Annotated in this window: 51 protein-coding genes, 1 tRNA gene, 1 pseudogene and 2 riboswitches; of the genes and pseudogenes, 41 read left to right on the forward strand and 12 right to left on the reverse strand. The window is 64.5% G+C overall.

The features are described 5' to 3' along the window. The first annotated feature begins 219 nt into the window (after nucleotides 1–219). The gene (gene metG, locus B2P87_RS18805; protein ID WP_208764523.1) at nucleotides 220–1,938 is read left to right on the forward strand and encodes a methionine--tRNA ligase; all 1,719 of its coding nucleotides are present in this window, start codon (nucleotides 220–222) and stop codon (nucleotides 1,936–1,938) included. 55 nt (nucleotides 1,939–1,993) lie between these two features. Here the strand turns inward: metG and B2P87_RS18810 are convergent, their stop codons facing one another. Then, on the reverse strand, nucleotides 1,994–2,890 hold the full coding sequence (locus B2P87_RS18810; protein WP_141889806.1) for an MBL fold metallo-hydrolase: 897 nt from the start codon (nucleotides 2,888–2,890) through the stop codon (nucleotides 1,994–1,996). Between the two features lie 93 nt (nucleotides 2,891–2,983). Here B2P87_RS18810 and B2P87_RS18815 point away from each other — a divergent pair, with 93 nt between their 5' ends. From B2P87_RS18815 to glpD, 11 genes are all read left to right on the forward strand, one after another. Continuing rightward, nucleotides 2,984–3,802, forward strand: a complete 819-nt coding sequence (locus B2P87_RS18815) for a LysR family transcriptional regulator (RefSeq protein ID WP_141889805.1) — start codon at nucleotides 2,984–2,986, stop codon at nucleotides 3,800–3,802. A 336-nt stretch (nucleotides 3,803–4,138) separates the two neighbouring features. Continuing rightward, complete coding sequence (gene hemP, locus B2P87_RS18820; protein ID WP_008554566.1) at nucleotides 4,139–4,309, forward strand: hemin uptake protein HemP; 171 nt, start codon at nucleotides 4,139–4,141, stop codon at nucleotides 4,307–4,309. A 10-nt stretch (nucleotides 4,310–4,319) separates the two neighbouring features. After that, nucleotides 4,320–4,799: a hypothetical protein gene (locus B2P87_RS18825; RefSeq protein ID WP_141889804.1), complete on the forward strand. Its 480-nt coding sequence runs from the start codon at nucleotides 4,320–4,322 to the stop codon at nucleotides 4,797–4,799. Between the two features lie 26 nt (nucleotides 4,800–4,825). Continuing rightward, nucleotides 4,826–6,094, forward strand: a complete 1,269-nt coding sequence (locus B2P87_RS18830; RefSeq protein WP_141889803.1) for an imelysin family protein — start codon at nucleotides 4,826–4,828, stop codon at nucleotides 6,092–6,094. Between the two features lie 177 nt (nucleotides 6,095–6,271). Beyond that, nucleotides 6,272–6,550, forward strand: coding sequence for a (2Fe-2S)-binding protein (locus tag B2P87_RS18835; RefSeq protein WP_141889802.1), 279 nt, complete (start codon nucleotides 6,272–6,274; stop codon nucleotides 6,548–6,550). After that, nucleotides 6,513–7,001, forward strand: coding sequence for a bacterioferritin (gene bfr / locus B2P87_RS18840; protein ID WP_058284289.1), 489 nt, complete (start codon nucleotides 6,513–6,515; stop codon nucleotides 6,999–7,001). The genes B2P87_RS18835 and bfr overlap by 38 nt, the downstream gene beginning before the upstream one ends. Next, nucleotides 6,991–8,520, forward strand: a complete 1,530-nt coding sequence (locus B2P87_RS18845) for a di-heme oxidoredictase family protein (protein WP_141889801.1) — start codon at nucleotides 6,991–6,993, stop codon at nucleotides 8,518–8,520. The genes bfr and B2P87_RS18845 overlap by 11 nt, the downstream gene beginning before the upstream one ends. Continuing rightward, nucleotides 8,520–9,515, forward strand: a complete 996-nt coding sequence (locus tag B2P87_RS18850; protein WP_141889800.1) for an imelysin family protein — start codon at nucleotides 8,520–8,522, stop codon at nucleotides 9,513–9,515. The genes B2P87_RS18845 and B2P87_RS18850 overlap by 1 nt, the downstream gene beginning before the upstream one ends. A gap of 16 nt (nucleotides 9,516–9,531) precedes the next feature. Then, complete coding sequence (locus tag B2P87_RS18855) at nucleotides 9,532–10,611, forward strand: DUF1513 domain-containing protein (protein ID WP_141889799.1); 1,080 nt, start codon at nucleotides 9,532–9,534, stop codon at nucleotides 10,609–10,611. 125 nt (nucleotides 10,612–10,736) lie between these two features. Further along, nucleotides 10,737–11,522 carry a DeoR/GlpR family DNA-binding transcription regulator gene (locus B2P87_RS18860; RefSeq protein WP_141889798.1) on the forward strand — a complete coding sequence of 262 codons (786 nt, stop codon included), beginning with the start codon at nucleotides 10,737–10,739 and terminating at the stop codon, nucleotides 11,520–11,522. Further along, entirely contained in the window at nucleotides 11,515–13,092 is a 1,578-nt protein-coding gene (gene glpD / locus B2P87_RS18865; RefSeq protein ID WP_141889797.1) for a glycerol-3-phosphate dehydrogenase, read from the forward strand. Before B2P87_RS18860 ends, glpD begins: the two co-directional genes overlap by 8 nt. Nucleotides 13,093–13,162: 70 nt before the next feature. Here glpD and cobO read toward each other — a convergent pair whose 3' ends face one another. Continuing rightward, on the reverse strand, nucleotides 13,163–13,798 hold the full coding sequence (cobO, locus tag B2P87_RS18870; RefSeq protein WP_058284283.1) for a cob(I)yrinic acid a,c-diamide adenosyltransferase: 636 nt from the start codon (nucleotides 13,796–13,798) through the stop codon (nucleotides 13,163–13,165). Between the two features lie 51 nt (nucleotides 13,799–13,849). Next, a riboswitch (cobalamin riboswitch) is annotated at nucleotides 13,850–14,066 on the forward strand. A 97-nt stretch (nucleotides 14,067–14,163) separates the two neighbouring features. Between cobO and B2P87_RS18875 the strand changes: the two genes are divergently transcribed. From B2P87_RS18875 to cobJ, 7 genes are all read left to right on the forward strand, one after another. Further along, nucleotides 14,164–14,574 carry a DUF1636 family protein gene (locus tag B2P87_RS18875; RefSeq protein ID WP_027243430.1) on the forward strand — a complete coding sequence of 137 codons (411 nt, stop codon included), beginning with the start codon at nucleotides 14,164–14,166 and terminating at the stop codon, nucleotides 14,572–14,574. A 2-nt stretch (nucleotides 14,575–14,576) separates the two neighbouring features. Beyond that, a complete protein-coding gene (cobW, locus tag B2P87_RS18880; protein WP_058284281.1) occupies nucleotides 14,577–15,611 on the forward strand; it encodes a cobalamin biosynthesis protein CobW in 1,035 nt (344 codons plus the stop codon). A 164-nt stretch (nucleotides 15,612–15,775) separates the two neighbouring features. Further along, a complete protein-coding gene (gene cobN / locus B2P87_RS18885) occupies nucleotides 15,776–19,021 on the forward strand; it encodes a cobaltochelatase subunit CobN (RefSeq protein WP_141889796.1) in 3,246 nt (1,081 codons plus the stop codon). Then, a complete protein-coding gene (gene cobG / locus B2P87_RS18890) occupies nucleotides 19,018–20,181 on the forward strand; it encodes a precorrin-3B synthase (protein ID WP_141889795.1) in 1,164 nt (387 codons plus the stop codon). The genes cobN and cobG overlap by 4 nt, the downstream gene beginning before the upstream one ends. A gap of 1 nt (nucleotide 20,182) precedes the next feature. Next, on the forward strand, nucleotides 20,183–20,812 hold the full coding sequence (locus B2P87_RS18895; RefSeq protein ID WP_141889794.1) for a precorrin-8X methylmutase: 630 nt from the start codon (nucleotides 20,183–20,185) through the stop codon (nucleotides 20,810–20,812). 3 nt (nucleotides 20,813–20,815) lie between these two features. Further along, nucleotides 20,816–21,532, forward strand: coding sequence for a precorrin-2 C(20)-methyltransferase (locus B2P87_RS18900; protein ID WP_141889793.1), 717 nt, complete (start codon nucleotides 20,816–20,818; stop codon nucleotides 21,530–21,532). Next, nucleotides 21,529–22,293 (forward strand): precorrin-3B C(17)-methyltransferase, encoded by a 765-nt coding sequence (gene cobJ, locus B2P87_RS18905; RefSeq protein WP_141889792.1) that lies wholly within the window; start codon nucleotides 21,529–21,531, stop codon nucleotides 22,291–22,293. Before B2P87_RS18900 ends, cobJ begins: the two co-directional genes overlap by 4 nt. Here the strand turns inward: cobJ and B2P87_RS18910 are convergent. Then, entirely contained in the window at nucleotides 22,290–23,030 is a 741-nt protein-coding gene (locus B2P87_RS18910) for a cobalt-precorrin-6A reductase (protein ID WP_141889791.1), read from the reverse strand. The two genes, cobJ and B2P87_RS18910, sit on opposite strands and share 4 nt — an antisense overlap. Between B2P87_RS18910 and cbiE the strand changes: the two genes are divergently transcribed. The 10 genes from cbiE (at nucleotide 23,029) to cobF (ending at nucleotide 30,418) form a co-directional block, all read left to right on the forward strand. Beyond that, the gene (cbiE, locus tag B2P87_RS18915) at nucleotides 23,029–24,216 is read left to right on the forward strand and encodes a precorrin-6y C5,15-methyltransferase (decarboxylating) subunit CbiE (protein WP_141889790.1); all 1,188 of its coding nucleotides are present in this window, start codon (nucleotides 23,029–23,031) and stop codon (nucleotides 24,214–24,216) included. The two genes, B2P87_RS18910 and cbiE, sit on opposite strands and share 2 nt — an antisense overlap. After that, complete coding sequence (locus tag B2P87_RS18920; RefSeq protein WP_141889789.1) at nucleotides 24,213–24,590, forward strand: cobalamin biosynthesis protein; 378 nt, start codon at nucleotides 24,213–24,215, stop codon at nucleotides 24,588–24,590. Before cbiE ends, B2P87_RS18920 begins: the two co-directional genes overlap by 4 nt. Beyond that, on the forward strand, nucleotides 24,587–25,381 hold the full coding sequence (cobM, locus tag B2P87_RS18925; protein ID WP_058284272.1) for a precorrin-4 C(11)-methyltransferase: 795 nt from the start codon (nucleotides 24,587–24,589) through the stop codon (nucleotides 25,379–25,381). The genes B2P87_RS18920 and cobM overlap by 4 nt, the downstream gene beginning before the upstream one ends. A gap of 4 nt (nucleotides 25,382–25,385) precedes the next feature. Further along, nucleotides 25,386–26,705, forward strand: a complete 1,320-nt coding sequence (locus tag B2P87_RS18930) for a cobyrinate a,c-diamide synthase (protein ID WP_141889788.1) — start codon at nucleotides 25,386–25,388, stop codon at nucleotides 26,703–26,705. After that, nucleotides 26,702–27,436, forward strand: coding sequence for a uroporphyrinogen-III C-methyltransferase (gene cobA, locus B2P87_RS18935; protein WP_141889787.1), 735 nt, complete (start codon nucleotides 26,702–26,704; stop codon nucleotides 27,434–27,436). Before B2P87_RS18930 ends, cobA begins: the two co-directional genes overlap by 4 nt. Further along, entirely contained in the window at nucleotides 27,433–27,768 is a 336-nt protein-coding gene (locus tag B2P87_RS18940; protein ID WP_141889786.1) for a DUF1636 family protein, read from the forward strand. Before cobA ends, B2P87_RS18940 begins: the two co-directional genes overlap by 4 nt. A 135-nt stretch (nucleotides 27,769–27,903) precedes the next feature. Further along, nucleotides 27,904–28,115, forward strand: a riboswitch (cobalamin riboswitch). Between the two features lie 34 nt (nucleotides 28,116–28,149). Beyond that, a complete protein-coding gene (locus tag B2P87_RS18945) occupies nucleotides 28,150–28,320 on the forward strand; it encodes a CbtB domain-containing protein (protein WP_082649410.1) in 171 nt (56 codons plus the stop codon). A 4-nt stretch (nucleotides 28,321–28,324) separates the two neighbouring features. Further along, nucleotides 28,325–29,023: a CbtA family protein gene (locus tag B2P87_RS18950; protein ID WP_141889785.1), complete on the forward strand. Its 699-nt coding sequence runs from the start codon at nucleotides 28,325–28,327 to the stop codon at nucleotides 29,021–29,023. A gap of 65 nt (nucleotides 29,024–29,088) precedes the next feature. After that, entirely contained in the window at nucleotides 29,089–29,592 is a 504-nt protein-coding gene (locus B2P87_RS18955) for a hypothetical protein (protein ID WP_141889784.1), read from the forward strand. 73 nt (nucleotides 29,593–29,665) lie between these two features. Next, a complete protein-coding gene (cobF, locus tag B2P87_RS18960; RefSeq protein WP_141889783.1) occupies nucleotides 29,666–30,418 on the forward strand; it encodes a precorrin-6A synthase (deacetylating) in 753 nt (250 codons plus the stop codon). A 50-nt stretch (nucleotides 30,419–30,468) separates the two neighbouring features. Here the strand turns inward: cobF and B2P87_RS18965 are convergent. Continuing rightward, a tRNA-Ser gene (locus tag B2P87_RS18965) sits at nucleotides 30,469–30,558 on the reverse strand. A 238-nt stretch (nucleotides 30,559–30,796) separates the two neighbouring features. Here B2P87_RS18965 and B2P87_RS18970 point away from each other — a divergent pair. From B2P87_RS18970 to B2P87_RS19000, 7 genes are read left to right on the forward strand one after another with little or no spacing between them, the layout of a single operon-like run. After that, nucleotides 30,797–31,708, forward strand: coding sequence for an SPOR domain-containing protein (locus B2P87_RS18970; RefSeq protein ID WP_141889782.1), 912 nt, complete (start codon nucleotides 30,797–30,799; stop codon nucleotides 31,706–31,708). Continuing rightward, on the forward strand, nucleotides 31,692–32,906 hold the full coding sequence (locus tag B2P87_RS18975; RefSeq protein ID WP_141889781.1) for a D-alanyl-D-alanine carboxypeptidase family protein: 1,215 nt from the start codon (nucleotides 31,692–31,694) through the stop codon (nucleotides 32,904–32,906). The genes B2P87_RS18970 and B2P87_RS18975 overlap by 17 nt, the downstream gene beginning before the upstream one ends. Further along, complete coding sequence (tmk, locus tag B2P87_RS18980; RefSeq protein WP_141889780.1) at nucleotides 32,903–33,550, forward strand: dTMP kinase; 648 nt, start codon at nucleotides 32,903–32,905, stop codon at nucleotides 33,548–33,550. Before B2P87_RS18975 ends, tmk begins: the two co-directional genes overlap by 4 nt. Further along, nucleotides 33,547–34,665: a DNA polymerase III subunit delta' gene (locus B2P87_RS18985; protein ID WP_141889779.1), complete on the forward strand. Its 1,119-nt coding sequence runs from the start codon at nucleotides 33,547–33,549 to the stop codon at nucleotides 34,663–34,665. Before tmk ends, B2P87_RS18985 begins: the two co-directional genes overlap by 4 nt. A 34-nt stretch (nucleotides 34,666–34,699) precedes the next feature. Beyond that, nucleotides 34,700–35,509: a TatD family hydrolase gene (locus tag B2P87_RS18990; protein WP_141889778.1), complete on the forward strand. Its 810-nt coding sequence runs from the start codon at nucleotides 34,700–34,702 to the stop codon at nucleotides 35,507–35,509. After that, on the forward strand, nucleotides 35,509–36,306 hold the full coding sequence (locus B2P87_RS18995; protein WP_141889777.1) for an MBL fold metallo-hydrolase: 798 nt from the start codon (nucleotides 35,509–35,511) through the stop codon (nucleotides 36,304–36,306). Before B2P87_RS18990 ends, B2P87_RS18995 begins: the two co-directional genes overlap by 1 nt. Before the next feature lie 50 nt (nucleotides 36,307–36,356). Beyond that, complete coding sequence (locus B2P87_RS19000) at nucleotides 36,357–37,289, forward strand: AEC family transporter (protein ID WP_141889776.1); 933 nt, start codon at nucleotides 36,357–36,359, stop codon at nucleotides 37,287–37,289. A gap of 123 nt (nucleotides 37,290–37,412) precedes the next feature. Here B2P87_RS19000 and B2P87_RS19005 read toward each other — a convergent pair whose 3' ends face one another. The 6 genes from B2P87_RS19005 to B2P87_RS19030 form a co-directional block, all read right to left on the reverse strand. Continuing rightward, nucleotides 37,413–38,105: a GntR family transcriptional regulator gene (locus tag B2P87_RS19005; protein ID WP_141889775.1), complete on the reverse strand. Its 693-nt coding sequence runs from the start codon at nucleotides 38,103–38,105 to the stop codon at nucleotides 37,413–37,415. Between the two features lie 146 nt (nucleotides 38,106–38,251). Then, complete coding sequence (locus B2P87_RS19010; protein WP_141889774.1) at nucleotides 38,252–39,154, reverse strand: hypothetical protein; 903 nt, start codon at nucleotides 39,152–39,154, stop codon at nucleotides 38,252–38,254. A gap of 78 nt (nucleotides 39,155–39,232) precedes the next feature. Continuing rightward, complete coding sequence (locus B2P87_RS19015) at nucleotides 39,233–40,606, reverse strand: hypothetical protein (RefSeq protein ID WP_141889773.1); 1,374 nt, start codon at nucleotides 40,604–40,606, stop codon at nucleotides 39,233–39,235. Beyond that, the gene (locus B2P87_RS19020; protein WP_141889772.1) at nucleotides 40,596–41,297 is read right to left on the reverse strand and encodes an FkbM family methyltransferase; all 702 of its coding nucleotides are present in this window, start codon (nucleotides 41,295–41,297) and stop codon (nucleotides 40,596–40,598) included. Before B2P87_RS19020 ends, B2P87_RS19015 begins: the two co-directional genes overlap by 11 nt. After that, the gene (locus tag B2P87_RS19025) at nucleotides 41,294–42,862 is read right to left on the reverse strand and encodes a class I SAM-dependent methyltransferase (protein ID WP_141889771.1); all 1,569 of its coding nucleotides are present in this window, start codon (nucleotides 42,860–42,862) and stop codon (nucleotides 41,294–41,296) included. Before B2P87_RS19025 ends, B2P87_RS19020 begins: the two co-directional genes overlap by 4 nt. Before the next feature lie 110 nt (nucleotides 42,863–42,972). After that, nucleotides 42,973–45,249, reverse strand: a complete 2,277-nt coding sequence (locus B2P87_RS19030; protein WP_167510240.1) for a glycosyltransferase family 2 protein — start codon at nucleotides 45,247–45,249, stop codon at nucleotides 42,973–42,975. Nucleotides 45,250–45,589: 340 nt separating this feature from the next. Between B2P87_RS19030 and mobC the strand changes: the two genes are divergently transcribed. Together mobC and B2P87_RS19040 are read left to right on the forward strand one after the other, a co-directional pair. After that, the gene (mobC, locus tag B2P87_RS19035; protein ID WP_244940779.1) at nucleotides 45,590–45,946 is read left to right on the forward strand and encodes a plasmid mobilization relaxosome protein MobC; all 357 of its coding nucleotides are present in this window, start codon (nucleotides 45,590–45,592) and stop codon (nucleotides 45,944–45,946) included. Beyond that, complete coding sequence (locus tag B2P87_RS19040) at nucleotides 45,943–46,461, forward strand: relaxase/mobilization nuclease domain-containing protein (protein WP_141889770.1); 519 nt, start codon at nucleotides 45,943–45,945, stop codon at nucleotides 46,459–46,461. The genes mobC and B2P87_RS19040 overlap by 4 nt, the downstream gene beginning before the upstream one ends. Here the strand turns inward: B2P87_RS19040 and B2P87_RS19045 are convergent. Continuing rightward, on the reverse strand, nucleotides 46,371–46,697 hold the full coding sequence (locus tag B2P87_RS19045; RefSeq protein ID WP_208764521.1) for a hypothetical protein: 327 nt from the start codon (nucleotides 46,695–46,697) through the stop codon (nucleotides 46,371–46,373). The genes B2P87_RS19040 and B2P87_RS19045 overlap by 91 nt on opposite strands. A 506-nt stretch (nucleotides 46,698–47,203) precedes the next feature. Between B2P87_RS19045 and B2P87_RS19050 the strand changes: the two genes are divergently transcribed. From B2P87_RS19050 to B2P87_RS19060, 3 genes are all read left to right on the forward strand, one after another. Further along, the gene (locus tag B2P87_RS19050; protein WP_141889769.1) at nucleotides 47,204–48,676 is read left to right on the forward strand and encodes a DNA/RNA helicase domain-containing protein; all 1,473 of its coding nucleotides are present in this window, start codon (nucleotides 47,204–47,206) and stop codon (nucleotides 48,674–48,676) included. 472 nt (nucleotides 48,677–49,148) lie between these two features. Next, complete coding sequence (locus tag B2P87_RS19055) at nucleotides 49,149–50,039, forward strand: DUF5677 domain-containing protein (RefSeq protein WP_141889768.1); 891 nt, start codon at nucleotides 49,149–49,151, stop codon at nucleotides 50,037–50,039. Nucleotides 50,040–50,200: 161 nt separating this feature from the next. Continuing rightward, complete coding sequence (locus tag B2P87_RS19060; protein ID WP_167510239.1) at nucleotides 50,201–50,338, forward strand: hypothetical protein; 138 nt, start codon at nucleotides 50,201–50,203, stop codon at nucleotides 50,336–50,338. A 30-nt stretch (nucleotides 50,339–50,368) separates the two neighbouring features. Here the strand turns inward: B2P87_RS19060 and B2P87_RS19065 are convergent. Further along, nucleotides 50,369–50,573 (reverse strand): annotated as a pseudogene (locus B2P87_RS19065) (IS5/IS1182 family transposase); the annotation flags it as partial.

Consider the following 50,573-nt stretch of genomic DNA (forward strand, 5'->3'; position numbering starts at 1 on the left):
CGCGCGAAACATTCGGACAGCATCTATGACCCTTTAAAGCTTTGTTTACATTCACGGATTGCGCCCCTGTAACGCCAGATCAGAGGCCAGGGGCATTTTGCCCGCCCTACAGAGGACAAGCGCGTCCGCCCGCCTCCTCCCGCGCGGCGCACAGCAGGGGTTTCCGCCGCGCCTGCCATGCGTTAGACGGGCCTCTGACGCAAAACCTGGATGGATGGCATGGCACGCATTCTGATCACTTCGGCGATCCCTTACATCAACGGGATCAAGCATCTGGGCAACCTGGTGGGCTCGCAGCTGCCTGCCGACCTGTATGCCCGGTTCCAGCGCGGACGCGGCAATGAGGTGATGTTCCTCTGCGCCACCGACGAGCACGGCACCCCGGCGGAACTGGCCGCCGCCAAGGCGGACAAGCCGGTCGCGGAATACTGCGCCGAGATGCATGCCGTCCAGGCGGAGATCGCCAAGGGGTTCGCCCTGTCGTTTGACCACTTCGGCCGCTCCTCCAGCCCGCAGAACCACGCGCTGACCCAGCATTTCGCAGGCAAGCTGGCCGAAGCAGGCCTGATCCGCGAAGTCACCGAAAAGCAGGTCTATTCCAACGCCGACGGCCGTTTCCTGCCCGACCGCTATATCGAGGGCACCTGCCCCAACTGCGGCTATGAGCGCGCCCGCGGCGACCAGTGCGAGGAATGCACCAAGCAGCTGGACCCCACCGACCTGATCAACCCGCGCTCTGCCGTGTCCGGCTCCACCGACCTGGAAGTGCGCGAGACCAAGCACCTGTATCTGTGCCAGTCGCAGCTGAAGGATCAGCTGGACGCCTGGATCGACTCCAAGAAGGACTGGCCGGTCCTGACCACCTCGATTGCCAAGAAATGGCTGCATGACGGCGACGGCCTGCAGGACCGCGGCATCACCCGCGATCTGGACTGGGGCGTGCCGGTCAAGAAAGGCGACGAAGACTGGCCCGGCATGGAGGGCAAAGTCTTTTACGTCTGGTTCGACGCGCCGATCGAATACATCGCCTGCGCCAAGGAATGGGCCGATGCCAACGGCAAGCCGGATTCCGACTGGCAGCGCTGGTGGCGCACCGACAAGGGCGCGGAGGATGTGAAATACGTCCAGTTCATGGGCAAGGACAACGTCCCCTTCCACACCCTGTCCTTCCCGGCCACCATCCTCGGCTCGGGCGAGCCGTGGAAGCTGGTCGACCACCTGAAATCCTTCAACTACCTGAACTATGACGGCGGCCAGTTCTCCACCTCGCAGGGGCGCGGCGTGTTCATGGACCAGGCGCTGGAAATCCTGCCCGCCGACTACTGGCGCTGGTGGCTGCTGTCCCACGCGCCGGAAAGCTCTGACTCCGAATTCACCTGGGAGAATTTCCAGCAGTCGGTGAACAAGGACCTGGCCGACGTGCTGGGCAACTTCGTCAGCCGCATCACCAAGTTCTGCCGCTCCAAGTTTGGCGAGGAGGTACCCGCCGGCGGCGACTACGGGCCGCAGGAACAGGCGCTGATCGAGGAGCTCAGCACCCGCATCCGCGCCTATGAGGGCCATATGGAGGCGATGGAGGTCCGCAAATCCTCGCAGGAGCTGCGGGCGATCTGGGTTGCCGGCAATGAATACCTGCAGTCCGCCGCGCCCTGGTCGGTGTTCAAGGACGACCCCGAGCGTGCCGCTGCGCAGGTGCGCCTGGGCCTGAACCTGATCCGCCTTTACGCGGTGCTGTCGGCGCCCTTCATCCCGCACGCCACCGACACGCTGATGGCGGCGCTGAACTCGGACGACCGCAGCTGGCCCGAGGATGCGGCGGCGGCGCTCTCCGCCCTGCCCGCAGGCCACGGCTTCACCGTGCCGGACGTGCTGTTCGCCAAGATCACCGACGAACAGCGCGAAGACTGGCAGGCGCGCTTCTCCGGCACCCGCAGCTGAGGCTGCCCTTGATCGCAACCGCAAAGGCCGCTCTTCTGGAGCGGCCTTTTTCGTGTCAAAGCGTGATCCGGCCGCCTTCAGCGGGCAGCCTCAGCTGCCAGGCGGGGGCGGCTGCCGCATGGGCCGCGCGCAGCGCCTCCGGCCCCTCCTGGTACAGCGCATAGGTCGAGTGATGCACCGGCAGCACCGCCTTGGGCGCCAGCCGGGCGGCAAAATCCGCCGCCTGCCCGCAATTCATGGAAATCTGCCCCAGCGCGCCGCCGCCGCCCACCGCGCCGAGATGCGGAATGAACAGATCCAGCGGCGCCTGCCCGGCCAGCGCCGCAGCAACAGGCTCCGCATCAAACGTATCCCCCGCCCAGTAGATGCGCTGCCGCTGCCCGCCAGCCTCCACTTCGATCAGGTAGCCATTGCCCAAGCCCAGTATCGCGGCAATCCGCGGGTTCAGCGAATGCACCGCAGGCACCGCCGTGACCGTCACCAGGCCGTCCGGCGCTTCGAACCGCCGCGCCGCGCCGTGCGTGAGCGCCTGCGCGGCAAAGCCTTTCTCCGCCAGCGCCGCCGTATCGTGCTGTGGCGCCAGCAGCGGCACCTTCCGGTCCAGCCAGCCTTGCGCAGCCTGATCGAAATGGTCCTCATGCGCGTGACTCAGCAGCACCAGATCATACTGTTCCTGCGCGAGGCCGGGAAACGGCGTCAGGCGGGCATGGGGTTTGACATTCGGCCCCTTGGACAGATCGAACATCTCATTTGGATCGCCCATCACGAAGGCTTCCGCGCCCTCCCCCAGGCAGGGGTCGGTCAGGATCCGCAAGCCCGCAGCCTCGATTTCAAGCATCGCGCCGCCCAGCCAGCGCACATGCACCCCGGCACTGCCGCTGCGGGCCGCGGCCGGGCTTAGCCCCGCCGCCAGCCCGGCGCCGCAAAGCTGCATAAATTCTCGTCTTTTCATCAGCACCTCCATTGTGGTGGCGCCACCCTAACGGCTCGACTTCGGGCGGATTATCTGCATTATTTTGCCCATACTGAACGGATTTTTCGCGCAATGAGTACGCTTCAAACCATCGAGACCTTTGCCGAAGTGGCCAGCCAGCTCAGCTTTGCCAAGGCCGCGCGGCGGCTGGGGCTGCCGCCCTCCACGGTCACCAGCAGGGTGCGCGCGCTGGAGGACAGCCTGGGGGTCCGGCTGCTGGAGCGCACCACCCGCCGGGTGGCGCTGACGCCCGAAGGCAGCGTGTTCCTGGAACGCTGCCGCGCCGGACTGGCGGAGATCGAAGCCGCCCGCACGCTGGTATCCGCCACCGGCAGCGCGGAAGGAACGGTGCGCATGTCGGTGCCTTCAGCGTTTCCGAAGGCCCGGCTTGCCGGTCTCTGCCGCCGGTTTCTGGACCTGCATCCGCGGGTGTCTCTGGATGTGACGGTCAGCGACGAGCCTGCCGATTTCCTGCGTGATGCGGTGGATGTCGCCCTGCGCGGCAACCGCCCCGGCGGCAGCGGGGTGATTGCCCGACTGCTGTCGAGAACGCCGGTCGTTCTGGCCGCCCCGCCCGGCCGGGCCGGAGATCACAGCCTGCCCATCCTGGGACCGCTGGCCCGCCACCTGTCCAGCGCCCCGCAGCCGGGCCGGGTCTACTGCCATTCGCTGGAGCTGGCGCATGAACTGGTGCTGGCAGGCCTGGCCCGCGCCTGCCTGCCGGAGCCGCTCTGCACCGCCAGCGCCGCGCGCGGCGACCTGGAGCTGGGACCGCTGCCGGAGGGGGTGCCCGAGAGCCTTGCGCTTTACCTGGTGTACCAGGAGCGCCGCCACCTGCCGCAGCGTGTCCGCTTGCTCATGGACTTCCTGACCGGCGAGCTGGCGGCCTGAGCAGCCTTGCAACCGCAAGCCGCAACCCCGTTTAAGGTCTGCAAAAATTAATTCCTACTAAAAAACTCGGATTGACATACCTGAGCATTTAATTCAGGAATACAGGCATTCCAGCCAGCCTGACTCGGATCGGGCGAGCCCGAGTGACATATCATCAACCGAGATCGCCCCCATGCCGAACGGAGACAGCCGCCCCGGCGGCCCTCAAGTCAAAGAGCTGGAACCGGAGGACATGCGCCAATTGTGGCCGCAGGTCTTTGCGCCGTCCGGCGCTCTGTCCGGCTTTTGTCTGGAATGGCTTCTGGACAGGGCGGAATTCAGCAATGGGCGAAAGTCATGAATCAGATTGCCTCCAAGCCGGTGCCGACCACCGCAACCACCGAAGTCTTCCCCACCTACCACGCCGAGGACCTGACCCGCGGCGGTGTGCAGGCGCGGATCCTGCTGAACGGCCAGATCTACTCGCTGCGCATCACCCGCGCAGGCAAGCTGATCCTGACCAAGTGAGCGGACGGCAATGCGCACTGACCATTCCACTCCGCGCGGCGGCGTCACCGTCGGCACCCTGTCCGACCTGCCGCCGCTGGAAGCGGGCGCGGTGATCTATCTGCGCCACTGGTTTTCCGGCGCCGAGACCCGCGAGCAGATGCGCCGCGACTTTGAGGTGAGCTTCGGCCCGGAAATGGCCGAAGCCGCGTTTGAGGCCTTCGGCTCTCTCTGCAATTTCTGCGCGGCCCATGGCCGCCGCCCGCTGGTGCGCCACGGCATGAGCTGCAAATGCCTGGGCGCGGATGAAAACTGCTTTGCCAACCTGCTGGCCTCCGCCGCCGAGGGCCAGCAGGACGACGCGCATATCCTTGCCTCGCTGATTGTCACCCCGCGCAAGGCGCAGGAGCTGACCCGGCTCGCCTCTGACTGCGGCCTGCTGATGCAGCAGATCATGGGCGTTCAGCCGCCGCCGCAACCGGCACGCCCTGCCGCGGCCACCCTTCATTGAATTCACAAAACCCAAGGACGCATATCATGAAATCCCTGTTTCTCGCAGGCACGGCCCTGGCCGGTCTGACCTTTGGTGCCTCTGCCGCGCTGGCCGCTGAGAAATCCGCAGTGCTGGCCAACTATGCCAATATCGCCGAGGCGAAGTATCAGGACAGCCTCGCCACCGCGCAGTTCCTGAAGACCGCCGTCGACGCCTTGGTCGCCCACCCTTCCGCCGAAAACCTGCAAGCCGCCCGCGCCGCTTGGATCGCCGCTCGCGTTCCCTATCAGCAGTCCGAAGTGTTCCGCTTTGGCAATGCCATCGTCGACGACTGGGAAGGCAAAGTGAACGCCTGGCCGCTGGACGAAGGGCTGATCGACTATGTCGATGCCTCCTATGGCGGGCCGAGCGAGGGAAACACCCTGGCGGCGCTGAACGTGATCGCCAACCCCAGCTTTGAGCTGTCGGGCAAGGCGGTCGACGCCGCCAAGATCACCCCGGAGCTGCTGGAAAGCACCCTGCATGAGGCCGACGGGGTCGAGGCCAATGTCGCCACCGGCTACCACGCCATTGAATTTCTGCTTTGGGGCCAGGACCTGAACGGCACCGGGCATGGCGCGGGCGGCCGCCCCTGGACCGACTACGCCGAGGGCGATGCCTGCACAAACGGCAACTGCGGCCGCCGCGGCGATTACCTTCAAGCGGCGACGGACCTGCTGATCTCCGACCTGGAGTGGATGGCCGCGCAATGGGGAGCTGAAGGTGACGCCCGCACCACCCTGCTGGCCGATGAAGACGCCGGAATCACCGCGATGCTGACCGGCATGGGCTCCTTGTCCTATGGCGAGCAGGCCGGGGAGCGGATGCGCCTGGGCCTGATGCTGAACGACCCCGAGGAAGAGCACGACTGCTTCTCCGACAACACCCACAATAGCCATTACTACGACGGGCTGGGGGTGCAGAACGTCTATCTGGGCGAGTACGTGCGGGTGAATGGCGAACTGGTCTCCGGCCCCTCCCTGTCGGATCTGGTCGCTGCCAAGGACGCAGAGCTCGATACCGAGATGCGCGGCAAGCTGGCGGACACCATGCTGGCACTTGGCCGCATCAAGACTGCGGCGGAGGCGGGCCTGTCCTATGACCAGATGCTGGCCCAAGGCAACGCAGCGGGTGAGGCGCTGGTGATGGGCGGCATTAACGGGCTGATCGGCCAGACCCGTTCGATCGAGCGGGTTGTCACCACCCTGGATCTGGATGGCGTCGCCATCGAAGGCTCCGACAGTCTCGATAACCCCTCGGCAGTCTTCCAGTAAGAAAACCAAGACACCGGGCAGTGGCGGGCCGCAGTTTCTGCGGCCCGTTTCTTTTGCGCACAGCAAATCCTAAGCGTTTTACTCTGGCTAACACTTGAAGCACAAGCAAATTTGTCGGATATATTGCCCAACGGAATCACTTGGCCATTTGCGCCACCGGGCAAGGACGCAAGCAGCATGATCGTTTGCCACTGCACGAACATATCGGACCACGACATCCGCGCCGCCATCGACTGGATGCGAAACGCTGACCCCGAAACGATAATCACCCCTGGCAAGATCTATCACGCCTTGGGAAAATCCGCCGACTGCGGCGGCTGCATGCCGCTTTTCCTCGACACGATGCGTTCCAGCAGTAAGCTGGAAGTACCTGCGCAGCTTACGAATTTACGCGCAGTATCAATTCGGGAGAAAAGTAATGAAGGGCGACGCCAAGGTCATCGACTATCTCAATAAAGCGCTGCGCCATGAGCTGACGGCGGTCAGCCAGTACTGGCTGCACTACCGGCTGCAGGACGATTGGGGCCTGGGCAGCATGGCCAAGAAAAGCCGCGAGGAATCCATCGAGGAGATGGAGCACGCGGATAAATTGATTGAAAGGATTTTGTTCCTCGGCGGCCATCCGAACCTGCAGAAGCTTGACCCGCTCAGGATCGGCCAGACCCCGAAAGAAACGCTCGAATGCGACCTTGCCGCCGAAGTGGACGCGCGCGCGCTTTACAAGGAAGCCCGCGACGCCTGCAACAAGGCGGGCGACTACGTCACCCAGAAGCTGTTTGAAGACCTGATGGCGGACGAAGAAGGCCATATCGACTTCCTCGAAACGCAGCTTGAGCTGCACGACCGGATCGGTGCCGAAAACTATGCCCAGCTCAACGCCACCAAAATGGCAGAGGTTGAAGACTAACATTGCGCTGGCTGCCGCGTTTGCGGCGGCCACGCCCCTTGCGGCGCTGGATCTGGCCAGCCGGTATCAGGCAGAGCCGCATCTCTCCCCCCTTCCCCGCACTGACGCCGAACGCGCCCGGATCGCGGCCGCCACGTCTCCGGCCACGGATTTCACTGCGCCAGAACCGTTTGAGGACCTGCCCGCCGGCGCCGCCACTGTCCGCGCCCGGACGGATGACGAGGCGTTTTCCCAGCACTCCGCCACCCTCTCCTTTGCGCAGGAGCTGGAATTCAAGCTCGGCAACGGGCTGTTCAAGAAAATCTGGGTGTTTTCCCCGGCCTCCACCAAGGCGTCCGACGGCCTCGGGCCGCTGTATAACGCCCGCTCCTGCCAGCGCTGCCACCTGAAGGACGGCCGCGGCCATGTGCCGGAACAGCCGGATTACGCCTCTGCCTCCATGTTCCTGCGCGTCTCTGTCCCCGGCCCGGTGGCGCCGGAGCTGCAGGAGATCAGCGATTACATCGGCACCGCGCCGGAGCCGGTCTACGGCACCCAGCTGCAGGATTTCTCCGCCCCCGGCATCGCCCCGGAATACCGGCTGCAGGTGGCGTATGAGGCGTTTGAGGTCGCCCTGAACGGCGGTGAGACCGCCACCCTGCGCCGCCCCAGCTACACCGCCGCCAACCTCGGCTACGGTCCGCTGGCCGAGGGTGCCATGCTCTCCCCCCGCGTGGCGCCGCCGATGATCGGCCTGGGGCTGCTGGAGGCGGTCCCCGCCGCCGATATCCTTGCCCATGCGGATGAGGAGGACGCCGACGGCGACGGCATTTCCGGGCGCGCCAATCTGGTCTGGTCGCGGGAGTTCAACCGTATCCTGCTGGGCCGCTTCGGGCTGAAGGCCGGGATGGCCACGGTGCATGAGCAATCCGCCAGCGCCTTTTCCGGCGATATCGGCATCTCAACACCCTTGTTCCCGGCCCATGCGGGCGAATGCACTGCCCAGCAGGCCGCCTGCCAAACCGCCCCGCACGGCGGCGGTGATTCCCGTGAAACCGAAATCGACCAGCCGAACATGGATCTGGTCACGTTCTACAGCCGCAACCTCGGCGTGCCCGCCCGCCGGGCCAGCGACGATCCACAGGTTCTGCGCGGCAAGCAGGTGTTTTATGCGGCAGGCTGCCCCGCCTGCCATGTGCCGAAATTCGTGACCCACCGGCTGGCAGACCGTCCGGAACAAAGCTTCCAGCTGATCTGGCCCTATTCCGACCTGTTGCTGCACGACATGGGCGAGGGCCTGGCCGACCTCCGCCCCGAAGCGCGCGCCACCGGCCGCGAATGGCGCACCGCGCCGCTGTGGGGGATTGGCCTGACGCAGCAAGTCTCGCCCCGCGCCACCTTCCTGCACGATGGCCGCGCCCGCACCCTGCTGGAGGCCGTCCTGTGGCACGGCGGCGAGGCGGAAGCCGCCAAATCCCGCGTCGTGGCGCTGCAGCCGCAGGATCGCGCCGCCCTGATCGCCTTTTTGGAGAGCCTTTGATGCGCGCCCTTGCCCTCACCCTCGCCCTGACCGCGGCCCCCGTGGCCGCGTCGGAGTTGTCCAGCAGCATCACCGACAAGCTGATCCTGCCTGCATTTGAGGAACTGGCAGCGGACAGCCGGACCCTTGCCCGGGCAGCGCAGGCCGATTGCGATGCGCAGTCCGGCGCCCTGCGCGCGGCCTATGGCGAAGCTTTCGACGCCTGGATCGCCGCCAGCCACTTCCGCTTTGGCCCCACGGAAACGGACAGCCGCGCCTTTGCGCTGGCGTTCTGGCCCGACAGCCGCAGCAAGACGCCCAAGGCGCTGGCCGGCCTGATCCGCAGCGAAGACGCAGGCATCAAGGATCCCGCGGCGTTTGCCGGCTACTCCATCGCCGCCCGCGGCTTTTATGCGCTGGAGTTCCTGCTTTATGACCCGCAGCTCTCCACTGCGGGCACGCCGGAGTACCGCTGCGCCCTGACCCGCGCGGTCAGCACGGACATCGCGGCGACAAGCCAGGCGATCAGCGCCGATTGGCAGCAAAATTATGCTGCCGAACTGCGCGCGCCCGGCAGCCGCTACCAGACCGAAGACGAGATCACTCAGGAACTGTTCAAGGCCCTGACCACCGGCCTGCAAGTGCTGGACGGCATGCGCCTGGGCCGTCCGCTCGGCACCTATCAAAAGCCCCGCCCGGACCGGGCCGAGGCGCGCCGCTCCGGCCGCAGCCTGCGCCATGTGCTGGTGTCCCTGAACGCGCTGGAGCCGCTGGCCGTGGCGCTCGCGGAAGGCCATGAGGACTTGCAGGAAGAAATCACGGCGGGCTTTGCCAAGGCGCGCACGAAGGCAGAGGCTCTCGGCGATCCGGTGTTCGCAGGCGTCTCTGATCCCGCCGGCCGCTTCCGCATTGAAGCGCTGCAGCAGGAGATCAAGGACCTGCACACGCTGATGCGCGAAGACCTCGGCCCCGCCCTGGGCGTTGCGGCCGGTTTCAACGCGCTGGACGGCGATTGACGGAAAGGCACCAAACATGACAACCCGCCGCGCTTTTCTTGCAGGGCTTATGGCCAGCACGCTCACCTCCCAGGCCAGCTGGGCCGGCGCGGGCAGCCCCGCGTTTCTGTCCGCAGGCAAGGACGCCAGCGGCGCCTTCCTGCTCGCGGGCCTGAGCGACACAGGCGGCATTCTGTTCCGCCATCCGCTGCCCGGACGCGGCCACGCTGCCGCCGCCCATCCCGTCCGCCCCGAAGCGGTGGCCTTTGCCCGCCGCCCGGGCCGCTTTGCCGATGTGATCGACTGCCGCAGCGGTGCCGCCACCGCCCGGCTGGAGCCGCCCGCGGGGCATCATTTCTACGGCCACGGCACCTTCTCCCCGGACGGCAGCCGCCTGTTCACCACCGAAAACGATTATGAAAACGCCCGCGGCGTGATCGGCGTCTGGGATGCCACCGGCGGCTACCGCCGCATCACCGCCTTCTCCTCCGGCGGCATCGGCCCGCACGACATGGCCCTGCGCCGCGACGCACCGGGGCTGGTGGTGGCCAATGGCGGGATCGAGACCCACCCGGACAGCGGCCGCGCCAAGCTGAACCTGCCCGATATGCGCCCGAACCTCAGCTATCTGAGCCTGGAGGGTGAGCTGCAGGCGCAGATGGAGCTGGCGCAGGAGCTGCGCCTGAACTCGATCCGCCATTTGGCTGTGCGCGCCGACGGCACTGTTGGTTTCGCGATGCAGTGGCAGGGCGATCCGGGCGAGCAGCTGCCCGCCGCAGGGCGGCACCGGCCGGGCACCGCGCCGCGCCTGATGGCGGAGGACGACGCGCGGGTGCTGAACCTGAACGGCTATGGCGGCTCTGTCGCCTTTTCCGCCGATGGCAGCCGGATCGGCGTCACCTCGCCGCGCGGCGGTGTGCTGCAGATCATGGATACCGTCAGCGGCGCTCTGCTGCGCGAAGTCAGGATGCGCGACGTCTGCGGCCTGGCGCCCTCTGCCGGCGGTTTTACGGCCAGCACCGGCACCGGCCGGCTGATCGCCGTCTCAGACACCGGCCAGACCCTTCTGCACCGCGCGGACCTGGCGTGGGACAACCACCTGATCCCGCTGATCTGACTCAGCGCCGGACCGCACCCCAAACGGGGCGCCCTTTCGTTTGCGCCACGAACGAAACCAATGCGAAAACGAATAGTGACTCCTTGCGCGCGATACGCTACAGAATCGCTGCGAAAGGAAAGCGCATGGATGCCAGCGGCCGTCAGAACGAAATCATCTCCCTGCTGAACCGGCAGGACCGGGTCGAGGTCGAGGATCTCTCCCGCCGCTTTGGCGTCTCCCTGCAGACCGTGCGCGCCGATCTGCGCGACCTGTCGGCGCGCGGCGCCCTGTCCCGCGTGCACGGCGGCGCCGTCCGGGTCAGCGCCGCCGCCAGTCAGGACTATGAGGACCGGCGCAAGCTGAACGCCGGCAACAAGCTGGCGATGGCCGCCCTGGCGGCAGAACTGATCCCGGACAATTGCTCGCTCGCGCTCAACATCGGCACTTCCACCGAACAGGTTGCCCGGGCGTTGTCCGGCCACAGCGGCCTGACGGTGATTTCCAACAACATCAACATTATCAACATGATGATCGGCGGCCAGGCGAAGGAACTGATCCTGGCCGGCGGCACCGTGCGGCAAAGCGACGGCGCCATCGTGGGCGAGGATGCGGTGGATTTTTTCTGCCGCTACAAGGTGGATTTCGCCGTCATCGGCGCCTCGGCGCTGGACGCCGACGGCGCAGTGATGGACCACGACGCCCGAGAGGTTTCCGTCGCCCGCGCGATCCTGAAAAATGCCCGGCAGAAGGTGCTGGTCTGCGACGGCAGCAAGTTCGACCGCTCCGCCCCGGTGCGGATCTGCGATGTCGCGGATCTGGACGTGGTGATCACCGACCGCCCCGTGCCGGAAGAATTCGCCGAGGCCGCGCAGGCCGCAGGCACCCGTATCCTCACCGCAGGACAAAACGAAAGCAGCGAAAATGACTGACACGCCTGTAACGGACCTTTTCATCATCGGCGGCGGCATCAACGGCTGCGGCATCGCCCGCGACGCCGCAGGCCGCGGGCTGTCGGTGACATTGGCAGAGATGAATGATCTGGCCTCCGCCACCTCCTCCGCCTCGACCAAGCTGTTCCACGGCGGATTGCGCTATCTCGAATATTTCGAATTCCGCCTGGTGCGCGAAGCGCTGATTGAGCGTGAGGTGCTGCTGAAGGCAATGCCGCATATCTCCTGGCCGATGCGCTTTGTGCTGCCGTTCCACAAGCACATGCGGTTTGACAGCGAGACGCCCACATCCAAGCTGCTGACAACCTTTATGCCCTGGATGAAGGGCCGCCGTCCGGCCTGGCTGATCCGGCTGGGGCTGTTTCTGTACGACAGCCTTGGCAAGCGCGGCATCCTGCCCGGTACTGCCAAGCTGGACCTGGCAAGCGACCCTGCGGGCCGCCCGCTGAAGGCCAAGTTCAAGACCGCCTTTGAGTATTCCGATTGCTGGATCGAGGATGCCCGCCTGGTGATGCTGAACGCCCGCGACGCCATGGCCCGCGGCGCCAAGATCCTGACCCGGACCGAAGTGCTGTCCGCGGACCGCCAGTCAGACCACTGGGTGATCCGCACCAAGGACCACGCCACCGGCGCGGAGCAGGAGCACCGCGCCCGGATGCTGGTCAACGCAGGCGGGCCGTGGGTGGCCGATGTGCTGCACCAGAAGCTGGGCCAAAACAGCCGCGAGAACGTCCGCCTGGTGCGCGGCAGCCATATCGTGGTGCCGAAACTGTTCGACCACGGCCGCTGCTATTTCTTCCAAGGCACCGACGGGCGGATCATCTTTGCCATTCCGTACGAGCAGGATTTCACCCTGATCGGCACCACCGACGCCGACCACCCGGACCCGGACACGGCACCCGTCTGCACCGAAGCCGAGCAGGAATATCTGGCGGCCTTCGCATCGGAGTACTTCGAGAAGCCGGTGAAGCGCGAGGATATCGTCTGGACCTATTCCGGCGTGCGCCCGCTTTATGACGACGGCGCCAGCTCCGCCACGGCGGCCACCCGCGAATACGTTCTGACGCTGGACCAGGCGCAGGCGCCGCTGCTCAACGTCTTTGGCGGCAAGATCACCACCTACCGCAAGCTGGCCGAGGCGGCGCTGGCGAAGATCGGCGAGGTGTTCCCGCAGCTGCCCGCCAGCTGGACCGCAGGTGTGGCGCTGCCCGGCGGCGATTTCCCGGTGGAGGACGTGGCAAAGCTGACCTCCAAACTGGCCGCGGACTATCCGTTCCTCACCCCCTATTGGACGGGCCGGATGATCCGCGCCTATGGCACCGAGGCCTGGGAGGTGCTGGGAGACGCCAAGACCGCCGGTGATCTGGGCCAGGATTTCGGCGCCACCATTACCGCCCGGGAACTCGACTGGGCGATTGCCCGCGAATGGGTGCGCGCAGGCGACGATTACTTGTGGCGGCGCACCAAGCTGGGCCTGCGGCTGGATGAGGCCCAGCGCGCGGCGGTGGATGCCTACATTCAAGGGAAAGCCGCACAGTTGGCGGCATGATACAAACGGCCGCGCCCAAGCCTGAACGGGGCCGGCGCGGCCCGGCCTGCCGGCCGGGCGATGGCTCTGCTTAGAACTCGACGCCCTTCTGCGCTTTTACCCCGGCGCGGAAGGGATGTTTGATCTGGCCCATCTCGGTCACCAGATCGGCAATCTCGATCAGCTCTTCCTTGGCGTTGCGCCCCGTCAGCACCACATGGGTCATCGGCGGCTTGTGCTCCACCAGGAACTCCAGCACCTCTTCCAGGTCCAGATACTCATAGCGCAGCGCGATGTTGATCTCGTCCAGCAGCACCATGGTGTTCTTCTCGTCCAGGATCATCTCCTTGGCCTTTTCCCAGCCCTTCTGCGCCGCGGCAATGTCGCGCGCCTTGTCCTGGGTCTCCCAGGTGAACCCCTCGCCCATGGCATAGAACTGGCACAGATCGCTGAAGTTCTCCTCGATCAGCGTCCGCTCCCCGGTCTGCCAGGCGCCCTTGATGAACTGCACCACGGCGCAAGGCATCTTGTGGGCGATGCAGCGCATGATCATGCCAAACCCGGAGGAAGACTTGCCCTTGCCCGGCCCGGTGTGGACGATGATCAGGCCCTTCTCGCCCTCCTTGGTCTTCATCATCCGGTCGCGCGCGGCTTTTTTCTTGGCCATCTTAGAGGCGTGACGGGCGGCTTCTTCCTCTGAGATGCCGGTTTCAGACTTTTCGCTCATGGGGGCTCTCCAGCTGTTTGACCCCATGTCTTGACAAAGAAGGGCGCGATAGCGCAAGGGGGTTTCGCTGGTTCCTGCGAAAGCAGGCGAAGAGGGAATGTGAAGGCCGCCAAATTTCTTTGGAGACCCGAAGCACAGCCGCCCCCGCGACCGTGACCGGATGAGGCCGCCATGCCACTGGGAGAGATCCCGGGAAGGCAGGATGGCCGGCAAGGCCCGCGCCTTGGCATCCGCAAGCCGGGAGACCTGCCAGCAACAGAGAGAACAACGGGCGGGCGGGGTGTTCCGCGACCGGTTGAGGGGCTGGCACGCTGCCGCCCCCCTTTCGGCCATCCCGCACGCCTGCCGCGACAGGAGACGCGCCGATGGCTGACGATATGGCAGGCAAGACTGCCAGCACCCCGGGACCGGTCACGCTGACCGTTTGCCTCACCTGCCGCCGCGAGGGCGCCGACCCGGAGGGGGCCCGCCCCGGCGCCATCCTGCACGCCGCACTGGCAGAGGCCGGGATGCCCGAAGGCGTCGCCTTGCGCGGTGTCGAATGCCTGTCCTCCTGCAAGCGCGGCTGCGCCGTGGCACTCGTCGGCGGCGCCGAGCGCTGGACCTATGTCTACGGCGACCTCGACCCGGACCAGCATGTCCCCGAAATCCTGGAAGGCGCCGCCGCCTATGCCGCTACCGCCGACGGCGTGGTGCCGTGGCGCGAACGCCCGCAGACCTTCCGCAAGCAATCCGTTGCCCGCATCCCGCCGGCCAAGTTCTTCTCCGAGGAGTAAACATGAGCGACCTCAACAAGATCCCCGTCACTGTCATCACCGGCTTCCTCGGTGCGGGCAAGACCACGCTGATCCGCCACCTGATGCAGAACCCGCAGGGCAAGCGTCTGGCCGTGGTGGTCAATGAGTTCGGCACCGCCGGCGTGGACGGCGACATCCTGAAGTCCTGCGCGGATGAGAACTGCCCGGCAGAAAACATCATGGAGCTGGCCAACGGCTGCATCTGCTGCACCGTGGCCGATGACTTCATCCCCACCATCGAACAGCTGATGAACCTGCCGGAGAAGCCGGATCACATCGTGATCGAAACCTCCGGCCTGGCGCTGCCCAAGCCGCTCTTGAAGGCCTTTGACTGGCCCGCCATCCGCTCCCGCATCACTGTGGACGGCGTGATTGCGCTGGCCGATGCCGAGGCGGTCGCCAAGGGCCAGTTCGCCCCCGATCTGGACGCGGTGCAGGCCCAGCGCGAGGCGGATGACAGCATCGACCACGAAACCCCGCTGTCGGAAGTGTTCGAGGATCAGATCTCCTGCGCCGACATCGTGCTGCTGTCCAAGGCCGACCTGGCCGGCGACGCAGGCGTCGAGAAGGCCCGCGCGGTGATCGAGGCCGAGGCGCCGCGCAAGCTGCCGATCCTGCCGATGAGCGAAGGTGTCATCGACCCGCGCATCATCCTGGGCCTGAACGCCGCTGCCGAAGACGATCTGGAGGCCCGCCCCAGCCACCACGACGGCCACCACGACCACGAGCATGACGATTTTGAAAGCATCGTTGTCGAAATGGGTGAAGTCTCCGATCCCGAAGCACTGCAGAATGCCATCGTGAAACTCGCCCGCGAACGCAACATCCTGCGCGTCAAAGGCTATGTCGCGGTGGAGGGAAAACCGATGCGGATGCTGGTTCAGGCCGTGGGCGAGCGCCTGCGCGCCCAGTATGATCAGCCCTGGGGCGCGCAGCCGCGCAAGACCGCCCTAGTGGTCATCGCAGAGCATGACGACATCGACGAACAGGCCATCCGCGCCGAGCTGGGGGCCTGAAGCAAGTGAAATTGAAGCGTCAGAAATTGAACGGTCCCGCCCGGCGGCACGCCGGGCAGCGCCCGTCCCGCCCCCCACGGGGCGGGCGCTTCGCTTCCTGCCCCGCCGGGCCGGGCGCTGCCCTCCCCGCTACCAAACGACCTTACAGGCAGGGAGCCTGACCCATGCACGTCGTCTTCCGCGAAAGCCACGGCCTTGACGAGACCGACACGCCGCAGGACCTCGGGCAGACGCCCGGCGATCTGGTGGTGCTGTCGTTTTCCGACAGCGATCTCGGCGCCTTCGCGGCAGGCTGGCACCGGGCGGACGGCAAGCTGCCCTCTCTGCGCCTCGCCAACCTGGTGGCGCTCAAGCACCCGCTGTCGGTCGACGTCTACGCGGAACAGACGCTGGAGGGCGCCAAGGGCGTTCTCGTCCGCCTGATCGGCGGCGAAAGCTACTGGTCCTATGGCCTCGCCACGCTGCAGGATCTCGCCCGCCGCAAGGGCATTGCGCTGGCGATCCTGCCCGCAGACGGGCGCGAAGATGCGCGGCTGGATGAGCTGTCCACCCTGCCCGTCTCCACCCTGCGCCGCCTGCAATCCCTGTGCGACGCCGGCGGCGCGGTGGCAGCCCAGGCAGCACTTGCCCAGCTGTCGCTGGCGGCCGGCCTTTATGCAGGCCCCGTCCTCGGCCTCAAATCCATGCCCGAGCACGGGTTCTACGACCCGGACAAGGGCGTGCTCGCGGACCTTCCGCCGCAGGACAGGCCGCTGGTGCTGGTCAGCTTCTACCGCTCCTACCTCACATCCGCCGACACCGCGCCGGTGGACGCGCTGATCGAAGAAATGCGCGCCCGCGGCTACGCCGCCTTCGGCACCTTTGCCGCCAGCCTCAAGGCGCCCGCGGCTGCGGACTGGCTGCGCGCCAAGCTCCCGGAGTTGACCCCGGCCGCAATCATCAACGCCACCGCGTTTTCGGCCCAAGGCACCGACGGCAGCGCCTCGCCGCTCAGCACCACCGGCTGCCCGGTGTTCCAGGTTGCCCTCTCAACGGCCCGCAGGAAAGACTGGCTTGAGGCCGGCCGCGGCTTGTCGCCCGCCGACCTTGCCATGCATGTCGTGCTGCCCGAGGTGGACGGCCGCATCTTCGCAGGCGTCGTCAGCTTCAAGTCGCCGGGCAGGAAAGACCCGGACCTGCAATATTCCCGCTTTGCCCACCGCGCGGACGCGGACCGCATCAGGGCTGCCGTGGACCGTGTGGAGGGCTGGCTGCGCCTCGCCAAACTGCCGAATGCAGACAAACGCCTTGCACTGGTCCTTTCGACCTACCCGGGCAGAGACCACAACCTCGCCCATGCGGTCGGGCTGGACGCGCTGGCCTCCTGCGACGAAATCCTGCGCGCGCTCTGGGATCAGGGCTATAGCGTCGAGCCGCAGGAGAACACCGGTCTGCGGCTGATGGACGAGACGCTGAGTGTCCCGCTGGAGGACTACAAGGCCGCCCTCGCCGCCCTGCCGCAAAACCTGCAGGATACCTTGGCCGAGGCCTGGGGCCGCCCGGAAGAAGACCCAGACTGCCGCGATGGCGCCTTTCAATTCAAGGCCTTGCGCGCTGGTAAAGCGCTGATCGCGCTGCAGCCAGAGCGCGGTGAGGTGAAAACCCGCGTCGACGATTACCACGATCTCGACCGCACCCCGCGCCACGCCTATGTGGCCTTTTACCTTTGGCTGCGGGCGCAAAGCGATGCCCTCGTCCACATCGGCGCCCACGGCACGCTGGAATGGCTGCCGGGCAAGGCGGTGGCGCTGTCGGATACCTGCTGGCCTGAGGTTCTGACCGGCCCGCTGCCCGTCGCCTACCCCTTCATCGTCAACGACCCGGGCGAGGCCGCCCAGGCCAAGCGCCGCATCGGCGCCGTCACCATCGGCCACCTGCCGCCGCCCTTGGCGCAGACCACTCTGCCCGAGGGCATGGCGCGGCTCGAAAGCCTGCTGGATGAATACTCCACCGCCGACGGCCTGGATCCTGCCCGCCGCGACCGGCTGATCGGCGACATCCGGGCGGAGGCACAGGGCACCGGGGTAGAGGCTGACCTCGGCCTGACGCCGGACACCTCGCCTGCCGAGGCGATCACCCGCATCGACGCCTTTGTCTGCGACATCAAGGAAAGCCAGTACGGCGAGGGGCTTCACATCTTCGGCACCGGCCAGTGCGGCGCTGAGGAGCGCGCCGGGCTGATCGCCGCGCTGGACGGCAAGATCGTCACCCCCGGCCCCTCCGGCTCGCCGTTCCGCGGCCGCGCCGATGTGATCCCCACCGGGCGCAACCTCTTTACCACCGATCCGCGGGCGGTGCCGTCGCGGGCGGCGCATGCGCAAGGGGTCAAACTGGCGGAAGAGCTGCTGCGCCGCCACCTTCAGGATCACGGCGACTGGCCCAAGGGACTGGTGATCGACCTCTGGGGTTCCGCCACCATGCGCACCGCGGGAGAGGAGTTTGCCATGGCGCTGCACCTCGCGGGCCTGGCGCCCAAGTGGGACGAAGGCTCCGAGCGCGTCTCCGGCTTCGAGGTGCTGCCGCTGCCGATGCTGAACCGCCCGCGGATCGATGTGACCCTGCGGGTCTCGGGCCTGTTCCGCGACGTCTTCCCGGGCCTTGCCCAGATGTTCGAAAGTGCCGCCGCCGCCCTCGCGGCCCGCGAGGAGGACCAGGCGGACAACCCCTATCTCATCGAAACGCCGCGCGTTTTCGGCCCCAAACCCGGGCAGTACGGCCTCTCGATGAACCCGCATCTGGACGACTACACCGACGCGGCCCGCGCCGCGGCAGGCGAAGCCTGGCTCAACGCCTCCTCCCACGCGATCGACGCCAAGGGCGAAATCCGCGACGCCCGCGCGGCGCTGGAGACACGCCTGCAGGGCGCCGACAGCTTCGTGCACCTGCAGGACCTGCCGGAGACCGACCTGCTGGTCGCCTCGGACTATGCCGCGCATGAAGCAGGCTTTGCCGCCGCCATGGCGCGCATCGGCCAAAAGGCTCCGGCGCTCTACCATATGGACGCCACCCGGCCCGACAAGCCGCAGGCGCGCTCCTTGGGCGAAGAAATCGCCCGCGTCACCCGCGCCCGCGCCGCCAACCCGGACTGGGCCACCTCGATGATGAACCACGGCTTCCGCGGCGCGGCAGAGATTGCCGCCACCCTCGACCACATGGCCGCCTTCGCGCATCTGGCGCAGGTGGTGCAGCCGCATCTGTTCGATCTCTACTTCGAGGCGACCCTGGGCCGGGACGATCTGGTCGCGTTCATGGAGCGCGAAAACCCGGAGGCGCTCGCCGCCATGCGCGACCGCTTCCGCGCCCTGTTCGACGCAGGCCTCTGGAGCACGCGGCGCAACTCGATCATGGCCGGCCTGGAGGGCGCGGCATGAGCGGCGCGCCTGAACCCAAAGTCTATGGCTGGTGCCCCGGCGCTTTGCGGCCGATGATGTCCGGCGACGGGCTGGTGGTGCGGGTGCGCGCGCCGCTTGGTAAACTGTCCGTTAACCAGGCGCGCGGTGTGGCAAGACTTTCCGAGGACTTCGGCAACGGCCTGCTGGACATTTCCGCCCGCGCCAACCTGCAGATGCGCGGCATCCGTGAAGACGCGCATGAAGAATTGATTGCCCGCCTGCGCGAGCTTGGCCTGATCGACCCCGACGCACAGGCTGAGGCTCGCCGCAACGTCCTGCTCGCGCCGTTCTGGACCGAGGGCGACGACACCCATGCCATCGCCACCGGACTCAGCGCCGCGCTGACCGCGGCAACCGATCTCGCCCTGCCCGGCAAGTTCGGCTTTGCCGTCGACTGCGGCGCGGACCCTGTCCTGCAAGACACCGCCGCCGATATCCGCATCGAGCGCACGCGCGAAGGCCTGATCCTGCGCGCCGACGGCGCCGGGGCCGGCCTGCCCGTCACACGTGAATCCGCCGCTGCCGAAGCCCTGGCGCTCGCCCGCTGGTTTCTGGAACAGGGCGGCGCGCCGCAGGGGCGCGGCAGGATGCACCGTCTCATCGCGCGCCGCGGCCCGCCGGCAGCGCATGCCGCACCCGTGGCAAAAGCCAGCTTCAGTGCAAAACCGGGCGCTGTCCCCGCGGGGACACTGGCTGCTTTGGAATTCGGCCAGATGCCCGCCGCCGCGCTGGCGCAGCTGGCAGAGCATGGGCCAATCCGCCTCACCCCCTGGCGGATGCTGCTGGTGGAAGGCGCCGCCAGCCTCCCGCCCCTGCCCGGCCTGATCCTGGACGCCACGGATCCGCGCCTGAAAGTGGTCGCCTGCACCGGCGCGCCCGGCTGCCTGCAGGCGCTGTCCGCCACCCGCGACCTGGCGCGGGCGCTGGCACCGCATGTCCCCGCGGGATCCCGCCTGCATGTCTCCGGCTGCGCCAAGGGCTGTGCCTGCCCCGGCCCTGCCCCGCTAACGCTGACCGCCACCGGCGACAACGAATTCTCCCTGATCCGCAATGGCACCGCCGCGGATCAGCCGCTAAAGACCCGCCTGAGCGCCGCTGCTTTGCGCGCCGCTCCCGAACTTCTGAAAGAGGGCAGCTGACATGCTCCACACCTATGAAACCAACGGCGCCGCGATCTACGCCGAGAGCTTTGCCACCATCCGCCGCGAGGCCGACCTGGCGCGCTTCAACAAGGACGAGGAAAGCGTTGTTGTCCGCATGATCCACGCCGCCGGCATGGTGGGGCTGGAAGAGCATGTGCGGTTTTCCGAGGGCATGGCCGAGACCGCCCGCGCAGCCCTCGCAAACGGCGCGCCGATCCTCTGCGACGCCTATATGGTGTCCGAGGGCATCACCCGCCCGCGCCTGCCTGCGGAGAATGAGGTGATCTGCACCCTGCGCGACCCGAAGGTGCCGGAACTGGCCAAGGAAATGTCCAACACCCGCTCCGCCGCCGCGCTGGAGCTGTGGCGCCCGAAACTGGCGGGCGCCGTTGTGGCCATCGGCAACGCCCCCACTGCGCTGTTTCACCTCTTGAACATGCTGAAAGACCCGTCCTGCCCCCGCCCCGCCGCCATCATCGGCTGCCCGGTGGGCTTTGTCGGCGCGATGGAATCCAAGGAGGCGCTGATGGAAGACCTTCCCGTTCCGTCGATGATCGTCAAAGGCCGCCTGGGCGGTTCCGCCATCACCGTCGCCGCCGTGAACGCGCTGGCGAGCTGGAAAGAATAACCCATGGGCAAAGTCATCTGCGCAGGGCTTGGCCCCGGGGATCCCGACCTGATGAGCGTGCGCTCGCACCGGCTGATCACAGGCGCGCGCCACATCGCCTATTTCCGCAAGGCAGGCCGCCAGGGCCAGGCCCGCGCCATTGTCGAGGGTATGCTGGCCGAGGGTGTCACCGAACACGCGATGGAATATCCGGTCACCACCGAGATCCATTTTTCCGACCCCGAATACAACCGGGTGCTGGCGGACTTCTATGACCGCTGGGCGGTTACTTTGGCGGAGATCGCCAAGAGCGAAGACGTGGTGGTGCTGTGCGAGGGCGACCCGTTCCTCTACGGCTCTTACATGCATCTCTACACGCGCCTGCAGGGCCGCGCCGCGCAGGAGATCGTTCCCGGCATCACCGGTATGTCCGGCTGCTGGACCGCCTCAGGCCAGCCGATCACTTGGGGGGACGATGTGCTGACCGTGGCGATGGCAACCCTCAGCGAGGATGAGCTGGCCAAACGCGCGGCTGAGACCGACGCGCTGGTCGTCATGAAGATCGGCCGCAACCTGCCCAAGCTGCGCCGCGCGCTGGAACGTGCGGGCCGTGCGGAAGACGCCTGGCTGGTCGAGCGCGGCACTATGCCAGGGCAGAGCGTTCAGAAGCTCTCGGAGATCGACGGCGAGGTGCCCTATTTCTCCATCGTACTGGTTCACGGACAGGGGCGCCGGCCATGAAACTATCGAAAAACGGCTGGGTGGTGATCGCGGGCCTCGGCCCCGGCAACGAGGCGCTGGTGACGCAGGAAGTGCGCGACGCTATTGGCGAAGCCACGGATATCGTTGGCTATATCCCTTACGTGAACCGCGTTGAACCGCGTGAGGGCCTGACCCTGCACGCTACCGACAACCGTGTCGAGGTGGACCGCGCCACCCATGCACTGGAAATGGCGGCTGAGGGCAACCGGGTTGTCGTGGTGTCCTCCGGCGATCCGGGGGTGTTTGCCATGGCCTCCGCCGTGTTCGAAGCGCTGGAAAGCAACGCCGAACGCAACCCTGAGTGGCTGGATCTGGACATCCGGGTGCTGCCCGGCATCACCGCCATGCTGGCCGCCGCCGCCGCCATCGGCGCGCCGCTGGGGCATGATTTCGCCGCCATCAACCTCAGCGACAACCTGAAGCCCTGGAGCCTCATTGAAAAGCGCTTGCAGCTGGTCGGCGAGGCCGGGCTTGCGATGGCGTTTTACAACCCGCGCTCCAAATCGCGGCCGCATCAGTTTGCCCGCGCGCTGGAAATCCTGCGGGAGGCCTGCGGCGCGGAGACGCTGATCACCTTTGCCCGCGACGTGACCAAGCCGGGACAGGAGCTGCTGACGGTGCCGCTGAAGGACGCGACGCCCGAGATGGCCGACATGCGCACCGTGGTCATCGTCGGCAACCGCGACACCCGCCGGGTTGGCAATTACGTCTACACCCCGCGCTACGCCGCTGAGGGTTAATCTGCGGGATGCGACAGCCAGGCCATCACCTCTGCCACGTTGCCCATGACGGGACGCTGAGGCACCTCGGGTCTGCCGATCATGATGACCGGCAGGGCGAGATTGCGCGCGGCGGTGAGTTTGGCTGCGGCCCCCGCGCCGCCCGCGTTCTTGGCGACCACATGGGTGATGGCGTGGCGCTGCATCAGCGCGGTGTCGCCCGCCGCATCAAACGGCCCGCGGGCGATCTCGACCGTGGTGTGCGGCAGCGGCAGGGGCGTTTCCGGCGCGTCCACCAGCCGCAGCAGGTAGTGGTGGTGGGGCTTGGCCGCGAATTGGGTCAGGTTCTGCTTGCCGATCGCCAGGAACACCCGCGCCGGCGTATCAGGCAGCGCGTTGACGGCCTCTTCTATGCTGTCCGTGTGCAGCCATTGGTCGCCCTCCCCCGCCTGCCAGGCCGGGCGCTCGAAGGCGCACAGCGGCACACCCGCCGCCTCGCAGGCGTGGACCGCGTTGGAACTCATCTGTGCGGCAAACGGATGGGTGGCATCGACCACATGGGTGATGTTTTCGGCCTCCAGGTAAGCCGCAAATCCTTCTATGCCGCCAAAGCCGCCGACGCGGGTGGGCAGCGGCTGGCTGACGGGATGCGCGGTGCGGCCCGCGTAGGAAAACACCGCATCCATACCCGCCCCGGCCAGGGTCTTGGCCAGCGCCGAGGCCTCGGTGGTGCCGCCCAGAAGAAGGATGCGTGTCATGTCTGATCCATGGCTGACAATCATTGGTCTGGGCGAAAATGGACTGGAAGGCCTCAGCGATGCAAGCCGGAAGGCGCTGGCAGAGGCTGAAGTGATATTCGGCGGCCCGCGGCATCTGGAGCTGGCGGACGCAGGCAGCAAGGGCCAGCCCTGGCCAGTGCCGTTTTCCATTGATCCGGTGCTGGAGCTGCGCGGCCGCAAGGTGGCCGTTCTGGCCTCGGGCGATCCGTTCTGGCATGGCGCCGGCGGCTCGCTGGCGCGGCATATGGAGGCGGGCGAGTGGATCTCTCACCCCGTTTCCTCAACCTTTGCGCTGGCGGCGAACCATCTGGCCTGGAAGCTGGAAGAGGTGCTGTGCCTCGGCCTGCACGCGGCGCCATATGCGCGGCTGCGTGCGCTGCTTGGGAATGGCACGCGTGTGATCTGCACCCTCCGCGACGGCGTGGCCCCGGCTGAGCTGGCGGAATGGCTGGCAGATGCGGGCTTTGGCGCCTCAACCCTGACCGTGATGGAGTGCCTGGGCGGGCCGCGGCAGCGGGTGCGTTGCGCCGCGGCCCAAGGCTTTGATCTGCAGGACATTCAGGCGCCTGTAGCCGTGGCGGTTGAAGCCCTGGGCAAGAACGGGCTGCCGCAGGCCTCCGGCCTAGCGGATGACCTCTTTGCCAGCGACGGCCAGATCACCAAACGCCCCATTCGGGCGCTGACTCTGTCGGCGCTGGCGCCCCGCGCGGGAGAACTCCTGTGGGATATCGGCGGCGGTTCCGGCTCGGTCTCGATCGAGTGGTGCCTGGCGGCGCGCGGGGCGCGGGCCATCACCTTTGAGCCGCGGGAGAGCCGGCTGGAAAACATTCGCGCCAATGCCGCCGCCTTTGGGATAGAGCACCGGATGACCGCTGTGCTGGGCAAGGCGCCCGCCGTGCTGGACGGCCACCCGCTGCCCGATTGCGTCTTCATCGGCGGCGGCGGCTCGCAAGCACTGCTGGACCATCTGTGGGACATCCTGCCCGAAGGCACCCGGCTGGTCGCAAACGGCGTCACGCTGGAGACCGAAACCCTGCTGATGCGCGCCCATGCGGAACGCGGCGGCCACCTGCTGAAAGCGGAGATCGCCGAAGCCGGCCCGCTGGGCACCATGCGCGGCTGGGAACGCGCCCGGCCCGTCATCCAGTGGAGCGTCACGCGATGAAGGTGGCAGGCATCGGGTTCCGCAGCACGGCCACGGCGGCGGATTTGCAGGCGGCGCTGGCGCTGACCGGCGCGCAGGTGGATGCGCTGGCGTCCGTTACCGAAAAAGCTGAAACCCCTGCCATGCAGGAGTTCGCGCGCAGCATCGGCCTGCCGGTGATTGCCTTACAGGAACAGGATATTGCCGGAGAGCAGACCTTGACCTGCTCGCCCCGGATCAAGGCGCGGTTCGGCACCGGGTCGCTGGCGGAAGCCGCGGCGCTGGCGGGCGCGCGCCATGGGGTGAAGGGCGCCAGATCACGCCTTCTCGCCCCCAGAGTTGTCACCGCGGATGGGCTTGCCACCGCGGCCATAGCAGAAAGACTTGAGCCATGACCGTTCACTTCATTGGCGCCGGACCGGGCGCTGCCGACCTTCTGACCTTGCGCGGGCGCGACATCATAGCCGCCTGCCCGGTGTGCCTCTATGCCGGTTCGCTGGTGCCGGAGGAGATCCTGAGCCACTGCCCGGCGGACGCGAAAATCGTGAACACCGCGGCCATGGACCTGGATGCCATCGTGGCGGAAATCAAGGCGGCGCATGAGGCGGGACAGGACGTGGCGCGGCTGCATTCCGGCGATCTGTCGGTGTGGTCCGCGATGGGCGAGCAGATCCGCCGCCTTAAGGCTGAGGGCATCCCGGTCAGCGTGACCCCTGGCGTGCCGTCCTTTGCCGCTGCGGCTGCCGCACTGGGAACCGAGCTGACCCTGCCGGGCCTTGGGCAGTCAGTGGTGCTGACCCGCACGCCGGGGCGCGCATCCTCAATGCCCGAAGGCGAGTCGCTGGAGAATTTTGCGCGGACCGGCACCACGCTGGCGATCCACCTGTCGATCGGCAATCTGGATCATGTGGTGGACAGCCTGACGCCGCATTACGGCGGTGATTGCCCGGTCGCCGTGGTCTACCGCGCCAGCTGGCCGGATCAGCAGATCATCCGCGCCACTCTCGAAACCCTGAAGGACTCGCTGGACGAGAAGATCTCCCGCACCGCGCTGATCCTTGTGGGGCCGGTGCTGAAGGGCGAGGGCTTTGACGAAAGCTGCCTCTATTCCGCCGACTACGACCGCCGCTACCGGCCGCAGAGCGCCGACAGCCCGTGGTCGAGCTGGAGCCATGGGGACGATTGAGGCCATGACAAATATGAACCCTCCCGGACTGATGATCTCGGCGCCCTCCTCTGGCACTGGCAAGACCACCGTAATGCTGGGCCTTCTGCGGGCGCTGGCCGAGGACGGGCTGACCGTGCAGCCCTACAAGAGCGGGCCGGATTATATCGACCCGGCCTTCCACCTCGCAGCGGCCAAACGGCCCAGTTTCAACCTGGACACCTGGGCGATGGACGGCGCGCTGCTGGATGCAGTCACCAGCCAGTCGGCAGGGGCGGAAATCTGCGTCGGTGAAGGCTCCATGGGCCTGTACGATGGTGTGGCGACGCGCGGGCAGTCGGGCTTTGGCTCCTCTGCCGAGACCGCCAAACGAATGGGCTGGCCGGTGGTGCTGGTGATCGACGTGGGCGGCCAGGCGCAGTCGGCGGCGGCAACCGCGCTGGGGTTCAAGAATTATGACCCGGAACTGCCCTTTGCCGGTGTCATTCTGAATCGCGTCGCCAGCCCCCGGCATGAGCGGCTGACGCGGCTGGGGATGGAGAAAGCAGGCATCAAGGTGCTGGGCTCCCTGCCCCGGCGCGGCGATCTGGCGCTGCCGGAGCGGCATCTTGGCCTGATCCAGGCGGTGGAACATCCCGATCTGGAAGCCGCCATCGCTGGCTATGCGGCCTTTCTGCGCGAGAATGTCGATCTCGACGCGATCAAGGCAGCAGCCCTGGCGGGTCCCGCACCCGCGCAGGCCAGTCTGCCGGAACCGCCCGCCCAGCGCATTGCGCTGGCCCGCGATGCGGCGTTTTCCTTCACCTACCCGCATCTTCTGGAAGGCTGGCGCGCGGCGGGGGCAGAGATCCTGCCGTTCTCGCCCCTGGCGGATGAGGCCCCTGCGGCGGATGCCGATCTGGTCTGGCTGCCCGGCGGCTATCCGGAACTGCACGGGCCGGCGCTGGCGGCGGCGGAGACCTTCCGCGCGGGCGTGCGCAAACACGCCGAGACCAAACCGGTGCATGGCGAATGCGGCGGCTACATGGCCTTGGGCGAGGCGCTGATCGACAAGGCAGGCAACCGCCACCGGATGCTGGGCCTCTTGGGTCTTGTGACCTCCTATGAGAAGCGCAAGTTCCACCTCGGCTACCGCCGCGCCATTCTGCAGGCGGGGATGCCGGGCTTTGGCGCAGGCACCGCCCTGCGCGGCCATGAATTCCATTACTCCACCATTCTGGAAGAACCCGACGCGCCCTTGGCGCAGGTCATGGATGCCGACGGCGGCCCGGTGCCCGAGACAGGCTCGATCAAGGGCAACGTCACCGGCACCTTCTTCCACCTGATCACGGGAGAGCGCGCATGAGCGGGTTTGTCTCCTTTGTGTCCTCCGGCCCCGGCGACCCGGAGCTGCTGACCGTCAAGGCGGTGAAGCGGCTGCAGGCGGCGGATGCGATCCTGTTCGACGACCTGTCGTCGGGGCCGATCCTGAGCCATGCCCGCGCCGACGCCGATCTGGTGGGCGTCGGCAAGCGGGCCGGCCGCCCCTCGCCCAAGCAGGACCATGTGAGCCAGCTTTTGGTCGATTACGCCCAGAGCGGCCTTAACGTGGTGCGGCTGAAATCCGGCGATTCCGGTGTCTTCGGACGGCTGGAGGAAGAGATCACCGCCCTGCGTGCGGCCGGCATCGGGTTCGAGATCGTGCCGGGCGTTACCGCGGCCTCGGCGGCGGCGGCGGCGGCGAACATTCCGCTGACCCGGCGGCTGACCGCGCGGCGGCTTCAGTTCATCACCGGCCATGACGTGACCGGCGGGCTGCCCGATGACCTCAACATGGCGGCGCTGGCCGACCCGCACGCCACCACCGTGGTTTACATGGGCAAAAGCACCTTTGCCGCGCTGGCGGAGAAGCTGATGGAGGCGGGACTGCCCGCGGACACCCACGCGCTGGTGGCGCTGGGGGTCTCCACGCCGGAGCAGAAACTGTTTTGCCACAATGTAGGCGAACTGCCCGCGGTGCTGCGCGCGATGGAGACCAAGGCGCCGGTGCTGATCCTCTACGGGCCGCTGGCCGACCAGGAACTGCCCGGCGCATGAGCCTGCCCACCCTCACCCTGTGCCGCACTTGCCGCGACGCGGACCCTGCCCTGTTCGGGCAGCTCGCCGCGGCGCTGGAAGCGGCCGGGGTGAAGGTGCGGCTGCAGCAGGCGGACTGCATGTCCGGCTGCCAAAGGCCGCAGACTCTGGCGGTGCGGCAATGCGGCAAGACCGCCTATCTGTTCGGGGAAATCACCGCCGGGGATCTGCCGGACATCCTCACCTTCCTGCGGATGTACGGCGACAGTCTGGATGGCAATTTTGCCGATGCCCGGCCGCTGGGCCAGCTGCGCTTCAAGGCGATTGCCCGCATCCCGGCTGATCTCGGCTGATCCGCCCGCGGCGGGCAGCGGCACATTCTTTTCCCGCGCCCTGGTGCGCCTTCCCTCAACCAGGAATCCTGTGCCCCGTGACGCGGAAGCACTCCGGATTGGCGGTTTCGTCCTTGACCAGACTCAGCCGCGCGGGGCATTACCAACGGATACGGTGTCTGATGGTGCCTAAGCACTGGGACTGAAACGGGAATGAGGACGGTGGACCAAATCGCGGCACCGAAGCCTCAACCGCCCCCGCGACTGTGAGCGGCGAGCGGCCTGCCATTACCACTGGCGCAAGCCGGGAAGGAGGCAGGCAGCAGCGACCCGCGAGTCAGGAGACCGGCCGTATGGGAACGCAACTTATACCGTCGGGTGTGACGGTGAGGAGGACAAGAAATGACGACCAAGACGCTTAAGGCTTCTGCCGCTGGCACCAGTGTAATTCCGGCTCTGTTTGCCGTGGTTCTGGGGCTGGGGATCATCACGCTGACCGGCCATGTTCAGGCATCCGCCCTGCATGACGCCGCGCATGACGTGCGCCACGCAACCGGCTTCCCCTGCCACTAAGGCCATGTTCAGTCGCATTCTGACCAGCGGCCTGTTCGCTGGTGCTGCAGCAGGGCTGATTACCGCCCTGCTGCAGCTGTATTTCGTGCAGCCCGTGCTGCTCCACGCCGAACTCTATGAGGGCGGCGAGCTGGTGCATTTCGGCGCTGACCCCGTAACCGCGCATCCCGACCTGCCCGGCCTGTTCGCCGAGCCTGTGCGCGATGGCCTCAGCATCGTCTTCACCATGCTGACCTACACCGGTTATGCGCTGGTGATGGCGGCGCTGATGTCCGTGGCCGAGCGCCAGGGCCATGAGATCAGCGCGCGCACCGGCCTCTTGTGGGGTCTCGCGGGCTTCATCACCTTCCACTTTGCGCCCGGCCTGTCGCTGGCGCCGGAAGTGCCGGGTGTCGCTGCCGCTGACGTCGGTGCGCGCCAGATCTGGTGGACGATCACCGTCGCCGCCGCCGGCGTGGCCATGTGGCTGATCGCCTTCGGCGGAAACCTGGTGAGCTACCTGATCGCGGCCCTCTTGCTGATGGCCCCGCATATCATCGGCGCGCCCGAGCCCGAGAGCTTCTCCGGCCCGGTTCCGACCGAGATCGGCGCACTGTTTGCCGCCCGCGCCTTTGGCGTCGGCATGGCCGCCTGGGTGCTGCTGGGAAGCTTTGCCGGATACTTCTGGCAGGCAGAAGGCAAACGCGCAGAAGCTGCCGCCTGATCCTAGCCTGACATGATCCCCGCCGGTCCCAACCGGCGGGGACTTTCATTTCCAAGGATTCCGATATGTCCCGCTCTCTCGCTCTTTTCGCCATCGGCCTGGTGTTCGGCGGCGGCGCCGGTTTTGTGATCGCCGCCGGCAATGGCGTGACCTTTGACGGCCATGACCACGGCGACCCGGCGCACCACGGCGGCACTTCTGCCGGAATGGCGGCGCATGACCATTCCCAATCGGTCAGCCTGCCCGCAGGCCCGGATGCCCCCAGCGTTGCCATCCAGCTGCACAAGGACCCGATGACCGGCTGGAACCTGCAGGTGATCCCGCAGAACTTCCGCTTTGCGCCCGAGAACGCCTCCGCCGCGGACGCGGACGGCGAAGGCCATGCGCATGTCTATGTGAACGGCGAAAAACTCGCCCGGCTTTATGCCGGCTGGATGCATCTGCCCGCCCTGCCCGGCGGAGCCGAGGTCACGGTCTCGCTCAACACCAACAGCCACAGCCAGCTGGTGGTCGACGGCCAGCCGGTGGCGGCCACGCTGACCGTGCCGGCAGGCGGCGAAGGCTCCTGACCGCCATTCCAGGCTTGCAACACCAACGGCGCGGCTCCATAGGGGGCCGTGTTTTCACGTGAAAGGCCCCGTCATGATTGAGCTTTCCCTGATTGGCATCGGCACCGGCAACCCGCAGCACATCACGCTGCAGGCGATTGAGGCGCTGAACGCGCAGGATCTGATCCTGATCCCCAACAAGGGCGCGGGCAAGGACGACCTGGCCGGGCTCAGGCGCGAGATCTGCAACCGCGCGATCAAGGGCGATGGCCCCAAGATCGTGGAGTTTGTCCTGCCGGTGCGCGACGAGGCCACCAAAAGCTACCGCAAGCGGGTGGACGACTGGCACGACGCCATCGCACAGATCTGGTGGCAGACCATCACCGCCAACCTGCCCGACGGCGGCAAGGCCGGGTTTCTGGTCTGGGGCGATCCGTCGCTATACGACAGCACCATGCGGATTGCCGAGCGGCTGAAGAAGCTGGCAGAGATCAAGCTGACGGTGATCCCGGGCATCACCTCGATCCAGGCGCTGACCGCGGCGCATGCCATCCCGGTCAATGAGATCGGCGCGCCCTTCACCATCACGACAGGCCGCCAGCTGCGCGAAAACGGCTGGCCGGACAGCGCGGATACGCTGGTGATCATGCTGGACGGCGAGTGTTCCTTTCAGGCCATTGGCCCGCAGGGGGTAGAGATCTTCTGGACCGCCTATGCCGGGATGGAGAACCAGATTTCCGTCGCCGGGCCGCTGGCGGAGGTCTCGGACAAGATCATTGCAACCCGCGCCAAGGCGCGTGCAGAGCATGGCTGGATCATGGATATCTACCTGCTGCGCAAGGGCTGAGTCCGGCGGCGCACCTGCTGGCGTCTGATGGGCAAGGCTGCTGGGCTGAGTGGCGGGGAGACAGGGATTCGAACCCTGGGAACGCTCTCACGTTCAACGGTTTTCAAGACCGCCGCATTCGACCACTCTGCCACCTCCCCGGTCCGTCAGCGGTTTAGGATGCAACGCTGGGCGAGGCAAGCGGAAATCCGTGCCGCAAGAGAAAACTGCAGCCCCCCGCCGGCCGCGCGGATTTATGCCGTCCTCGCGGGTTTCCCTTGTGCCGCTGCCTGTCAGGGTTTTCATGGCCGGATGTGCAGGCTATCATGCGCCAACCAAGAAGACCGGGCATTCCGGCGGGGGCGCAGAAGCGCCGCGGGCACAGGCAAGGATGAGAGCATGAAAGACACCATGTCGAAAGCAATGACGGCCCCGCGCGCCGCCGCGGCGGCCGTGGGCCTGCTGCTGCTGGCAGGCTGCGAGGACGGGCCGAAACTGGGCTTTCTGCAACCCAAACCCAAGGCCGAAGGCGCCGTCCAGGCCTCCAGCAGCACCAAGCTGGTGGAGCGCGACGTGGAAGCGCCCGAGGTGTTTCAGGTGACTGAAGCGGGCCTGTGGGACGGCCGCCCCTCGATCGGCGGCGTCTGGGTGGCGCATCCCGATACCAAGGATCCGGAGCGGGTGATCATCCGCAACAATGCCAACGGCCAGTTCGTGATCGGCGCGCTGTTCCGGCGCGAGCGGGAAATCCCGGGGCCGCGGCTTCAGGTCTCTTCCGATGCGGCGGCGGCCCTGGGCATGCTGGCCGGGGCGCCGGTGGAGCTGAACGTGACCGCCCTGCGGCGCGAGGAAATCGCGCCGGAACCGCAGTTGGAAGAGCAGGCAGGCGATGGCGCCGCGCTGCCGGAGGCCGCGGATGTGAATGAGGCCGCGCTGGCGGGCAGCGCGATCACCGAAACCCAGCTGGACCCGATCACCGGCGCGGCTGCCGCAATTGACGCCTCCGCCCCGGCGCAGGCCGTGCCTGCCACGGCCGAGCCTGCCGCGGCCCCTGCCCCCAAGCCGCAGAAATCGGCGCTGAACAAACCCTTTATCCAAATCGGCATTTTCAGCGTCGAGGCGAACGCCAAGCGGACCGCCAACGTGATGCGCAGCGCGGGCATGGTGCCGGTGGTGCGGGAACAATCCTCCAGCGGCAAGACGTTCTGGCGCGTGCTGGTCGGCCCGGCACAGAACAAAACCGAACGCAGCCAGCTGCTGAAAAGCGTAAAGGAAACCGGATTTGCGGATGCCTATGCTGTCACTAATTGAACGAAACACCATTTACTTGCGCCACGCTCTGAAATCTTCGCTGCGGCTGGCGCTGGCGGCGGGCCTTGCGCTCAGCCTGCCAGCGCTGCCGGCTGCGGCCTTTGATACCAGCGCGCGCGCGGCTTATGTGCTGGATGCGGGCACCGACACGGTGCTGTTGTCCAAAAACTCCGATGTGCCGCTGCCGCCGGCCTCCATGTCCAAGCTGATGACGCTCTATGTGGCGTTTGAAGCCCTGCGCGACGGGCGGCTGACGCTGGACGAACGGCTGCCGGTGAGCGAGCACGCGATGAGCTATGGCGGCTCCACCATGTTCCTGGACACCACCGACCGGGTCCGGGTCGAGGACCTGCTGCGCGGCATCATCGTGCTGTCGGGCAATGACGCCTGCGTGGTGATCGCCGAGGCGCTGAGCCCCGATGGCACCGAGGCCGGCTTTGCCCGCTACATGACCAAGCGGGCCGAGGATCTGGGCATGACCGCCTCGACCTTTGCCAATTCCAACGGCTGGCCTGCCGCCGGGCACCGGATGTCGGTGCATGATCTGGCGGTCCTGGCCGAGCGGCTGATCGAGGACTTCCCGGAATACTACCCGCTGTTTGCCGAGACCACGTTTGAATTCGACGGCCGCGCGCCATCCAACATCCGCAACCGCAACCCGCTGCTACGGCTGGGCATCGGTGCCGACGGGCTGAAAACCGGCCACACCGAGGAAGCGGGCTATGGCCTGGTCGGTTCCGCCAAACAGGGCGACCGGCGGGTGATTTTCGTGGTCTCGGGCCTCGACACCGAGCGCGGCCGCGCAGAGGAGGCGGAAGCCATCGTTAACTGGTCGTTTCGCCAATTTACCAAAAAGACCGTCGCCAAGGAGGGTATCGCCATCGCCGAAGCCGAGATTTGGCGGGGGGCCGAGCAATCGGTAGGGCTGGTGCCGGCCAAGGATCTGGAAATCCTGCTGCCGTCGCTGTCGGCCAACACTATCCAGGGCGAAGTCGTCTATAACGGCCCGATCGAGGCACCGGTGAAGAAGGGCCAGCGTCTGGCGGAACTGGTGCTGCAGCCGGAGGAACTGCCGGAGGTGCGGCTGCCGCTGGTGGCGCAAAGCGACGTGCCCGCGGGCGGCTTTGTGGTGCGGGTCAAGACCGCGGCGCAGGTGCTGATCAAACAATTCCTGACCGGTCCCGAGGGGGCACTGTGACGGCGGGCGGCAAGCGCGGGTTGTTCATCACCTTCGAAGGCATCGACGGCTCCGGCAAATCGACGCAATGCCGGCTGCTGGCCGAAGCCCTGCGCGCGGCGGGCCGCGATGTGGTGCTGACGCGGGAGCCTGGCGGCTCCCCCGGCGCGGAGGAGATCCGCAGGCTGGTGCTGGAGGGCGATCCTGACCGCTGGTCGGCGGAAACTGAGCTGTTGCTGTTCATGGCGGCGCGGCGGGACCATCTGGAGCGCACCATCGAACCCGCCCTGGCGGCGGGCAAGGTGGTGATCTGCGACCGTTTTGCCGACAGCACGCGGATGTACCAGGGCCTGTCCCGCGGCGACCTGCGCGCGGCGGTGGACCAGATGCACAGGCTGATGATCGGGCGCGAGCCGGACCTGACGCTGCTGATCGATATGGACCCGGCCGAGGGCTTGGCCCGCGCCAAGGGGCGGCAGGGCAAGGAAGAGCGGTTCGAGGATTTCGGCGTGGAACTGCAAGAAAAGATGCGCGCCGGTTTCCTGGCGCTGGCGCAGGAGTTTGCGGACCGTTTCCGGGTGGTCGATGGCGCCCGCCCGGTCGAAGACGTGGCCGCCGACGTGCGCAGGCTGGCAGAAGACGCGCTGGAAGGAACCGCGACATGAGCGCTGGCGACGAGCTGCCGCGCGCCGACCAGGCCGAGGGCGCGCCGCACCCGCGCGAAACCCGGCAACTGATCGGTCAGGAGGCGGCGGAACGCGATTTCCTGACCGCCTACACCTCCGGCCGCCTGCACCACGGCTGGCTGCTGACCGGCCCGCAAGGGGTCGGCAAGGCGACGCTGGCCTGGCGGATTGCGCGGTTTCTGCTGGCCACGCCCCCGGCGGAAGACGGGCTGTTCGGCGCCCCGCCCCCGCCGCAGACGCTGGACATTGACCCCGAGCATCCGGTCTCGCACCGGATTCAGGCGCTGGCAGAACCCGGTCTGGCGCCGATCACCCGCTCCTACGACGACAAGGGCAAGCTGCGCAGCCAGATCGTCGTCGACGACGTCCGCAAGCTGAACCGGTTCTTCGGCCTGTCGGCCACCGATGGCGGGCGGCGGGTGGTGATCGTGGACGCCGCCGACGACATGAACGTCAGCGCCGCCAATGCGCTCTTGAAGATGCTGGAGGAGCCGCCGGCGCGCACCACGATCCTGCTGATCTCGCACCAGCCCTCGCGCCTGCTGCCGACAATCCGCTCCCGCTGCCGCACCCTGCGGCTGGGCCCTTTGTCTGCCCCGGACATGGAAGCTGCACTGGCGCAATCCGGTGTCGAGCTGCCGCAGAACATGGACAATCTCGCGGCCCTCGCGGGCGGGTCGGTCGGCGCGGCGCTGCGGCTGATCAATCTGGGCGGGCTCAAGATCTATGCCGAGCTCGTGCAGATCCTCGATTCAATGCCGCGGCTGGACCGGCAGCGCGCGATGGCCTTGGCCGAAGCGGCGGCGCAGCGCGGCGCGGCGGAGCGGTTTGAGCTGCTGTTGTCGCTGACAGAGATGGCGCTGGCCCGGCTCGCGCGCACCGGCGCAACCGGCGCGCCGCCAGCGCTTGAAGCGGCACCGCAGGAAGCGGCGATGCTGGCGCGGCTGTCTCCCGATCCCCGCAAGGGGCGCGCCTGGGCCGACCTCGCAGCGGAAGTGACCGCCCGCGCCCGCCACGGCCAGGCGGTGAACCTTGACCCCGCGGCGCTTGTCCTAGATACGGTTTTCAAGATGCAGGAAACCGCGTCGCGCTAGGCTTTGGCGCGGCGCTAGCGGCACCAGAGGATACATGACCGAGACGCCCCCCCAGATCACCGACAGCCATTGCCACCTGGACTTTCCCGACTTCGAGGGACGGCTGGACGAGGTGATCGCCAGCGCGGCTGAGGCTGGCGTGTCACGGATGGTGACGATCTGCACCAAGATCAAAAACGAGCCCTCCGTGCGCGCGATTGCCGAGGCGCATGCGCCGGTGTTTTATGCCGCGGGCACCCACCCGATGAGCGCCGCGGAGGAGCCGATGGTTACGGTGGACGAACTGGTGGCGCTGGCCAAGCACCCGAAATTCGTCGGCATCGGTGAGACCGGGCTGGACTATCACTACACCGCGGACAGCGCCGATGTTCAGCAGGAGTCCCTGCGCGTCCATATCGCCGCCGCGCGCGAGACTGGCCTGCCGCTGATTGTCCACGCCCGTGCCGCCGACGACGACATGGCGCGCATCCTGGGCGAAGAGATGAAGAACGGCGCATACAGCTGCGTGATGCACTGTTTCTCCTCCTCCGCAGAACTGGCCAAGGCGGCGCTGGACCTGGGCTTCTACCTGTCGATGTCCGGCATCGCTGCCTTCCCCAAAAGCCAGGAGCTGCGCGACATCTTTGCTGCCGCCCCGGTGGAGCGCATCCTGGTGGAGACCGACGCCCCCTATCTGGCGCCGCCGCCCTATCGCGGCAAGCGCAACCAGCCGGCCTATACCGCCTTTACCGCCAAGGCGGGGGCGGAGGTGTTCGGCATGGACTACGCCGATTTTGCCGCGCAGACGCAGGCGAACTTTGACCGGCTGTTCTGGAAAGCCGCCCAGTATGAGGCCGCCGCCTGATGGCAGAGATGCGCTTTACCATCCTCGGCTCGGGCTCCTCGGGCGGGGTGCCGCGGATTGGCGGCCACTGGGGCGACTGCGACCCGCAGAACCCGAAGAACCGCCGCCGCCGCTGCTCGATGCTGGTGGAGCGTGACGGGCCGGGCGGAACCACCTCGGTGCTGATCGACACCACGCCGGACATGCGCAGCCAGCTGCTGGATGCGGAGGTCAGCCGCCTGGATGCGGTGGTTTACACCCATTCCCATGCCGACCACCTGCACGGGATCGACGATTTGCGCATGGTCTATTTCAACATGCGCCAGCGGATCCCGGTCTATGCCGACGGGGCAACCCAGAACGACCTGCTGAACCGCTTCGGCTATGCCTTTGCGCAGCCCGACAACTCCCCCTATCCGCCGATCCTGGACCTGAAGACCATCGGCGGCCCGTTCACCATTCACGGGCCTGGCGGCGGCATCACGTTCCGCCCGTTCGAGGTCAGCCACGGTTCTATCGACGCGCTTGGGTTCCGCATTGGCGGGCTGGCCTATTTGCCGGATGTGTCGACCATCCCCGACAGTGCCCTGCCGGAACTGGAAGGGCTGGATATCTGGATCCTGGACGGCCTGCGCCGCACCCCGCATCCCACCCATTTCAGCTATCAGGAAGCGCTGGAGTGGTTCGAAAAGATGGCGCCCAAGCGCGGCATCATCACCAACATGCATATCGACATGGATTACGCCACGGTCGAGGCCGAGACCCCGGACCATATCACCCCCGCCTACGACGGGATGGTGATCCGGATGGAGGTCTGAAGGGGCGCACCTCAGCGCCCTTTTTCTTTTGAGGGATTTGAGGAAGCAGCGTGTTTCAAAGCCTGATTGACGTCATCCTGCCGGTGTTTCTGGTTGTCGGTGCGGGCTATGCCGCCACCGCCAGGGGGGTGCTGAGCCAGGACCACATCGAAGGGGTGATGAAATTTGCCCAGGGCTTTGCCATTCCCTGCCTGCTGTTCAAGGCGATGGCGGAACTGGACCTCTCTGCCAGTTTCGATCCCCGGCTGCTGGCAAGCTTTTACACCGGTGCCTTCACCTGCTTTCTGATTGGCGTCTTTGGTGCCCGGATCCTGTTCAAACGGGACTGGGAAGACTGCATCGCCATCGGCTTCTGCTGCCTGTTCTCCAACTCTGTGCTCTTGGGCCTGCCGATCACCGAGCGCGCATTCGGCCCGCACAACCTGACCGGCAATTACGCGATCATCGCCTTTCACTCGCCGTTCTGCTACGGCGTCGGCATCACTGCGATGGAATTTGTGCGCAACCGCGGCGCTGGCGGGATCAGGACCGTGGCCTCGGTGCTGAATGCGATGTTCCGCAATGTGCTGATCCTGGGGATCACGCTGGGGTTTGCGGTCAACTTGTCGGGGCTGACCATTCCGCTGGTGGTGGATGAGGCCCTGTCGCTGATCATCCGCGCCGCCCTGCCCGGCGCGCTGTTTGCCCTGGGCGGGGTGCTGGTGAAATACCGCCCCGAAGGCGATATGCGGGCGATCCTGTTTGTCTGCTTCACCTCGCTGATGATCCACCCGAGCATTGTCTGGACCATGGGATCGGCGCTGGCACTGCCGCAGGATCTGTTCCGCTCGGGCGTATTGAACGCCGCGATGGCGACCGGGTTCAACGGCTATATCTTTGCCAGTATGTACGGGCGGGCCAAGCGGGTGGCGGCCTCGTCGGTGCTGATTGCCACCGGGGCGAGCATCCTGACCGTGTGGTTCTGGCTGCTGATGCTGAGCTGACAGAAAGGTCAGCACCTCTGCCGCAATGTTTCGCGCGCGAAACATTTGGACAGAAAACCTGACCTTATTCTTCAGATTTCATTAAGGAATTTCCGGCGCCCGCAAACGGCCGGCCCAGCCCCCCTACTCGTCCGGCACGTACAGCTGGGAAAAGGCGATGCGGACAGCCTCCGTCGCTTCCTCCCGGCGTTTTTCGATATGGCTGCGCATGGCCGCCGCTGCGGCCTGCGGGGCGCGGGCGGCGATGCCTTCGGCAATCTGCCGGTGCGCCGAGGCGTCCCCCGGCGCCTTGCCCCCGGCCCGGTCGCGCATGCGCTTGAGGTCAATGAGCCGGATATAGCGGGTGCGGCCGTTGAGGTTGTTGAGGATGCGCTGCAGCTCGCTGTTGCCGGAGAGCTGTGCGATGCGGGCGTGGAAGCTTTCATCCATCGCCAGAAGCGCCTCCGGGCCGGTGGCGCTTTCGTACTTCGGCTCCATCCGGTCCAGGTCATCCGCCAGCGCCGCGATATCCTCGTCCGAGGCCCGTGTGCAAGCCAGCCGGACAGCCTCGCATTCCACTGCCACCCGGGCCTCGTACAGGTCCATGATATAGCTGGGGGTCAGCGGGCGGCAGAAGAAGCCGCGGTTGTTCTGGAAGGTCAGGAACCCTTCGGCCACCAGCCGGTTCAGCGCCTCGCGCAGCGGTGTGCGGCTGGCGCCCAGCACCTCGGACAGCGCGCTTTCGTTGATCCGCTGATCCGGCTTGAAGGCAAAATCCGCCGCCATCCGGCGCAGGGCTTCATATACCCGCTCCACATTGCTTTCGCGTTTGGCCATGTTCCCGCCGTTCGTTCAATCCGCCGTGCAGAGTACGGCAGCGGCCGGCCCCGCGCAAGATTGAGTTCGAAGCTGCATACAGTTACCGCGCCGTTGAAGCCGGGCAGCCTGAACCGCCGCCGGAGGGCGGCGCGGATGTCCGGGTCTCAGGACAGGAACGTGACCCCCGGCATCCGGCGGATCAGTTCGGTGTCGGCCATGTAGGTCTCCCCCATCGCATCCACCAGCGGCTGCGACCAGCCCGGCAGGTCGATCTCCTCCTCCACCGCCTCCTCGGAATGGAAGTAGGTCAGGAACAGCTCATGCACCCGCTCCCGCTGCTCTTGGGACAGGCCGGGGCGGCTGGCGAGATAGGCCTCCAGCCGCTCGTACCCCTGCTCGGAAATGATGCCGCGGGTGATGTCCAGCGCGCCGCTGAAGCGAAAACTGCCGCCGAGGCCGGTCACGTCGCCCAGGATGGCGGGCCAGATCACCGGGGTTTCCTCATTGCACCAGACGGTCAGGCGGCAGCCGGGATTGTGCTCCAGAATGTCCGTAACGACATCGGACCAGCGCAGGTTCAGGAAATCCGTGCGCCCGGCGAATTGCTCCCATGTTCTGCCAGACTGCGACCGGAACACAGGCCCGATCAGCGTGGCCGGGTCGCGCAGGCCCAGGAAGAACTCGCACGGGTTGCCGGGAAACGCGTGCCGCAGGGCGGCGGTGTTCTTGCCCGCGTTGCGGAACAGGCGGCCGCCGCTGAGCATCCAGCCGGGCATCCCCAGAAAGGCCGAGTTGGTCAGGATGAGGCGGGACACGTCCTGATCCTTGACGATCGAGGCCAGCAGCGCCTCGCGCTCCTGATCCGTCACCGGCCCCCTGTCCTGCTTGTGCATCAGCTTGGTGACGGCGGTCACATAGGTGCCCGGACGGCGGATCAGCACGCCGCGGTCCAGCAGCGGCTGCGCATCCTTGCGCAGCGACCAGGTCAGCTGGCCGTTGTCGGTATTGGGGGCCCCGATGTGAAAGGCGAGGGTAATGTCCCGCATGGTGCTGTCTGCCTGGTTCATTGTCCTGTCCGGCCGCTGCCTGGTGTCCTTTCTGCGGCAGCGGCCCGGTCCGGCCTGCTGCACCGCTGTTTGCGCGGGTTAGAGCCGCGCCTTCAACCGGCGGAAGAACCGGTCGTCCCGCTGGCGCAGAATATAGTCGCAGACCCGCTGCGCAAGCCGGGGATGGCCGCGGTCCAGCGCCAGGTTTGCCAGCTCCCGCTGGAAGCGGGGAAAGCTGTGCCGTTTGCGCAGCAGGCGGTGGAACTGGTGCGCCGTCAGCCCGCCTGCGATGGCATCGCGGGCAATCTCCTGCAGGATGCCCATCTGCTGCAGCGAAGAGCCCAGCCGGTGCCCCAGCAGCGGACAGCGCCACAGCCTGACATTTTCCCCGGTGAAGCGGGCGGCATGGGCCGCGTCCGGCGCCACATAGGGATCGAACATGATATGCACCTCGCCCGCCGCCTGACTGGCCTGCGCGGCGTCCCCGAAGGGCCCGGAGAAATCCCGGTCCCAGACCTTCTTGTAGCGCATCTCCCAAGGCACCAGGGTCTTGTCGAGGGTGGATTGCGGGCTGATTGCAAACACGATCGACCCCGGCGCCGCGGCAGCATAGGCCGCCGCCGCATAGCCGCCCATCGAGGCGCCGTAGAACACCACCCGCGAAAACTGCGTGAAAAATCCGCTGTCGCGCAGCGCCTCGAACTTGCGGGTGACTTCGGGGTGCCGGAACCAGCTCCAGCCATTGGCCATCACCCCCAGCATCGACCAGCCCTGCGCCTCGATAAAGCCATACCCCCAAGGCCGCCGGTCATCCCGCTTGGTCATTGCGATGTCGAGGTTGTCGAAGGTGACCACCAGCGTCTTGCCGCGCGGCATGAACAAAAAGGAATGCTCCTCCAGCGCGTCAAAGAAACCTTCCTTGCCGGCGAGCGCCTGCGCGGTCTGCGCCCAGCCTTCAGCAGGCTCCGCATCCTCCTGCGGCTCGACAGAGAGCACCGCAAGCCCGTTGCAGCCGTCCTCCGGCAGTTTCAGCGTATTACAGCCGCCGTAAGATTTGAGAAACGGATAGCTGCCGGAGCCCTTGCGGATTTCAAAGACGGCGCGGCTGAGCGGATGCAGCGCCCGGTCTAGCACGTATTTAAGCTTCCGGGGCGCGTGAACGGCGCCGAAACCCTTCAGCGACATCAGGACATCATACTGTCTCAGCCTGTGCGGCTGATCGACCACACGGACGGCCTCGCGGTCGACCCCGCCCAGTTCGAGCCGGGACAGGTATTCTGCCAGCTTCGCCTGTGGAAGAGGGACAAAGGCGCCGCTGCCGTCGAGGCTGACAACGTCGATGGAGCAGCCGTACCGCTGGTGCAGCAAGACGGCCAAACCGGGGGCCTCGCCATTCACATCCGCAACACTTTCGACCTCATCCGCATCCAAGGCGGGGAGAACCGTTTGGTAGTCGAAACCGTTATCCAGCATACTTTTTCAACTGCCATTTTGGAATGCGCCGGAACAGGATCGAGCCGCCGCGACTGACCTGCTGGTCATAACAAAAGCCGCTCTGCGACAGCGCGTCAAAACACTGCTTTATCCCAATTCTCTTAATTTTTCGCGTATGGATCTCCAGGAATATCTTGTCGATCCCGCTCAGATCCGCCGGCGCGAACAGATCGCGCTCGCCGCCTTCGATGTCCACGATTAGCGTGTTGGCCTTGAAGTCCCGGATCAATTTCGACAGGCGGAAGCCCGGAACTTCGATTGCCTTGAGGTAAGGCTCCTCCCCATCCAGCGAAGAAGACCAGAATTGTTCGCGGACATAGAAAGACACCGGGGCTTCGGCTGCCGCATCATTCAGGGCAACGCAGTTTCGCACCTGCGCTGATTGCAGGCCGTTCAGTTCGTGGACGCTGCGGATAAAGGCGCAGAGCGTTGGATCGGCCTCGACACAGAGCACGTTTTCGACCCCGAGATTGACGCCCAGGAACGAAGAAATGAATCCGATCCCGGCCCCCAGCTCGATCACGCGGTCGTCCTTTTCCAGAAACTTCGGAGTGCCAGAGACCTCATCCAGCTCATAGCGGTCCTTGCGGATTGCGCGTTCGATCTTTGAGGTGATGACGCCCGGATCCAGCGGGATTTTCACCCCGTGCGTTTCAAGCATTTCCGTCATTTCTGCTGTGCCTTCCGGGTCAGAACGGTGGAGTATTTTCCGTGCTTTGCCAGCACCTCGACAGCGCCGAAGCTTTTCATCGCGCCGATGCCGCCGGAGCCTTTGCGGATATCCAGCACGATACCGCCGCCCTTGCTGATCTGATTGCGGAACAGATCCTCGTAAGCGCCTACAGGATAATGGAAACCGCAAGACGCCAGGCTGATGACCAGGTCAAAGCTGCCCAGCGCCGCGGTGTCTTCGGTGTTGGGATTGAGGGTGGTGATCTTCTCCGCCGGAACGCCGTTCTTCTCAAGGAATGCCCGGGCGGTTTCCAGACTGGTATAGCCTGCCCCTTCGCCCTGAAAGCCGAAATGGCGGCCATTGCCGTCTTCGATGTCGATCAGCACGATTTCGCAGCCATAGCGGCGATGCAGCAGAAGGCTGGCAAACGCATAGCCGCAGCCGATGTCGGCGGCGCGCTTGGGCGCGATGGCATCGGTGGCGGGAAAAAAGAAGCTGCATTCCCGTTCCGCAATCCGGATCGAACCTTGCAGGATACGGTCCCGCTGCGCCCGGGCTTCCCCCAGCAGGAGCGCCTCGTCGCCTGCCATCCAGTCCCTGATGGTCTGGCCGGAGCGTGCCAGCTCGGAACGCTGCAGCAGAATGTTGGCCGCATCCCGGTCGCTGAACATCGAAAAGTCCAGGGTGGCCGGGTCCATCGCATCTGCACTGGCCTCCTCCGGGTCGGGGGCGGGCTGCAGCAGGTGGCGGGTTTTTTCCGCGTCAATCCGGTGCTTGGCCAGCAGTTCGTGCACATAACACCCCTCGGCCGGCACGCCGCCGTATTTGGCGGCGATATTGCGGAAGCGGCGGCCCCAGAAGTGGATCGAGAGGGTATCGCTGCGGATGTGGTCCCGCGCCTGGTTCGGGCGGTTCGGGTTCAGCACCACGCCTGCCCGCTTGAACGGCACCGGATAAATCACATGGCCCGGGCGGGAATGAGAGATTTCCCCGGTTTCCTGCAAGAACCAGGTCAGCGCATCCGGCCCCCAGACGCCCCAGGGCAGCAGCGAGACGTGAACCCCCTGCCCGGCGTCCTTGAGCGCCTGCAGCTCAGCCTGTTTCTGCGCGCTGTACCAAGGTGGGATGGAGTATTCGTCGCTGGTGAACCGCAGCATCGCCTTGAGCGTCTTGGAGGTCTTGGGCAGCCGCAGCACGCCGTTATTGACCATCGGCTTGTTGTCGGAGATCCAGCCGTGGAAATGCTTGCCCTTGATGTCCCAGGGCTGGCAGCAATAGGCATCGGTGTCGGCCCAGATATAATCGGTCTGGCGCAGCATATGCAGCCGGAAGATATCGGCATGATAGGCCGGGCTGCCGGTCTTGGCGTGGCGGATGATGCGCTCAGCGGGCAAGATGGCGCTGGCATCAGCCACCTGCACGCCATCGGGCACGCCTTTGACCCCCTCATAGGTGAACAGGATCACCTCATGCCCATTGTCCAAAAAGGACTGCAGGCAGAGCTGTTCGAGCCAGCTGAGCTCAGCGCCCACCCAAAGTGACGCAATGGCCGGAAGTGCCATGATACCTGCCCCTTATAAAACCTGATACGCTGGCCGCTTAACCGCGCCTTATTGTTACCGAAAATTACCCCGCCGCCAGAAGGCCTGTCAATCTGCCGGGGCCGCAAGGCCTAATGTGTGGTTTCCCCGCGCGCCACCGTGAACCAGAAGTCGCTGTCCGGATCCTTCCCGGCGATCTCGTCCGGGATCACGCCGGGGCCGCTGAGGAAAACGTTGGCGCCGAAATGCGCGTGCATCCGCGACAGCTTGCGCAGCTTGTCCCCGGTCAGTTCGCGAAACAGCTCCTGCATGTCATCCCGGGTCTTCAGCTCTTCGATCTTCTCGCGGTGCTTGCGGCAGGAGTATTCATGCGCCGCCGCGATCTCCGGATCCGCCAAGAGCCGCGCCATCTCCGCCTCCAGCGCCGGGATCATGCGCTGGATCGAGCGTTCCTCCTCGGCGTTGTTGTTCATCCGGAACCAGTAGGACAGACCCTGGTCGCGGTCGACGTGGTTCACCCGGCCGCGGTCGCGCTTGACCAGGAAGCTTTCGGCGCTGCGCACCGCATAGTGGTTCAGCTGCACCAGGTCATAGCCATAGGTGCTCATCGAAGAGCGCCAGCCGTTGCGGAACATCTCGCGCGGCATGTCCCGGCCGGAGCCGTTGATCCAGCGGATGTCCTCCCACAGCTGCGGCTTCAGCCCCTTGGGCCGGTGGACCCCCAGTTTCTTGAAGATGCCAGAGTTGCGGAACAGCGTCTTGAAGCCCCAGGCCTGATGCGGCTTGCGGGTCACCTCAAAGGCGCAGCGGGTGAAATCGCGCAGGATCAAACCGCCGGTGAAATCGCGCACGTCGTTATTGCCGAACAGCCGCCAGGTCATCGAGATCATGTTGGCATCGCCCGCCGCCGCGAACAGGTCGGCCAGCCGGCCCGCGCCGCGTTTGATGTTGATGAATTCATCCACATCCATGCAGACCAGCCAGTCGGCATCCTTGATAACCGCTTCATCCTCCGCCGCCTGCAGGGCCGCGTGCTGCGGTTTCAGGCCGGAGCCCCGGAACGGGTTTTCGCGGTGCTGCACAAGGCCCTTTTGCTGCAGCATCTGCAGCATGGTGTCGGTGCCGTCGGTGCAGTCGTTGGTGTAGATCAGAAAATCATCCACCCCGATCACCCGGTGATAGGCCAACCACTCCAGGATGAAGGGGCCTTCGTTTTTCATAGTGGTGACAATGGCGGTCCTGGTCTTGCTGCCGCTGCGCTCGACCGCCTGTTCCTCGGGGATGCGCACGGGGTTGGCGCCGAAGTACCCCGTGGCCAGCTCCAGCAGGTCCGGGGTTTCCACCAAGCTGGTTTTCGGCACGATCCTGGACACCGTTTCGGTGGGATGGCGCAGCGCCATGCAACGGTAGAACCGGAGGCCGTCCGCGGGGTCCGGCACAGCCCCCACAACCCGGATCAGGCGCCAGACGCAGTTCGCTGCGGCCTTGGCCGGGGCCAGGCACCAGCGGGGGCGCACACCAGCGGCGTCAAACTGGGTGCAGATATGGTCCGCAAACGAAGCCTCGCTGTCCTTGCGCACCCGCCAGGGGTAGGCCTGCACCCCGCCTAGCCGCACACATCCGCTGGGGGCCTCCGCCGCGCGGTCAAAGACACTGGGGCCGCCGCCGGGGGCCAGCAGATCAAACAAGTCGATATTGGCCACCGCCCGGGCCCGTGCCAGAAAGCGCGCGCGCAGGATCTCGTAGATCAGGAATTCCCCCAGCGGCGCGCGCCAGGGATCTGCGGGCGGGATCTCCATCCGGTCCTTGCCCGGCGCGCCCGGCACGTTGAAGGGGTGCGCCTCCTCCGGCAGTCCGTCCTTGCCCAGGGGCAGTTTGGAATGCACCACCACAACCCGCTGCAGCCCCTTGATGCCCGCCGCCTGCTCCCGCAGGGACTGAATGAACAGCCGGCTCTCCTGCGGCGGCGCCCGGTCGAGGATGACCGCGCCTTGCAGGCCATGCTGCGACGCGTGAAACCGCAGCCATTCCACTGCCGTCTGCACCGTTTCGCCATTGCGCACCGCGGCCAGCACATTCAGGCCCGCAAACAGCTCCGTCTCATCCGGGTGCAGGCCGGTTTCAAACCGCGTGCCGTCAACGGAAACCGCAAGCGGGCTGCGCCCGTCCTGGATCTCCACGTCCAGAACAGGTGCCCCGCCAAAGTTGTGCAGGATCGTTTTGCCGGACCCGGAAGGTATTCCAAGCGCCTGCGGCGGCGTGCCGGATTTGAAAAACAGCCGGGCAAGGCGGCCCTTGCCGCCGGGCATGTCTACCGCGTCCAGCAACACAGCCTGCTGCAAGGACAGCGCGCAAAGCTCGCGTTCAAGGATCCTGCTGTCGGGCTTCCCGTTGTCTGGACTGGACATACTGCTGCTTCACTTTGGGGCGTTATTGGCCCCGGAAGCCGCGCCCCGGGGCAACTGCGCTTATAACCGGCCCGCCAATGTGCCGGAACCAGGAAACGCCGCAGCCCGCCGCCAAATCCGCCGGCCACTGATATTCCAGCAACAGGCCAGCCACGCGCAGCGCCGCACCGGGCTGCGAAGGGGGGTATGATTTTCTTGAAAAGTTGGTGCGGTCGAGAAGAGTTCCACCAAACTCTATCCTCAGCGAGTCGCAACCCGATTTCAACGATATTTTTCAGGAACTTGAGCGATGGAACGACATCCTCAAAGATGACAGGAACATTTTGCGGGGACCAAAGCCATGAGCCGCCCTGCCCCGTTTTCCCTGCGCCTTACACCAGAAGAACGATCTCAGCTTGAAGCCCAAGCTGGGGGCATGCCGCTGGCGTCCTATATCAAGTCCGTGGTTTTTGCCGACGAAGCTCCAAAATATCGTAGTCGGCGGAAACCACCTGTTGCGGAGCAACAGCTATTGGCGGAAGTGCTAGCACGCCTTGCCCAGACAAAGCACGCCAACAACCTCAACCAGATCGCCAAACATCTAAACCTCGGCACATTGGTCATCGATCCTGAATTGGAGGATGATCTCAAACGCGCCGTGGCTGAAGTCGCATGGATGCGTGCAACTCTGATGAAAGCTTTGGGGGTGAAGATATGATCCTCAAAGGTTCGCAACGTGCGGGTGCAAAGGCGCTCGCAGATCACCTTATGAATGAACGTGACAACGATCATGTCACCTGTTTAGAGTTGCGTGGATTTTCATCTGATCAACTTCATGATGCGTTGGCTGAGGCCTACGCCATTTCAAAGGCCACCCGCTGCAAACAGTTCATGTTCTCCCTGAGTTTAAACCCGCCCACAGATCACAACGCTACCGAAGACGAGTTTCTTGAGGCCGCAGATCGCGCAGAAAAGACACTGGGACTGGATGGCCAGCCCCGCGCCATTATCATGCATGAAAAAGAAGGTCGTCGTCATGCTCACGTGGTCTGGTCACGTATCGATGGTGTTGAGCTGAAAGCGATCAACCTTCCGAACTTCAAGAACAAGCTCCGGGATTTGTCTCGTGATCTGTTTCTTGATCATGGCTGGGTATTGCCTGACGGGCTATCCTCGGGGTCAAATCCGTATCCGATCTCACCAACAGCGATGATGAAGATTTTCTTCTGGTAATCTTCCCACTCATCGCAGGCCGTGAAGTAGCCGCCGATATTGGCCTGATTGATGCCCCATGCCTTGGCCAAGGCACAGTCGATGTCATCACCATCGATGAACTGGATTTCGTATTCTACGACGGATTCCCAATGGGCATTCATGTGCCGCTTGGAAATGGTTTGGTACTCCTCAAAGCTTTCAAAGTAAAAACCGATTGCGTCTAGGTCATATGGTTGTGCGTGTAGTTGCGGCATGTCTTTTCTCCTCTCGTATCTGACGGGTTGTGCATGCAACCGTCTGGCTTCCGCCGAGGAGCTGGGGTGCAAGGATCAAAGGTGCCGTAGGCGGGACCAGAACCACGCGGAGCTGCAATGCATATGAAGCGAGCATGGTGAGGACCCACCCTTTGAACCGCGCGGGGACGGCAGTCCTAGTCAGTCATGGGGGTATTGGGGGAGCGGACAGGTTCCCCTGATTGCATATCAAACGCGCTAGCGCATGACATGCGCTGGTATGCGAAATCAAAAAGAGAACGTCTGAGAACAGCTTACTATCTCAACGGTGGCGCTGTCTGTGAAAATTATCTCTAAAGTTGTTGCCTCAAACTCACTTGCGTACTAAACAAGCATATGATTACAAAGCACTTTTCGTCGCCCTTTCACCTCGAAAAGGCACTTCTTAGACCCTGAAGGAGCACTGAGAGTATCACCGTACGACACAAGCACCCCAACAAAAACAACACAACTAAGAAACATTTCTCATGCTTAAGACAATGAACCTCCTGTCACTCACCCAGGCGCAGGAAAATCTGACCTCCGACGGATTCTCCAACTTCACAAAGCACCACGGCATCAAAATAAAGCCTAAGGAAGTTGAAGGTCTCAGAAACTTAGTTCTCCAATTAACCGAAAACGGCAGCAATGCCGCTGATTTCGAAGAATTTCACATTGGGTATGAGATACCACAAATTGGGAAGGAGTTTGACCTCCTAAGGTTCGGTCACAACTTCATACTAAATATTGAACTCAAAAGCAGCAGCACCGAAGAAAAGATACTCAAGCAACTTAAAAGAAACGACTACTACCTGAAATTCATCGGAAGAAGCGCTTACCACCTAACATACGTATCCAACACAAACACGCTATATAACCTCAACGAAAACGGAACTTTAGATCAGGCGGATTTAGCTTACTTGGCTGAGCTGCTAAAGTCACAAGAAGTTGAGATTATTGAAGATGCAAACAAGCTCTTTAACCCATCAGATTATCTAGTATCCCCCTTCAACTCTACAGACAGATTTCTGAATGGAGAATACTTCCTCACCAGCCAGCAAGAGGAAGTACAACTCAATATTCTAAAAACGATTCAGAACACCAAACAAGAGAATTTTATCTCCCTCACTGGTGGCGCAGGAACGGGAAAAACTCTTCTAGCATACGACATCGCTAAACGAGTAATGGATGAAGGAAAAAAATCCCTGATCCTTCACTGCGGTCAAATAAACTCTGGGCAGCGAAATTTAATCGGCTCGGGCTGGACCATCAAGCCGATTAAAAGTTACAAAAGCTGTGACTTTTCAAGCTACGATCTGATCCTGATAGATGAAGCTCAACGTTTATATGAAAATCAACTTGAGCATATCTATATCGAAACCTCCAAAGCCAAAGCGAACTGCCTTTTCTCCTATGACAAGCTGCAAACTCTCGCGCATCGCGAAGAGAAGGAGGATTCAAGCGGAAAGATCTTAAAACTTTGCTCGAAAAACTCCTACAGCCTCTCTGAGAAGATACGATCCAACAAAGAAATCGCAAACTTCATAAAATCACTGCTCGACAATAAAAGAAATTTCGGGAAGACAGAAGGCGGAAATATTCACCTTCGGTATTTCAGCAATCCTGACGATGCAAGATTTTTTCTTACCACATTAGATAGCGAGGAATGGAAGGTACTCAGATTCACACCATCACAATACAAGACAGAATTCCATGAAAGATACTCAGACAACAACCGAATGACTTCTCACGAAGTAATAGGACAGGAATTTGATGGTGTAGCCGTGGTGATCGATAAGTTCTTTACCTACAGCGATGTAGGTAAACTTTTGTACCGTGGTAGCGCCTACTATCTTCCTACAAAAATGCTCTTTCAGAACATTACAAGAGCCAGGAAACGCCTCCTAGTTGTGGTCGTGCAGAATGAAGAACTGCTCGACAGGTGTATGGCTATCACCTAATTTTCTGCCTCGCGATTGCGGATCAAACGCGCAGTTCGCTTGTGCCTGGTTCGGTGCAGGTGGAGAGGCACAGTCTCCAAGCCCTGCGAGCGGGTTCCAAGGGGCGGCGATCTCGCCCTTTGGCCGGGTTCATCTTCGGCAAGCTGACGGCATTCAATCGGCGGACGGTTGACCTATGGGGTGTTGGGGAGAGACGGCTTCTCCCTGAGGAGCGATCAAACAGCGATCTGTTTGCATGGTCGTGCGCTGGCTCAATGCCTGCTCATGACCATCGGCCTAGGGGGATGCAACGGGGGCGCGCAGCGGACCCCCTTGCCAAGATCGTGTGGTACTACCACACACATCTTGCAGCACGACTTAGTGCTGTGAGATGACCGCAGGGATCGCAGCGCTCGGTGTCATCTGACACGCATCTCGCCCCTAGGATGTGAAATAGGATTTCCAATATGGATGACGGATGATAAATTACAGCATGATCGAGTCTATCCAGATTACCGAAAAGTATACACCCTCATACATCGAGAAGCACTTCAGTTCTCTAGAGGGGTTGCACACCTTCTCACTCCAATTCTTCAAAGATGTATCTGAGATATATGATACGCTTACAAGAACACGAAACACTGAGCGTAATCCAACAGGATATTCGATCAACGACGCACCCATCCTTGGTCTCCTCGTCCGCATCTCAAAGCTCCTCAAAGAATGTGTGAAGTATCATGAACAGGACAATGCTGAGGTCATCGCGATCTTCGAGCGTCCACTCATCGAAGCGACAACCCTCGCCAGCTACTTAATGCTGAACGGAGACGCCGTGATCGAAGATTACCGTAAGTGTTCTTACAAGGATCGACTACGAATTTTGAGGGAATTCGAAAGCGGATCCAAATTCTTCGACACCAAGGCAGGAAAGCGTCTACTCGCCTCTGTCAAAGAAAAAATGAAATTTGAAGGCTTGACCAAGGATGATTTTGCGACCCAGAAGAAGAATAGATGGCGTCTCCAAGGCAAGAGCATCCGGGACATTTTTGCAGAGATTGAGCACGACGATCTCTACCCAGCCACCTATGGGATTATGTCTGAATCAATCCATGGTTCTTGGAACGAATCAATGGATTGGGGTCTAGTGCGCAATGACGACGGAACATTCTCTGCGTTCACAGATCATCATCCAGCAGATATCAGATTCGTTACTCCTATCGTACGGTTCACCATTGAGCCTTTTCGTCTTTGGCTTCAGAGGATCGACGTCTACGAAAACGACTTCAAAGAAACAATTGACTGGATCGAGCGGGTAAACACGCGGCTCTTCCACACATTTGATGGCCTTTACAACGGTGAGTACGATGCGAGGAATGGCAAATAGGCTTCCTCTCTCCAAAAAATGTAACATCGTCAAAACACTAGCTCGCTGATCGAGCCGATGAATTTTCCGGAAAAACCATACAAACGCATGATCATCTAGAACACCTTCGCAACACGTGATACGGTTGCGCCAATACCTAAATTCAACGTATAAGTGAGCCCATGTCGGAAGAAATTGGTCAAGTATCGATCTACTTGGCAAAAGAAGGAAACACCTTTGCAAGCGTGCTTCAAGATGAGAAAGTCGAGCCTGAAGGAGATTTTTTCAAGATACGTGGCTCTGTTGCACAAAACCGGTGATTGCCAAGGTTCCCCTTTCCCCGGACAGACTTATCCCGCAGGTTCTGTGATGGGTATGCCGAGCGCGGTGTAGCCGTTCAGAACGGCGATCCGGACCTGGAGTTCTGTGACCTGGCGGTCGAAGTCCCGTGCCATTAGCCGCTGGCCCAGCAGTTTCACGCAATGCATCTTTGTCTCGACGCGGCTCCGGCGGTGGTATCCACTCCAACGTCGCCTGACCTGCCCCCCGCGAAAT

It is taken from the genome of Leisingera sp. UBA4491 (genome assembly GCF_002388965.1).
Lineage (GTDB): Bacteria > Pseudomonadota > Alphaproteobacteria > Rhodobacterales > Rhodobacteraceae > Leisingera > Leisingera aquaemixtae.

Excerpts from the sequence above, each read along its gene's own strand:
- B2P87_RS19025 (WP_141889771.1), bottom strand. The coding sequence starts at position 42,862 with ATGGCACTTCCGGCCATTGCGTCACTTTGGGTGGGCGCTGAGCTCAGC.
- cobM (WP_058284272.1), top strand. The coding sequence starts at position 24,587 with ATGACCGTTCACTTCATTGGCGCCGGACCGGGCGCTGCCGACCTTCTG.
- B2P87_RS19040 (WP_141889770.1), top strand. The coding sequence starts at position 45,943 with ATGATCCTCAAAGGTTCGCAACGTGCGGGTGCAAAGGCGCTCGCAGAT.
- B2P87_RS19055 (WP_141889768.1), top strand. The coding sequence starts at position 49,149 with ATGATCGAGTCTATCCAGATTACCGAAAAGTATACACCCTCATACATC.
- cobW (WP_058284281.1), top strand. The coding sequence starts at position 14,577 with ATGAGCGACCTCAACAAGATCCCCGTCACTGTCATCACCGGCTTCCTC.
- B2P87_RS18975 (WP_141889781.1), top strand. The coding sequence starts at position 31,692 with ATGCTGTCACTAATTGAACGAAACACCATTTACTTGCGCCACGCTCTG.
- glpD (WP_141889797.1), top strand. The coding sequence starts at position 11,515 with ATGACTGACACGCCTGTAACGGACCTTTTCATCATCGGCGGCGGCATC.
- metG (WP_208764523.1), top strand. The coding sequence starts at position 220 with ATGGCACGCATTCTGATCACTTCGGCGATCCCTTACATCAACGGGATC.
- B2P87_RS18945 (WP_082649410.1), top strand. The coding sequence starts at position 28,150 with ATGACGACCAAGACGCTTAAGGCTTCTGCCGCTGGCACCAGTGTAATT.
- B2P87_RS18920 (WP_141889789.1), top strand. The coding sequence starts at position 24,213 with ATGAAGGTGGCAGGCATCGGGTTCCGCAGCACGGCCACGGCGGCGGAT.
- cbiE (WP_141889790.1), top strand. The coding sequence starts at position 23,029 with ATGTCTGATCCATGGCTGACAATCATTGGTCTGGGCGAAAATGGACTG.
- bfr (WP_058284289.1), top strand. The coding sequence starts at position 6,513 with ATGAAGGGCGACGCCAAGGTCATCGACTATCTCAATAAAGCGCTGCGC.
- B2P87_RS18875 (WP_027243430.1), top strand. The coding sequence starts at position 14,164 with ATGGCTGACGATATGGCAGGCAAGACTGCCAGCACCCCGGGACCGGTC.
- cobG (WP_141889795.1), top strand. The coding sequence starts at position 19,018 with ATGAGCGGCGCGCCTGAACCCAAAGTCTATGGCTGGTGCCCCGGCGCT.
- B2P87_RS18835 (WP_141889802.1), top strand. The coding sequence starts at position 6,272 with ATGATCGTTTGCCACTGCACGAACATATCGGACCACGACATCCGCGCC.
- B2P87_RS18850 (WP_141889800.1), top strand. The coding sequence starts at position 8,520 with ATGCGCGCCCTTGCCCTCACCCTCGCCCTGACCGCGGCCCCCGTGGCC.
- B2P87_RS19020 (WP_141889772.1), bottom strand. The coding sequence starts at position 41,297 with ATGACGGAAATGCTTGAAACGCACGGGGTGAAAATCCCGCTGGATCCG.
- B2P87_RS18970 (WP_141889782.1), top strand. The coding sequence starts at position 30,797 with ATGAAAGACACCATGTCGAAAGCAATGACGGCCCCGCGCGCCGCCGCG.
- B2P87_RS18985 (WP_141889779.1), top strand. The coding sequence starts at position 33,547 with ATGAGCGCTGGCGACGAGCTGCCGCGCGCCGACCAGGCCGAGGGCGCG.
- cobO (WP_058284283.1), bottom strand. The coding sequence starts at position 13,798 with ATGAGCGAAAAGTCTGAAACCGGCATCTCAGAGGAAGAAGCCGCCCGT.
- B2P87_RS18940 (WP_141889786.1), top strand. The coding sequence starts at position 27,433 with ATGAGCCTGCCCACCCTCACCCTGTGCCGCACTTGCCGCGACGCGGAC.
- B2P87_RS18815 (WP_141889805.1), top strand. The coding sequence starts at position 2,984 with ATGAGTACGCTTCAAACCATCGAGACCTTTGCCGAAGTGGCCAGCCAG.
- cobF (WP_141889783.1), top strand. The coding sequence starts at position 29,666 with ATGATTGAGCTTTCCCTGATTGGCATCGGCACCGGCAACCCGCAGCAC.
- B2P87_RS18825 (WP_141889804.1), top strand. The coding sequence starts at position 4,320 with ATGCGCACTGACCATTCCACTCCGCGCGGCGGCGTCACCGTCGGCACC.
- B2P87_RS18860 (WP_141889798.1), top strand. The coding sequence starts at position 10,737 with ATGGATGCCAGCGGCCGTCAGAACGAAATCATCTCCCTGCTGAACCGG.
- B2P87_RS18930 (WP_141889788.1), top strand. The coding sequence starts at position 25,386 with ATGACAAATATGAACCCTCCCGGACTGATGATCTCGGCGCCCTCCTCT.
- B2P87_RS19045 (WP_208764521.1), bottom strand. The coding sequence starts at position 46,697 with ATGCCGCAACTACACGCACAACCATATGACCTAGACGCAATCGGTTTT.
- B2P87_RS18910 (WP_141889791.1), bottom strand. The coding sequence starts at position 23,030 with ATGACACGCATCCTTCTTCTGGGCGGCACCACCGAGGCCTCGGCGCTG.
- cobJ (WP_141889792.1), top strand. The coding sequence starts at position 21,529 with ATGAAACTATCGAAAAACGGCTGGGTGGTGATCGCGGGCCTCGGCCCC.
- B2P87_RS18955 (WP_141889784.1), top strand. The coding sequence starts at position 29,089 with ATGTCCCGCTCTCTCGCTCTTTTCGCCATCGGCCTGGTGTTCGGCGGC.
- cobN (WP_141889796.1), top strand. The coding sequence starts at position 15,776 with ATGCACGTCGTCTTCCGCGAAAGCCACGGCCTTGACGAGACCGACACG.
- cobA (WP_141889787.1), top strand. The coding sequence starts at position 26,702 with ATGAGCGGGTTTGTCTCCTTTGTGTCCTCCGGCCCCGGCGACCCGGAG.
- mobC (WP_244940779.1), top strand. The coding sequence starts at position 45,590 with ATGAGCCGCCCTGCCCCGTTTTCCCTGCGCCTTACACCAGAAGAACGA.
- B2P87_RS18810 (WP_141889806.1), bottom strand. The coding sequence starts at position 2,890 with ATGAAAAGACGAGAATTTATGCAGCTTTGCGGCGCCGGGCTGGCGGCG.
- B2P87_RS19015 (WP_141889773.1), bottom strand. The coding sequence starts at position 40,606 with ATGCTGGATAACGGTTTCGACTACCAAACGGTTCTCCCCGCCTTGGAT.
- B2P87_RS19030 (WP_167510240.1), bottom strand. The coding sequence starts at position 45,249 with ATGTCCAGTCCAGACAACGGGAAGCCCGACAGCAGGATCCTTGAACGC.
- B2P87_RS18950 (WP_141889785.1), top strand. The coding sequence starts at position 28,325 with ATGTTCAGTCGCATTCTGACCAGCGGCCTGTTCGCTGGTGCTGCAGCA.
- B2P87_RS18830 (WP_141889803.1), top strand. The coding sequence starts at position 4,826 with ATGAAATCCCTGTTTCTCGCAGGCACGGCCCTGGCCGGTCTGACCTTT.
- B2P87_RS19050 (WP_141889769.1), top strand. The coding sequence starts at position 47,204 with ATGCTTAAGACAATGAACCTCCTGTCACTCACCCAGGCGCAGGAAAAT.
- B2P87_RS18990 (WP_141889778.1), top strand. The coding sequence starts at position 34,700 with ATGACCGAGACGCCCCCCCAGATCACCGACAGCCATTGCCACCTGGAC.
- B2P87_RS18900 (WP_141889793.1), top strand. The coding sequence starts at position 20,816 with ATGGGCAAAGTCATCTGCGCAGGGCTTGGCCCCGGGGATCCCGACCTG.
- B2P87_RS19005 (WP_141889775.1), bottom strand. The coding sequence starts at position 38,105 with ATGGCCAAACGCGAAAGCAATGTGGAGCGGGTATATGAAGCCCTGCGC.
- B2P87_RS19060 (WP_167510239.1), top strand. The coding sequence starts at position 50,201 with ATGTCGGAAGAAATTGGTCAAGTATCGATCTACTTGGCAAAAGAAGGA.
- B2P87_RS18855 (WP_141889799.1), top strand. The coding sequence starts at position 9,532 with ATGACAACCCGCCGCGCTTTTCTTGCAGGGCTTATGGCCAGCACGCTC.
- B2P87_RS18895 (WP_141889794.1), top strand. The coding sequence starts at position 20,183 with ATGCTCCACACCTATGAAACCAACGGCGCCGCGATCTACGCCGAGAGC.
- B2P87_RS19010 (WP_141889774.1), bottom strand. The coding sequence starts at position 39,154 with ATGAACCAGGCAGACAGCACCATGCGGGACATTACCCTCGCCTTTCAC.
- B2P87_RS18995 (WP_141889777.1), top strand. The coding sequence starts at position 35,509 with ATGGCAGAGATGCGCTTTACCATCCTCGGCTCGGGCTCCTCGGGCGGG.
- hemP (WP_008554566.1), top strand. The coding sequence starts at position 4,139 with ATGAATCAGATTGCCTCCAAGCCGGTGCCGACCACCGCAACCACCGAA.